Origin of the sequence: Pseudoalteromonas issachenkonii (assembly GCF_002310795.1) — a bacterium.
Taxonomy (GTDB): domain Bacteria; phylum Pseudomonadota; class Gammaproteobacteria; order Enterobacterales; family Alteromonadaceae; genus Pseudoalteromonas; species Pseudoalteromonas tetraodonis.
The window spans coordinates 2,595,211-2,652,881 of the sequence record NZ_CP011030.1; the positions used below are offsets into that span (position 1 = coordinate 2,595,211).

Sequence of the window (57,671 nt, forward strand, 5' to 3'; positions counted from 1 at the left end):
ACAGTATACCTACTTTTAAATTAGACGGTGATGATTTATAAATGGCTGAAGACGTATTGCTCAAGCATGAAGCGCTTGTAAATGAATTAAAACAGTATTTGGGAAATGCTAAGTTTGATCTCATTTTCAAGTCAAAAACCGCCGAGTTAAGCAAACCCGAGCAGTTTTTAATAAAAATGGAAATGTCGCGTTTATCTCAGCCGATAGACCGCTTTATTGATCTGCGTGGCTCAGTAACCGGCCAAGTAAAACCATATGAGCATAACGGTAAACAACACTTTATGGATGACACCGCCATTGAAGTATTCGAAGCATCAATAAAACAACATAAAGGCTACACCCTTGCCGTGTACGAAGCGGTGATGAATACCGAAAATAATTATCGTGTTTTACAGCAAAAATCAACGACCACCCCAGCTAAAATAATTGAACCATTACCCGAACTACCCACCGATGTAATTAAGTTTGCGGCTTATGAAAGTCGTAGCGAAGAGCGAATGAATTACTCAATTAAAATTACTATTGAGTACGATGAGCAAACAAAAATTGAAGCAAGTACTTCTGATATTTCACTCAGTGGCTGTAAAATTAAGTTGGCATCCCGCTATAACTTAAAAAAAGGTCAGCTTATTGTTATGCACTTAGTTGGCCTTGAACAAGATTTTGAGCTTGGGTTAAAAAATGGGATTGAATACGAAGTGGTTGCGATAGAAAACACCTCGGATGAATTTAATCATATTCGCTTAAAACGCACATTTAAAGAAAACAACACCGCGTTTGACCATTTTTTAGAAAGCTTTATCCATGGCAATAAACGCCGCTACAAAGTGAACTTAGATAACACCCTCGATGCAGTTATTTCTAAAGGATACGAGCAATATTACATTCCTAGGGTCAATTCGCTATACGTTTTTATAAGTCAAAAAAACGGTGTTTATTATCCAAGCTTAAGTTTAACTACAGAAAACAGCCTATTTATTCAGCGTTACTTTACCGATGAGCGCAAAGTATCTTGCCTATACAGTGTGTTAAACCATAAGCGTATTCGTAACTTGGCACTAAAACCTGTTGCTGTAAAAGAGGAATATTTATATACCTTTACCCATGTCTCTGCAGGAAAAATTTACTACTATTCAGCCACTCGTTCAGAGCTTGAGCAACATGCACAATTAAAAGCGTTATTTTTTGGTTTTGGTAGCCGAAGAGACAGTTGGCGCTGCTTTAAATTACAATTGATGCCAAGCCATACTGAAGATGCTTATATTCCTTTATCTTTACCTAACTCTTTGGGTAAGGATATTGAGAAACTTAATAAACCGCCTTCACCACGTGTTGAAGGCGCCATAAAAGACGTAAAATATTTAATGCTACTTACTCAAGTAGGTAATAAGCATGAACAACAGCATTATCAACAGTATGAATTTGATAAAGCCTTGGCCAATAAATTGAAATTGTTTGGCCACAGTAAGCATGCATCACCGCCGGAGCTAAATACCGTGCCGTTAGAGTACGTGAACCTTCGTTCTAATAAGCGTTACCTTTATAAAACCAGCGTCGTTATTAACACCCGTGACTCAGTACTGCATGGCCATACTCGGGACTTTTCAGTCTTTGGTTTACAGCTAGAGTGTAATCAAGAAGTAAACTTTAAAAAAGGCGATATCGTGTCGCTGTCATTCCCCGATTTACAAAAAATCACCAAAAGTTATTCATTAAGTCTTATTCAATATGAAGTGATGGCGGTAAGTAAATCGTTAACCACGATTAATTTAAAAGCACATGTAGAGAAAAAATTGCCTCATACTGGGGTCGATTTTTTTACTCTTTTAATTGACAGCAATAAACAAAAATTAAAAATAGCAGAGGAGTCACCTAAAGTACCTGGGCTTTCTACAGCACTTAGAAATATGGTAACCAAAACACTTTGCCAGTTCCCAATATACTTACATAAATCAATGGCTCACTTTGAAATTGGCGCCATGGGATTTGGTTTATATCCAAGCCCTCTGCATGTTATTTTACAAAATTTTGCACTGCTAAATACTAAAACAGACTTATCAAATATTATTACTAAAGCGCACATTGCTGATGTGATCACCCCGAATATTAAAGAGCGATCTCGCCAAGACTCGCCATTAGAATTTAGTTTGGTGATTAACTTCGATCCTAAAAAAGAAAATATAGCCGATGCAATTACCAGTCAGTGTATTTTAGGCACCGACTGCAGCGAGTTTAAACAGCAAATAAGTAAAGGGCTGAAGTCTGAGCTGGTTTTTATAATGCGTTTATATATTTCACGTACTGGTCGACTCGATACTGACTACTTAGCAAATGAGCTAAAATACGTTAGCCAATACGCAATTCACAAGGCTAAAGACTTAGAGGATGCCTTGTGGTCAGTATCGGGAGTTGGCGATATTATTGATGTAAGTGACGAAGCCCTTGTACATTTATCGCTCAACCAACAACAGGTTGAGCAAATGTCTAGGCGAAAACTAATTTGGTTAAACCGTTTACGTTAACCCTATGATGGATTTAGCGGAACCGCCAACATATACAGCAATTGTAATAACGAGCCTTGGCAAATAGCCGCTTGGGCTTGTTCAACTACTTTAGGTTTGCCATGCACAGCAACGCCTAATCCTGCTTGAGCCATCATTTTTAAATCATTTGCGCCATCACCAATGGCAACTGTTTGCGTTTTTTCAAGGCCTAGTTTTTGTTGAAGCGATTCTAAAATAACCGCTTTTTGCTCAGCATCAACAATGCCTCCTAACACCTTACCGGTCAGTTTGTCGTCTTTAAATTCCAGCACATTGGCATGGACTTCATCTAAATTAATTAACTCTTGTACACGCTCTGCAAACGGCACAAATCCGCCTGATGCAATGGCTAAATACCATTGGTGGTGCTTTAAAATTTGGCACAACGCTTTAATACCTGGCATTAAAGGCAGTGCACTTTTAAGATCATCAATTAAGCACTTTTCAATGCCTTCAAGCTTGGCAACGCGTTGGTTTAAACTCTCACTAAAATCAAGCTTGCCTGCCATTGCCTGCGCGGTCACGCTGGCAACCTCGTCATATACATTAGCCAAACGTGCAATTTCATCAATACACTCAATAGTAATGGCTGTTGAATCCATATCCATTACCAATAACCCCGGTTTTTGTAAGTCAGGAGGAGTGGTAACTTGCACTAACTGACACGTCAAGGTATTTGCAAAAGTTTGAAGTTCAAGTGGGTTTATTGCCTGCTCTGTATTTTCTATATAAAAACATAATGCCGGAGATAACCCTAAATCTGGCTGGTATTGGCACATTGCTGTCACATTTTGCTGATGAGTGGCAAAAAATTCAATCATGCTATTGATATGCGCCATACTAAAATCGCCTGCAAATGCGATACTAAAAAGCCCTCGCTCTCTGCTTGGAATTGTATTTAAAGGTGCAAATACGCCCTTTTGATAGCTGAACCATTTATTTAGGGTAAGTTGTGATAATGGTTGCTCAGCGCTGTGCTGTGCCATGTTCGCATCCGACATGGGATCTCCGTTTATATTTCCTGACATTTAGCGCATTGATGATAAGGATATAAGATACAAAATTCGCCATCAGGGTGGATTTAAGGTTATAGTGTAGTTGTAACATCAAATCAAAATGCTGTCAGCAGCATATACGGTGACTATGAAAAATAACCATCTTAAAAATCCACTTACAGCCTCGCAAAAAAAGCGTTTAGTCCGTTTGCTATTGGCCGCTGGCTGCTTTGTATTATTAAGCTGGGTGGGTATAAATAGTAGCTTTCAAAGTCATCAACTGCTTTACGATAATGCCAATAGCGCAGCTAAATCTCTCACTCAGTTTATGGCACTGAATGCTAAAAATCCGCTGATAGAAAAAAACAAGCAGCAACTGACCACCTTATGCAACAATATCAGTAAAGATGAATTTGTACTCTCGGCCACTATTTATGACAAACAAGGTGTGGTACTTGCGAGCAGCGATAATTGGCAATCGCATCATGTATATGGCTTATTACCTGACTCATCACCGGGTATTAGTAAGTTAAAAACGCCTTTTGTTGAGCAAGTTATTTCAGACAACAACCGCCCGATTGGCTTTGTATCTATTACCTATTTAACCCGTGCTGCGGTATCGGCTAGCCATAATCATTTTCATGATTTAGGTCGCCAGGTGCTACTTATGTTAGTGATTGCCTGTATTTTTACTTGGCAATTAGGCCGAGGATTAAAGCGCTGGCAAGTAAATCGTTATATACAAAAAACGTCTGAGCATGAATCATAAAGCTGCTCAGCTAATTGAAATTTATCGCTATTTGGTTTTAAACCATAAAGCGCATCAAATACGTTATGAATATGCAGTGGGGTATTTACCTCCCCTTGATAGCCACTTAGCGGCATTGAAGGTGAGTCTGTCTCAAGCACTAACTGCTGCGGCTCAAGCTTTGCTATAACCGCACGTGTTTTAGCTGCACGCTCGTAAGTTATAACCCCACCGACTCCAAGTTTAAAACCCTGCTTTATATAATAGTGCGCTTGTTGAATTGAGCCTGAAAAAGCATGGATCACACCGCCGTTTTTTGGCCTACAACGCTTAAACGACTGCGCAATTAAATCATGGCTTTGCCTGTGATGAACAATTAGCGGTAAATCAAGCTCATTAGCAAGCGCTATTTGCTGCTCAAACAAAAAGGTTTGTTTTTCAAGATTGGAAATACTGCGATCGAGCCCGCACTCACCAATAGCCACCAGCTGTGTTTTATTTGCTTTAGCAAAATTAAATAATGACTCTAAATGTGATTGTTGGTGTTGCTCTAAAAAATAAGGATGTAGCCCTGCCGCTATGCTGACTTGTGGGTAGGTTGCTTTAAACTCTAGTAGCTTTTGAGATTGCGCCAAGCTAATACCTGGCACAATAAATTGGCTAACGCCCTTTGCTACACAGGCATTAATAAGTGATTCGCGGTTTGCATCAAACTCACTAAAATCAAGATGGCAATGCGAGTCTATAAACTTCAAAAAACTAGCCCACTACGGATTTAAGCGCGTTATTTGCCAGCTATTATCGGCCTGACGCTGATACATAAAGCGATCATGTAGACGATGAGCTCCGCCTTGCCAAAACTCGATTTTTTGCGGCACAACACAGTATCCGCCCCAAAAATCAGGGAGTGGAATTTCACCTTTGGCAAACTTATTTTTCATGTTAGCAAAGGTTTCCATTAACACTTTACGTGATGATACAGGGCGGCTTTGCTTTGAAGCCCATGCTGCTAATTGACTTTCTTTTGGACGTGATAGGAAGTACTTAGCCACGGCAGACGTTGGAAGCGGCTGCGCCTCACCATACACAATCACTTGGCGCTCCATGTGGTGCCATGGAAAGTGCAAGGAAATTTTATTATTGCCTTTAAGCTCTTGTGCTTTTCGTGAACCGGTATTAGTAAAAAACACAAAACCGTTATCATCTAAATGCTTTAGCAGCACAATACGCTGTGAAGGCTGACCAGTGTCATCAACCGTAGCGACCACCATTGCTGTAGGGTCGGGCAAATTACTGGCAACAGCATGCTCAAGCCAGGTTTCAAACTGCTTAAACGGATCATCAAGCAAGTTGTCTTCACTGAGTGCATCTTGCAGGTATTCACGACGAATATCTTCGAGTTTCATATCAAATCCTTCTAAAGAGCTATCAGCTATCAGCTATCAGCTATCAGCTATCAGCTATCAGCTATCAGCTATCAGCTATCAGCTATCAGCTATCAGCTATCAGCTATCAGCTATCAGCTATCAGCTATCAGCTATCAGCTATCAGCTATCAGCTATCAGCTATCAGCTATCAGCTATCAGCTATCAGCTATCAGCTATCAGCTATCAGCTATCAGCTATCAGCTATCAGCTATCAGCTATCAGCTATCAGCTATCAGCTATCAGCTATCAGCTATCAGCTATCAGCTATCAGCTATCAGCTATCAGCTATCAGCTATCAGCTATCAGCTATCAGCTATCAGCTATCAGCTATCAGCTATCAGCTATCAGCTATCAGCTATCAGCTATCAGCTATCAGCTATCAGCTATCAGCTATCAGCTATCAGCTATCAGCTATCAGCTATCAGCTATCAGCTATCAGCTATCAGCTATCAGCTATCAGCTATCAGCTATCAGCTATCAGCTATCAGCTATCAGCTATCAGCTATCAGCTATCAGCTATCAGCTATCAGCTATCAGCTATCAGCTATCAGCTATCAGCTATCAGCTATCAGCTATCAGCTATCAGCTATCAGCTATCAGCTATCAGCTATCAGCTATCAGCTATCAGCTATCAGCTATCAGCTATCAGCTATCAGCTATCAGCTATCAGCTATCAGCTACAAAATTGGTGAACATACCGAACAGTGTCAATATAAATCTAACACCTAAACCTAAAATTATCTGTAAGTCTAGGAGTGCTAGCAAGGCGGTAAAACTATTTATGCATAGGAGCATACGGTTTGTATGTGACTTAGGCTAAATAGTTTTACCAACGCAGCTAAAGCGAACTACACGCAGCAGACGTTCACCTAAGTAGTTTAGTCTAAGATAAGGCGGAGACTCGACTTATCCCTATGAGCATACGTAGTTGTATGTGATTAGGGTCAACTATTTAGTGCCAAGCTTCGCATCTGCAAGTGTAGAAGTGCTGACAAGGCGAAGTGCTTTTTTATGCCAAGGAGCATACGTTTTTGTATGTGACTTAGGCTAAAAAAGCACGACAACGCAGTCAAAGCGAACTACACGCAGCAGATTACATTTGCTCCATGACTTCGATACCTAGTAAATCCAATCCTGTTTTCAGCGTATCTGCCACTAAATTACACAACACTAAACGGCTATCACGAACACTTGGCTCTACGCCCTCTTTAAGTACTGGGCAAGCTTCATAGAATGTCATGTATAAACTAGCTAGTTCGTATAAATAACCACATAATACGTGCGGTGTGGCTTCATTGATCATCAGATCAAGAACTTCTTCTAACTGTAATAATTTAAGCGCGAGGGTTTTCTCTTGCGGCTCAATAATACTTACATTGGCTTTTAAGCTTGCAGCATCAACGCCAGACTTACGGAAAATACTGCGAACACGCGTATAAGCATATTGTAAGTAAGGGGCTGTTGCGCCTTCAAAGCTTAGCATGCTGTCCCAGTTGAAGATGTAATCGCTGGTACGATGCTTAGAAAGGTCAGCATATTTAACTGCGCCAATACCCACTTTACGTGCAATTTCACTACGGTCTTCGTCAGATAAATCTGATTCACGCTCAGCCAATTTAGCTGCTGCGCGAGTAATTGACTCTTCAAGCAAATCAGCTAATTTAACCGTACCGCCTGTACGGGTTTTAAATGGTTTGCCATCAGCGCCCATCATGGTGCCAAATGGGCAAAACTCGTAACTAGTTTCATCGCGTAACAAACCGGCTTTACGCGCAGTTAGCTCCACTTGATTAAAGTGAAGACTCTGGCGCGCATCAACAAAGATTAAAATACGCTCAGCGCCTAGCTTGTTTGAACGGTAATCACACGCCGCTAAATCAGTGGTTGCATATAAGAAGCCGCCACCTGATTTTTGCACGATAAACGCTGAAGGTTCACCGTCTTTATTTGCCAGCTCATCTAAAAATACCACTTGTGCGCCTTGCGACTCTACTGCAATATTTTTATCTTTTAATAAGCTTATAATATCGTTAAGTTCACTGTTGTATGCACTTTCAGCCATAATGTCGGCAGGTGTCAGTGTTACATTTAAACGCTTGTATACTTCTTCAGAATGCTTAACTGAAGTGGCAATAAATAGTTTCCACAGTTTTTCACAGTGTGCGTCGCCACCTTGCAGTTTAACTACGTAGTTACGCGCTTTATCGGCAAAGCCTTCTTCGTCGTCAAAACGCTTTTTCGCATCGCGGTAAAAGGTTTCTAAATCAGCAAGCGCAACAGTATCTAAATCAACACCTTGGTTAATTTGATCTTCTAAATGCGCAATTAACATACCAAACTGTGTGCCCCAATCACCCATGTGATTTTGACGAACAACGGTATCGCCTCTAAATTCAAGCGCACGTACTACGGCATCACCAATAATAGTTGAGCGTAAGTGACCTACGTGCATTTCTTTTGCAAGGTTAGGCGATGAGTAATCAACCACTACTTTTTGTGGTTTGGTGTGCTCATTTACGGCAAGTTTTGCGTGATTATTAGCAGCTTGTACGCTTTGAGCTAAAAACTCCGGCTTTAAGTGAATATTAATAAAACCAGGGCCAGCAATTTCCGTTTTTTCGGCAATGTCGCTTACATCTAACTGATCAATAATTTTTTGCGCCAATTCACGCGGGTTACTTTTCATTTTTTTAGCTGCGCCCATCGCGCCATTAATTTGGTAATCACCAAACTGTGGGCGAGTGCTTTGGGTAACCGCTGGGTTAGTATCTTCTGGTAGGCCTGCGGCGGTCATAGCGGCAATGGCTTTTTCTACTAAAATAGTACGAATATTCATAATATTATTTACCTTTATAAGCCCGCCAAAGCAGGCTTTGTGTTAATTCTAGAGGCTAAGTGCTAGTTTTCACGCGTGTGATTAAATGTCACTTCAGGGTAACGCTCTGTCGACAAGTTAAGATTTACACGACTCGGCGCGATGTAAGTTAAATTATCGCCACCATCAAGTGCTAAGTTGCTTTCGCACTTACGTTTAAATTCTTCAAACTTTTTAACATCATCACAGCTAACCCAACGGGCTGTATTTACATTCACGCTTTCGTAAATTGCATCAACGTTATATTCAGCTTTTAAACGCGCTACCACCACGTCAAACTGCAACACACCTACCGCACCTACAATTAAGTCATTATTAATTAATGGTCTGAATACTTGTACTGCGCCCTCTTCTGAAAGCTGTACCAGTCCTTTTAATAGCTGTTTTTGTTTTAATGGATCGCGCAGACGAATACGGCGGAATAATTCAGGGGCGAAGTTTGGAATACCGCTGAACTTAATTTTTTCGCCTTGGGTAAAGGTATCACCAATTTGAATCGTACCGTGGTTATGTAAACCAATAATATCACCAGCGTAAGCATCAGCTGCACGCTCACGATCGCCCGCCATAAAGGTTACCGCATCAGAAATACTCACTTGTTTACCTATACGCACATGATTCATTTTCATGCCTTGGCTGTATTTACCCGATACAATACGCATAAAGGCAATACGGTCACGGTGTTTTGGATCCATGTTGGCCTGAATTTTAAATACAAACCCAGTGAAGTTTTCTTCTGTGGCTACAACTTGGCGGTCTTCTGTTTCACGAGGTAAAGGCGTTGGCGCCCACTCAGTCAGTCCATCTAGAACATGATCTACACCAAAGTTACCAAGTGCAGTACCAAAGTATACAGGCGATAACTCACCCGCTAAGAACAGATCTAAATCAAACTCGTGTGATGCACCAATAACCAGCTCTAACTCGTCACGTAACTGGGCTGCAAGTTCATCACCAATCGCTTGGTCAAGCTCTGGGTTATCAAGTCCTTTAATGCTACGCACTTCTTGAATAGTATGACCTTGGCCTGTTTTGTATAAAATAGTTTCTTCGTTATGGATATGGTAAACACCTTTAAATTCTTTACCACAGCCAATTGGCCACGTAATAGGCGCACAAGCAATATTTAGCTCTGTTTCTACTTCGTCGAGTAGTTCCATTGGGTCGCGAATATCACGGTCACATTTATTCATAAAGGTAACAATCGGCGTGGTGCGCAGGCGTGTTACTTCCATTAACTTACGGGTACGTTCTTCTACACCTTTGGCGGCATCTATCACCATTAAACACGAATCTACCGCGGTTAATGTACGGTAAGTATCTTCAGAGAAGTCTTCGTGTCCTGGGGTATCAAGTAAATTAACTAACGCATTGTTATATGGAAATTGCATTACTGAGGTAGTCACAGAAATACCACGCTCTTTTTCCATTTCCATCCAATCAGACTTAGCATGCTGATTAGAGCCACGCCCTTTTACTGTTCCGGCTTTTTGAATTGCTTGTCCGAATAACAATACTTTTTCTGTGATAGTGGTTTTACCCGCATCCGGATGCGAGATGATCGCAAAGGTACGGCGTTTATTAATTTCGCTAAGGAGATTTTGGTCTGCCATTAAAAAGGTTCTTTTAGTTGATATACGGATGTATTTGTATTTTAGTATGCTGAGCTTTCAAGGCTAAAAACAAGCTAACCTAGAAAGCTCAACATACCCCAACAAGAACCCAAATTAGCTCTTGTGACGCTATCCGTTAAGTTAATCGTAATTGAAGACTATTTTCGCTGATCTTGGCTTTATAAACAATCAATGGTTGGTTATTAACGGATCTTTTTTAAGTTTGGTGTTTTCAGCGATTATTAACAATAACGCTATAAATTGCCCACTAACTTAACACCAAGCTTGAGTAATGGTTCTGTAAATCATATTATTGTTCGATTACATGGAGGATTTGATGTTGGGTAATGAAAACCAGTAAGCTAAGTATTCGATTATTATGGTATATAACTCCACTGGTTATACTGCCGTTGTTATTTTTAGGTGGGTTTACGCTCACTAATGTAACTAACTCTACGCAAAAACAAGCTGACTTGATAATGAGTCGCTTTGTAGAGCAACAACAGCAAAAAGTATTCAACTATATAGACTCTTTTCATGCAACGGCTAAGTTACTCTCTGCCTCACCGGTACTAAGTGACTTTTTAGCTAAAGATTTATTTGAAGACGCCAGCTATACCTATCGCCTTGGCGCGTTAATGGATGTATTTGCCAGTTACAGTGAAGCCTACCCTGATATTATTAGTATTAATTTAGTCTCAAAAACCGGTGAAAGTGATGCCTATTACTCCAGTAATTTAACCGTAGCGCCCAAGTCATACCCATTTTTTGATCAAGTTATACAAAGCAATTTAAGCCAACAACAATTTATGGTGCAAAAAGAAGATGGCACCACCAACTTATACTTTGTGCAACGCATATACAGTGTCGACTATTATCTAAAACGCCCACAGCAGCTCGGTTTTATTGTGCTTAAGGTCGAACCTTCGATTTTAAACACCAGTATTTTAGAAGCGCCTTATAACAACACCTTAAATTTGTTACTGGCCAGTGATGGTAAAATTTTATTTAGCTCTGATTATAAAATGCGCGGCCACTATGTTAGTGAGTATGAACTAAATAAAATTAACGACTTAGCGGATATAGGTAGCTTATCAACCATTGAGCTTTCAAGTGTTGATAAAATAGAGCGACTGATTTTTGCAGCTCAAATGAGTGGCGGCTACTATTATGTGTCGACTATTCCTAAAGCGGTACTGTATCAATCAGGTAAAGCAATTAGTGTCATCACCGGGCTAATTGTAATTATTTCTGTGATCACCCTACCGATCTTAATTTTTATTGTGGTGCGCAATTTACTGCTTAACCCAATTGAATTACTAGGTGAAGCAAGTCACCGAGTAGGTGATGGCGACCTTTCAGTCACACTGCCTGCTTATACAACCGATGAGGTAGGCATACTGTTTAACGACTTTAATCACATGATTAACCAAATTAAGCATTATCAAGAGCAGCTAGAAGAATATAAGCATCACTTAGAAGACAAAGTAGAGAGCCGTACTAAGGCACTTGAATCAATGAATAGTAAGCTTGAAACAGCCATCGCTCAAGCAGAGCAAGCAAACCAGCTTAAGAGTCGTTTTTTAGCCAATATGAGCCATGAAATTCGCACTCCACTCACTGCCATTATGGGTTTTACCGAGCAACTACTGCATAGCGATAAGAAAACAAACGATAAACATCATTTAGGCACTATTCTTCGTAATTCAAAACATTTATTAGAGCTTATTAATAACATCCTCGATTTATCAAAAATTGAAGCCGAAAAACTCGCTGTTGAGCAAACGCCATTAAATGTTGTGCAGCTTATTCATGATGTTGAATCAATCATTAAACCTTTAGCACAAGAGAAACAGCTTTCATTTACAATTAATTATTCACTACCTTTGCCGCATACGATAAATAGTGACGTTACTCGTTTAAAACAAATACTGATTAATATTGCCAGTAATGCAGTTAAATTTACTGAGCAAGGTCAGGTTACAATAACCGCTAAATACCAAGCACCAAAAATTCTTACATTTATAGTTGAAGACACCGGTATAGGCATGTCGGCAAACCAAATAAGTCGATTATTTACGCCATTTGAACAAGCTGATGCCACAACCACACGCCGATTTGGTGGTACAGGATTAGGGCTATGTATTTCAAAAAATTTGGCTCAGCTGCTCGGTGGCGATGTCAGCGTAACCAGTGAAGTGGGTGTGGGTAGTTGTTTTACTATCGATATAGATTGCCATTTAGGTAATGGGCTTAGTAGTAACCTGTTTTTGACTGAACACTCTCAGCTATCACCCGAAAAAGACCCGCAACTTTCTTTTGCAACCAATAACTTTGATGCGCATATTTTAGTGGCAGAAGATAACCCCGATAATCAGTTGCTGATAAAATTACTCCTTCAAACATGGGGGTTAGAGCCTGATATAGCCAATAATGGCGCACAAGCAGTAGAAATGGCACTAGTGAACGACTACCAGCTTATAATCATGGATATGCAAATGCCGGTTATGGGCGGCTTAGAAGCAACTAAAATGCTCAGAGATGCCGCCTACGATGGCCCAATTATCGCCCTGACCGCAAATGTCATGAACCATGATATAGATACTTACCTTGAAGCAGGCTGTAACAAAGCGCTTGGTAAACCCATTGATAAAGACGCACTAGAAAATGTATTAGTCAGCTATTTACACCTTGAACGCGATAATCAAAATAAGTGGGATAGCTTATTAAAAAGTGAGAAATTTCAGCAAATAAATGCTAATTATTTGGCAAGTTTACCTGATTACTTAAAGCAGATAAAAACCCTTTATAACAACCAAGATTGCGAAACACTACGCGCACTTGCCCACAGTATTAAGGGCAGTGCCGGTTGTTTTAACTTTGATGATATTTACCATAGCGCATCAGCGCTTGAGCAAAGTTTAAAAGGCAATGATATGACTCAAAGAGAAAAACGCGTTGTAGAACTCATTACAGCAATAGAACAAGCCATCGCTAATAAGTAATCATTAAAAATTTAAACCCAGTGCCATGCCCATTAAAATCGCATCTTCAAAGCCATTTTTATTTGGCGCATCGCTGGGGTAATAATTTTTACGTACTGACATTTCAATAAAGCCCGCACGCTCATACAAAGCAATCGCCCGCGTATTAGATTCTCTCACTTCTAAAAATAAGTTTTCGGCACTGTGTTGCTCGCCGTACGCTATAAACTGCGTTAATAACTGCTTAGCAAATCCTTGTCCCTGAAAGCTCGGGGCGACACAAATATCCATTAAGGTAAAATCGGGCCCTGCTTTTTCACCAATGTAAAAGCCTATCATTTGCTCGTCTTTGAACGCAGCTAAATTAAAATAGCGCCCCTGCAAACACGACTGCATTGTTTTTAACGTCCAAGGGTGTGTATGACAGGCATTTTCAATGGCCATCAGCTCATTGATATTCTCATCGGTAACCGACTTAAAGTGTATCAAGGTGTTCACTCATTAAAGCCCATAACGCACGTTTTTGCGCACAGGTTAGGTTAGAATCAGGCAGGCCTAATTGTTGCTCACTAAACTCAATGGTTGACGATTTAACAATTGAGTTTATTGTTACAGGCGCAAAGGCACGCTCAATATCATCTTTTAATGTATCACAGAGTATTAACGATGAAGTCGCTGACAACTCAGCTTGAGCTGGGCGAAAGTGTTGATTAAGTTCAAGCTTTTCTATACCAAAAACAGATGCGTAACGTGAATGCATAACAACTCGATGGATTAGTAAGATGAATAATATAGGAAGTAATCAAAACGATGTAAAGAAGAAATGGCAGGGGCGGAGAGATTCGAACTCCCAACCGTCGGTTTTGGAGACCGCTGTTCTACCAATTGGAACTACGCCCCTGCAATGACGATGAATTATATAGAGCTTTTTATAAAGGTAAAGTAAAAAAACACGGTTTGCAGTTCAATTGCTTTCAAAATAAACAAAACGGCGAATTAGCAAGCTAATAAAGCTCTTTTTTAAACATACCCAAGCTATCTGTAAAAAGTAAAAGGGCCAAACACAGTTATAATAATTTAAAGCGCTTCATTCGCTCGAAAGATAATGTTGCCGAATAACAAGTTGAAGGTACTCAAGGAATGCTTTTACTTTTTTGAACGGATATCTACGTCCAGAATAAAAAGCATACAAAACCAAATCTTCAGGCTCATCAGCTAAGGAATCTATTTTTGTTAACTGCCCTTCTTCTAGCTCTTGTCTGCACGCTTCAAAAGGAAGTATCGCAAAACCTAGCCCTTTTAGTGCAGCGGATTTTGCCATATGCCCACTATTAACTTTGTAACGGGATGCAACATTAACTGTGCCTGCTCGTTTGAATTTCCATGGCATTCCTTGTAAGACTGATAAGCTTGTAATACAGGGAAGCTTACCAAGTTCAGTCGTTGAATTTGGTTTAGGATGTTTATCTAGTAAAAAAGGAGAAGCTACGACACAACTTGGCCAACGAACCAGCTCTTTTGCAACCCATCCAGAATCCTCCACAGGGCCTCGTCCAAAACGTATCACTACATCAAACCCTTCTAATAGCCCTTCTTCGGGATTAAGCTGAGTATCACAACTTAACTGAATGTTAGGGTGTTTATAACAAAACTCAGCCATAGCCTCTGCCAAAAACGGTAAATCAGGTGTAATGACTTTTAAATGCCCTGAAACTAAATCACTATTTTGATAGGTTTCTTGTAAAACATCCCTCATCGCAACAAGCAGCGGAGTTAAGTTTTGGTAAAGAAGTTCTCCCGCTTCTGTCGCGACCATTTTTCGTGTTGTACGTTCCAATAGCCTTACATTCAACGCTTGTTCTAAAAGTGCAACATGACGGCTCACATTTGATTTGGGAATTTGGCACAGCTCAGCAGCCCGCTTAAAACTTAATTGTTCAAATACTTTCTGGAAGCTAAGAAGCCACTGTAATTCAATATTATTTAGCAAAACTATCTCATAAAATGGGATTTACAAACCGAAATTACCATATTTATCCTGTTTATTGGACCAGTGATAATCACTTTTTTCTTAAAAACTGGGAAGATTTAAATGAGTTCAATTAAACATATAGCCATTATAGGTGCAGGTATTGCTGGCCTTGCGTTAGCGATATTTGCAAGAAAACAAGGTATCAAGGTTACCTTATTCGAAAAAAACAACAGTTTTTCTACAATCGGTGCCGGTGTTACGTTATGGCCTAATGCGACCTTTGTGCTTGAGCAGCTAGGTCTAATAGATGATTTCACCCAGTGTGGGGGTCAGCCAGTTGCTATGCAACAGTACGACAAACAAGCCACTCAATTGGGTGAGTTTAATATTCAAACACTAAACTCTCTGTGCGGCTTTCCAACTATTAGCATATTACGTCGTGACTTAATAAAGATACTCGCCGAGCGACTAGAGAAACTGGGTGCCACTATTCACTTCAACCAAGCCGTCAATACTCAGGTCATTGCGCAATTAAAAGATAAGTTTGACCTTGTAGTAGGCTGCGATGGACGAATGCAGTCGAAAGCTCGAGAGTATCTGTATAAAGTACCTATGCCAACTAAATACCAAGGCTTCATTAATGTAATAGGCATCAGTGAAATTGACCTAACTCCTTTTGAGCAGACAATTCATGACTTTAGAGATAATAATGAACGCTTTGGTATAGTACCTGTAGCAAACCAACATTGTTACTGGGCCGCTGCATGGCCTAGTGAACTTGATAAAACGAAATCAATGGAGCAGTGGTTTGAAGAAATGCATAAGCGTTTTCAGGATTGGCCTAAAAAAGTTCAACAGGTACTTAATAGCTATAATCCACGCAGTTTAAAACGCATATTTGTACATGATATCGACCCACTTCCCTGTTGGCACAATGAGAATCTCATTATTATCGGAGATGCTGCACATGCTTCCTTACCCACATCGGGGCAAGGTGCTAGCCAAGCGCTTGAAGATGCTTGGCACCTAGCTCAATTATTTAAGACAAAATGTAGCCTCAATGTTATTTTGAAGAGGTTTTATGAAACTCGTATTCATAAAACCTCCAGCGCCCAAAACATGGGTAGACTAGTAGCCCAGCATATCTTTAAACAATCATCTAACTCGGCCACAGATGCACCAAGTATATCCGCAGAAGAGCTCAGTCAACTCTATATGCAAGGACTAAACTTAACTCATACCAAATGATAACCGTCTAAATAACAAAAACCCGCTTCAAAAAAGCGGGCTTTGGTCCAAGTAGAAAATTCTGTCATATCACGACGAAGTTCTTGTTTCTCTTTAATACTAAGCCTCCGCGGATCAGAAGTGCTTCTATCCACCTTGTGTCGCCAACTTGTCGCTGTACATTTTAGATAGCGCATCAAAACATTGGTTACCAGCAAGAAGCCTCAAAGGGTTCATATATCCACTATTACAATCGATACCGTCCCATCGATATAATGGAGACGATAATTCTGTTTAGGCCGTGAATCGGCTTAACTTACTGTCGGGAATTAGTTGACTGCTACAAAGCTCGAGATAAAACCCCACACTCTCTGATGTGTGGGGAACTTTATGTAATAGGCTATTTACATAGCAGGTTGAATGCCGTTAGGACAAGCACCTGGTGAGCCTGTGCCAGGAATAGTGGCCGGCACTGTTGGCACTGGGTAATCGCTCTCTAGTAATTGTATGGAATTGTGGTTGACTACCGGTACGGTTTCAATATTACACCCGCGAGCGCCACCTGATTCGAAGCCACCACCGACTTTACCTTTACAAATGAAGGAGCAACTAAAGTGCGCATCTTGTAAATCGTGCACGTTATACTGCTGACAGCCAACAGCGGGGTCAGTGCCAACGGAAATGAGTTTACCTAACCATGCAGAGTTTTTTGCCCGACTCTCCAACTCTTTATTCACTGTTTCAGCGGTGGCACATCGACGTGTCACATAACGTGATCCATCAATGAGGTTTTCGACATCATTGATGCAATATTGATATTTGTAAAACTCAGCGGAAGCCAATGATTCAGGATTACCAGCAGCATCAGAGCCACAAACAGCAGTCTTGTGCGAGCGCTCGCAGATAAATTTCGGTCCACGGCACACATCGCATGATACTGGTGATGTCGGTGTTGGGTTAACCGCATCTCCTCCACGGCTGTTTTTTATAGGCAAGGTGGCGCTGACCGTTTGACCTTTAGTATCAGTGACCGTCAGCGTAATATCCCCTCCGATATAGGTGCATTCACTCGCAGGTTTGCTAATGGTTGCCGTTGGGTTGTCGGTTGTTTCACCACTTAGCACCACGCCTTTGGCTGGTGGTGTCCAGCTATAGGTGTAGGGTGGTGTGCCACCAGTAATTACCGGTGCATGCAAACTTACTAACTTATCGATACCATTTAGCGAAGTCAGATCCGCGTTTATGCTTTTAAGTGCGGCTGTCAGTTTGCGACTGTCGACTAACGGTAAAGTTGCCGGAGCTGCTGGTTTGATCAGCACTGTATAACTTTGGTTGCCAGCCTGATAATGATCTGGCGTATCACCAGCTACTATGTCGAGTTTATAGGTACCAGCAGTGCCTGTTTGCGGGTTGATGCTAATGGTAGCTGCATTCAGAGGAGCGAAGGTATCGGCTGGCGCGGTACTCGGCGTAACGGTCCACGAAATAGTCGTTGGTGTTATCGGTGCAGAACCTACGCTGCTTATAAAATCTACAGTAACATCTAACTTTGGATCACCTTCAGTTAAGGTTATGTCTGTTGCACTTTTTGGCATTACAACAATAGTCGGTTCATAAACCACGACATTTATCATGTCTTGCTGCGAAGCACCACCTACTATTGGCATCCCGACCACAGTAAAAGTGAGCGTTGTATCGCTCGTCACATCAGGTGCCGTAAATGAGGCGTTATATTGATTGGCACCACTTAGCGCAACTATTGGTATTCCTGCCGTTTGCGTCCATTGATAACTGGCGAGACTGCTGCCCGTTGCATTTAGAATAACTGTTTGCCCTGCGCGCACGCGCAGATCAGCACCAGCACTAATACTAGGCGCAGCCAATACTTCCACCATCGCCGTTTGTGATACTTTATTACCTGTTCCTTGTGCGGCAAAAGTGAAGATATATTGGTTCTCGTTTCCATAGGCTGGAGCGATAAAGGTACTGGTTAAACTGCGAACATCGCCCTTGACGCTGCTATTGCTGAGCGTAATGGTACTGGCCGCCGTAGGAAGTTGGCTCCACGTTAAACTTTGCACCGTTGCAGGGCTGCTTGAGTCTGCATCGATCACCGTACCGACTAAACTAACGATTTGTCCTTCATTGACATAAAGAACAGGAGTAACATGTGCCGATATATCGGGCTGGCCTTGCACTGTAACTGTTACTTGGTCTTTTTTGACTCGACCATTACTAGTAACCGAGAGTTCAAATACCAGGTCTTCGCTGGTGCCCGCAGCTTTAGCTGGAGAGGTAAATGATGCATTCAAAGTATTTGCATTTTTTAAAGGGGTGACATCTGAGCCTGAAATCTGCGTCCAAGTATAAACTGGTTCATTGGCATGTTGCACACTGCCGTGCAACTGCACATCACTTAAACTTTCAGCAATAGAAAAATCATTACCAGCGCTGACCAGTAAAGGTAAAGCGGGTACGGTCACAACAACGCTATCTTTAGCCGTATTACCCAAACTGTCGATTACCGTCAGGTTGTAGTTAAGCTCTACTTCATGGGTCAGAGACGGCGCGATAAATGATGGGTTCGCATCACTGATACTGCTTAGTGCGGCATTCGTATCATCTGTCCAACTATAGGTGTAGGGCGGTTTCCCTCCTGCAACATTCGCATTTAAGTACCCCGTTTGCGAGGGTGATAAATCAAAGTCGGCGCCCAAGTCGACACTCATGTGGCGATCTTGAATGGTCACTGCAACCGTGGCGGTAGCCGTATTGACCGAATCCGTTGCCGTAACTTGCAGTTTGATCGTAGTATCAGCATCCACATTGGGAAGCTCTAAGCTTGCATTCGATGAGGATCCGTTGATAATGCTTGTTTTCGTCAGTGATGTTGTGCCGGCATCAGCAAGAGTCCATGCATAGCTTACCGCACCATCGGCATCTTTAGCCGATGCCAATAAATTGAGGGTATTACCTTCAGCCAATGTGCGTGTTGCTGCACCAGCTGTTACTTGCAAAACATTGTTCACATGGTAAGTGACACTATCGGTAGCAGAGCCGTTAGCCGTATCATTTACTATCACTTCAAGGGTCACAGTAGCAGGGCCATTCGGTGCGATAAAGCTTGGAGTAGCGGTGTTTGGATCTGTAAGGCTAATGCCTATACTAGTGGTTTCTACCCATAAATAACTGAGTGAACCAAAGGTGTTGCCAAGACTGACTCTCGGCTTCACTGTCTCATTTGCAGTTACGGTCGCATCATTAGAGGCGGTTACCATTAACGGCAACTTCGGTGGTGCGACTACTGGATCAACTGTCACAGTCATTTGTGCTTTTGCTAAGGCTGACCCATCGCTCACTTCGACTTCTATTACAATATCTTGATGGCCGCTCACACTAGGAGCGGTGAAACTTGGCGAATCCGTTTTATCATCTGCAATCGTAATGGTTGGGCCACTTAATTGCGCCCACTGATAGTTTAAGGGACCACTGGCGTTCATCACTGTCGTTTTTGGGTGCACCACATGACCACTGTATACGCTTTCATGCCCAGCCATACTGAGCGCAAGTGTGGGTTTGCTTGGCGCATTAACAGGTACTGCCTGAAACTGAGTATCAGTAGTTTTAGTAATCACCTTACCTTCAGGTGAGGTATAGGTAATGGTTGCCTGAAGCTTAATGTTGGTATTACTGCTTACTGATGGCGCATTAATGATGGGCTGAGCTGTATTGTCACCAGCAATTATCAAGTCATTAGGTTTTGGATTTGGCTCAATCACCGTCCATAGGTAAGAAAGAGATGCCCCGTTATCTAAAGGGGGGACATGGACATCGATGCTTGGTTTAAAAGTTTTGCCGGATTCTACCTGAACAGGAGCTGCTGTACTGACTCCAGGGCCTGTTGCCAAGTGACTACCTATTTGGTTTTGATGAGGTGCCAGCTTAAATACAGGTTTAGCGGTATAAAGTAGCGAATCGGAAACAGTATTGGTGCCATCTGTCACAGTAACATTGACTCTAATACCTGTTTCTGAATTGACATTAGGCACAACAAACACAGGGTGCTCTGTTGTCGCATCTGTAAAGGCAACATCGCTACTCTCCCACAACACTGATACACGATCAAGCGTACTGGTGATAGTTGCTGCAGGATACACAAAATCCCCTTCTTCAACTAAACAGTTGGTGGTGCAGCCCTTTGGTTTAATAATCTGTACCGACAAAGGCGCAGTTGCCTTCACTTGAATATCGTGTGTAATACTCACTTGATGGCCATCGGCATCAGTTACTTGTACTACCCATTGAAAATCGGTATCGGTTGTAACCTCTGGCGGCGTAACCTCGGTAGTTTTTCCATTAACACTACTTATCATAGCGTCTGGACCTTTTGTTTGCGTCCATTTATAGGTAAAAGGCCCCGTGCCACCATTAACCTCGGCAGTCAAACTAACAGAACCATGACCATTGTATACTTGATGCTTAGCACCTTGCTGAGGCTGTAAAGGTCCAGGCTTTATTTCTACTAGCTGTGTCTGTGATGTGCTTTTCCCGCTACTGACTTCCGTAGCTGTTACTTTAAATTCGAGTTTTCCCGGCTGCTTGGGCGCAATGAAAGATGTGGTTTGGCTGGCACTGTCTATTAAGTCTACTGTGGTACCGCTCACTTGCTGCCATTCATAGGTGAAGCTTCCACCGCCACCAGACTTTTCGGCTTTTGCTGTTAAGTGGACTGTTTGCCCTGAAGTGCTTTGCTTAACTGTATGTGACGATTGAGAGTTTGCATCAACTTTGCCCGTTCCAGTATTAATCTGGTTAACAAAGCTGATGCCCCTTGGCTTAACCGTGAGAACCACAATCGTATCAAACAACAAGCCGCTGGCGTCTTCAGTTTGTGCTGAGAAAAATAACTCTGTGTCCTGAAAAACATTAGGTGCTGTAACCTCGACTCGATTATCTATTTGTTGCCAAGATACTGTTTGTTCACTTAATAGTTCCCAACTTATCTCCTTGTCACTATCAACCAACCCATTAACCGTATAAGCCGCATTTAAAATGACCTTGTGTTCAGAAGAAACTTCCGTTGGGCCTGTAACCTCTAATGACTCAACATCTCCAATAACGTCAACCGGTGAGGTAATGTCTATGGTGATATCCTTGCTTAGCGACATACCTGAGAAACTAGCTGTTACACGAATGCTAGCTTGCTCAATATTTGACGGTGCTACAAAGAACCCTTGGTTACTATTACTAACTAAGCCAAGTGGTAATACACTCTCTTCCATCCAAAGGTAACTCGCGCCATCAATATTTTGTCCATTTTGTTGTAACTGAACCTCAATCACTGCAGATTGACCCACTTCTACGGATAAAGGCGCTCGGACCAACTCAATTGTAAATTCTTTACTTGTATCTGAAGACACTGAGGTTCGGTCACAGGCCACTAGAAAGAATAGCATTAAAAGTAAACCAAAACCTTGACTAGGCAATTTCATAAGTAACAGTATCCTTATCATAAAAAAGATACAAAGTTTTAAGATTATTTAAGCCTAAAAAGCATAATCAAACTTAAAACTTCGATAACCTAAATTGATACTAGACTCAAAATTAAAACTCTGCAATTTGTCCCTTTTTCATGAATCAAAAGAACACGATCTTACTGTTAAATTAAGTCCTGTTCTCGCAGTTCAGCTTATTAGGGTTGCCACACTCTTAGATAAACTAGCCTTGGAGTCTTGTGATGTGCCTGCCACTGGTGGTTACAGAAACCAACTGACCGACCATTCCAGCGAGTAATTATCCACCACATTCCCTCCAAAAGTGCCTACCATTACTAAGCTGGTATGACACAAATTCCATAGACCAACGTTGATTTAACACTATTGTCTTAGCGCCTTGCGTTTCTTCACACCCGCCCTCTTCAGTGTCGAGGCGATAGGCTTGCTTTTAGCTCTGAATCCAGCATTTTCCTTTGAGCAAATCCTGTAACATAAGCTACCCACACAGGGGATATTTAATCGCCAGCGACTGAGCCCAACAAACTTATAAGCCACACATTCAGTGTACCAACAGGCACACCGATTAATTGAAGAACGTTCCACCGCTACCACACCTGATATATCAGTGACGGTACATCCAGATGTCAAAAAAGAATCGTATGTAAACGACTGTGATCATCCTTATCTATGGTTTTGTGCGTATTTTTATATTCGAAGTCTCTCGGAGCTGATCGGTAATGTTATAATCATAGCCTAGGCTCGATTTGGTTAAGTCAGTTGCGTTGACGATCAGGACGAGCGAGTCGAGTTACCGACTATTCTAAAAACTCTGTGTTTTACATTTAGTAATGATTAGTTAGCCAAACGAGTATAAGTAAAGTACTAAGAGAACTTTACAGGCTAATTAAAAATTATTTTAGCCTTTATAAAGTGTTAAATAAAACTGACTAGATATAATTAAATTTAAAGTAATTATTTTCGAAAATAGTTCTAAATATGTGTAACCTCGAAGAAAAGTGATGCTTAAAACCATTTCAATTTATTTTTAATCTTGTTTTAACTCAGCACCATAAAATACCCGCTACCTTACTCGCTTTATGTATTAGAGTTTTTACCCTTAGCAGAACAGTTTAATAGGTGAAAGGGCTCGAAGCTCGCAAAGACTAAGAGCTATTAATAGACATTAGCCTAAAAAGCCAAAGACGCATAAGCGTATTTTAATCTATCTGATATATAGTCGTTCAAACCTTATCTGATAATTCCTCGTTTTTAATTGCTGCCTATACAACTAAGTTCTTACTACTCGTCGACGTTTTAGTTCAGCTTTGGCTCAACGTCTGAGCCCACTTTTTCTTCAGCAATTAACGGTCGTGAAACTGAACTTACTCTGCTTAGTTACCATTTTGCTTTTGACCCGATTTTTTTATAGCTCATTGATATTAAGGTATTTTTAATCAGTAGAGCACATTATAAATAATCAAGAATGCTACAGCACAAAAGACAGTATTATATTACTATATCACTTTAAAACTTTTCTGTTAGCTACCACTTTTGCACTCTATCTAACGGTCAAATTTCCCAAGAGATATCAACTCCAGTTCAGCTTCTGATTTAATCTGTATTTATGTGACACTCAAATTATTATTAGTCAATACACCATTCAAAGGTACTTCCATATCTAACAGCTTTAAGCTTACCTATTTTATGAATATCCATCGCGCTTTGAATCATATTTTACGCTCAAAATAACAATTTTCATCATTTCCATGTTAACCATATCACTTACCCCATTCTAAGTTGTTATACAACGCTTCTTAAAAATCGCTCGGTGAGTTAGCAGAAGGTCGAGAAAATATAGGTGATTACCTTCTTCACGACGAGTAAAATTTGCAGGGCATTTTCTTGGTTGATGAACTGTAGAGCGGCTAGTTAGATCGGTACATCATCACTGACTACGTACGGCGACCAAAGGGCCAGCGTCTTATTTTGTCGATTTGATCGACCGAACCATCATAAACTCGCCCTACCATCTTCAACCTATTTTGGAATACCTCCATTTTGTCAGCAATGATTTTCATCTTCAGGCAGTGCCCAGTGTTACGCAGCCACAGCCCTAAAAATAGAAGCCAGCACTACAACGAAAACTAATATCTCCGCAAGGTTTTTTAGGAAAGTAAAAATTCATTAAAAAGGCCAGTCAGAAATACTGACTGGCCTTTTTTTATCTAACAGAAACTAGATTAGGTTTTTACAACCAAGTCTATTCCCACTCGATAGTGGCAGGTGGTTTTCCTGAAATATCGTAAACAACGCGTGAGATACCGTCGATTTCGTTAATGATACGGTTAGAAACCACACCTAAAAACTCATACGGTAAATGTGACCAACGTGCAGTCATAAAGTCGATGGTTTCAACACAACGAAGTGAAACAACCCAATCATACTTACGTGCATCACCCATAACCCCTACCGACTTAACCGGTAAGAATACAGTAAACGCTTGGCTTACTTTATGGTAAAGCTCTGCTTTGTGAAGCTCTTCAATGAAGATAGCATCTGCGCGGCGAAGTAAATCACAGTACTCTTTTTTGATTTCGCCAAGTACACGCACACCTAAACCTGGCCCTGGGAATGGGTGACGGTAAAGCATATCGTACGGTAAACCTAGCTCTAAACCAATTTTACGTACTTCATCTTTAAATAACTCACGTAATGGCTCTACTAAGCCCATTTGCATGTCATCTGGTAAGCCGCCCACATTATGATGCGATTTAATCACGTGTGCTTTACCAGTCGCTGATGCCGCTGATTCGATTACGTCAGGGTAAATTGTACCTTGGCCTAGCCATTTCGCGTTTTTAAGCTTTTTAGCTTGCTCATCAAATACATTAATAAACGTGTGGCCAATAGCTTTACGCTTATCTTCTGGGTCTGATTTACCTGCTAAGTCATTTAAAAATTGATCTTCGGCATCTACTTTAACTATGTTTAAGCCAAACTTATTGCCAAACATATCCATAACTTGCTGGCCTTCGTTTAAACGAAGTAAACCGTTATCAACAAATACACAGGTTAGGCGCTCACCAATAGCACGGTGAATAAGCATAGCTACAACCGATGAATCTACACCGCCTGATAAGCCTAAAATAACTTCGTCGTCACCTACAGTTTCTTTGATACGCTCAATGGCGTCATCAATTATTTTTGCTGGCGTCCATAATTTTTCACAACCACAAATATCAATAGCAAAACGCTCTAGTAAACGTTGACCTTGATGTGTGTGCGTTACTTCTGGGTGAAATTGTACACCGTAAAAGCGCTTTTCTTCGTTAGACATTGCCGCATGCGGGCAGGTAGATGTTTTAGCTGTGGTTTTAAACGTATCTGGAATTTCCATTACTTTATCACCGTGGCTCATCCACACATCTAGTACGCCATTGCCGCCATCAGTAATATGATCTTCAATGGCATCAAATAATGCACAGTTACCCACTTTTTCAACTTGTGCGTAACCAAATTCTTTTTTATCTGAGCTATGTACACGGCCGCCAAGCTGCGTTGCCATAGTTTGCATACCGTAACAAATACCAAGTACTGGAACGCCTGCATTAAATACATACTCAGGAGCACGCGGGCTATTTTCAAGCGTGGTTGATTCTGGGCCACCAGAAAGGATAATACCTTGTGGGTTAAACTCGCGAATTTGCTCTTCGGTTACATCCCAAGCCCAAAGCTCACAATAAACACCAATTTCGCGCACGCGACGGGCGATTAACTGCGTGTATTGTGAACCAAAATCTAAAATGAGGATTCGTGAATCGTGAATGTCTTTGCTCATGAAGTATCTCGTAAAGTCAGGTGCTAAACGCCACCAGCTTAAGCTGTGTGACTATATTAGGGCTAACAAAGGTTAGCCCACTTTTTTCAAGTTGTTAAAGGCTGATTAGCCTAAACGGTAGTTCGGTGCTTCTTTAGTGATTTGCACATCATGAACATGCGACTCACCCATACCAGCAGAAGTTACACGTACAAACTGTGGTTTAGTGTTTAGCTCTTCGATTGTGGCACAACCGGTTAAGCCCATTGCACTGCGAAGACCACCCACTTGTTGGTGAATAATGGTTGCAATTGGCCCTTTATAAGCAACACGACCTTCAATACCTTCTGGTACTAACTTGTCAGCTTGGTTTGATTTTTGGAAGTAGCGATCCGATGACCCTTCTTTTTGATCCATCGCACCTAGGCTACCCATACCACGGTAAGACTTGTAGTAACGACCTTGATAAAGTTCAACTTCACCTGGCGCTTCTTCAGTACCCGCGAGCATAGAGCCAACCATTACACACGATGCACCCGCAACCAATGCTTTTACAATATCACCAGAAAAACGAATACCGCCATCGGCAATCACTGGAATATCGCGACCTTTAAGGCCTTCAACCGCATCTGAAATGGCTGTTATTTGTGGTACACCACAACCAGTAACAATACGTGTAGTACAAATAGAACCTGGGCCGATACCTACTTTAACAGCATCAACACCAGCATCTGCAAGGGCAATAGCACCTTCGGCTGTCGCTACGTTACCCGCAACAATTTGTAAGTCTGGGTAAGCTTGACGAGTAGCTGCAACACGGTCAATAACACCTTGTGAGTGACCATGAGAAGTATCGATTAGTAGTACATCAACACCGGCTTCAACTAATGCAGCAATTCGCTCATCAGTGCCTGCGCCAACGCCTACCGCAGCACCTACACGTAAACGGCCTTGCTCGTCTTTACATGCATCTGGTTTGTCTTGTGCTTTTTGGTAATCTTTTACGGTGATCATGCCTTTAAGTTTAAACGCATCATCAACCACAAGAATCTTCTCAATGCGGTGTTCGTGCATTAAGCTTAAGATATCTTCGCGAGCCGTTCCCTCTTTAACCGTTACTAGGTTTTCTTTTTTCGTCATCACTGTTGAAACCGGCTGTTCAAGCTTAGTTTCAAAGCGCATATCACGACTAGTTACAATACCTACAAGGTTATTTTCGCTATCGGTGACCGGAAAACCTGAGAATCCCTTTTCCTGAGACAATTCAACAGCATCTGCAATAGTCAGATCGGCAGTAACTGTAACAGGGTATGAAACAATACCTGCTTCATAGGTTTTAACTTTACGAACATTTTTCGCTTGTTCTGCAATGGTCATGTTTTTATGAATAAAACCAAGACCACCTTCCTGCGCGAGGGCAATAGCTAAACGAGCTTCTGTAACAGTATCCATAGATGCTGAAATGAGCGGCAAGTTAAGTTTGATACCACGCGTTAAGCGAGTTGAAATATTTGCCGTATGTGGCAAAACAGTAGAATGACCAGGTACTAAAAGTACGTCATCAAAGGTAAGAGCTTCTTTAGCGATTCTAAGCATTTTGGCAACTTCTCACATGTGGATCTAAGATAAGGAATTGCGGCCAAATTTTAACAGCGTTGTAGGCACTAGTAAATAATATTTTGTATTTATTTATGATAAGCTAGATTTATAAATGTTTTTTGGTAGTTTTTATGTTTTCTAAGCCCTCGCAAACGGTTTATACCGTATCTCGCCTTAATCGTGAAATACGTGCCTTACTTGAACAAGGTTTTGCGTCTTTAGTACTCACTGGTGAAATTTCTAACTTTATTGCGCCTGCTTCTGGGCATTGGTATTTTTCGTTAAAAGACGATAAAGCGCAAATTAAAGCCGCCATGTGGCGAGGCAATAATCGCAACCAAAGTTACCGACCAATTAACGGCGCACAAGTAACCGTTAAAGCACGTGTATCTTTGTACGAACCCCGTGGTGACTACCAGCTTATTGTTGAACATATGGAACCTGCCGGCGAAGGGCAACTTAAGCAAGAGTTTGACGCGCTAAAAATGCGTTTGGCTGCAGAGGGCTTATTTAGCTCCGCTTATAAAAAGCCCCTGCCCCAAAACATAAATCGCATAGGGGTGATCACCTCACCTACAGGCGCCGCAATCAAAGATATTTTAACTGTTTTAAAGCGTCGTGCGCCGCAATTAGAAGTGGTTATTTACCCTGCGATGGTGCAAGGCAAAGAAGCGCATGGCCATTTAATCAAGCAAATAGAGCTGGCAAATTTACGTAATGAAGTCGACGTTATCATTCTCGGACGCGGTGGTGGTTCATTAGAAGATTTATGGTGCTTTAACCATGAACAACTTGCTCGTGCTATTTATCAAAGCTCGCTGCCCATTGTGAGCGCTGTTGGCCATGAAATAGATACCACAATTAGCGATTATGTCGCTGATGTTCGCGCCGCAACCCCTTCTGCAGCCGCAGAGCTCGTAAGCCCCAATACACAAGAGCTACATAATAGGGTTAATCAGTTAATTAATCGTTTAGCGAATGCATTTAAACACGACATTGCCGATAAACGCGCACTAGCCATACAATTGCAGCATCGCCTTAATTTATGCCACCCGCGCAATCAGCTAAACCAAAAATCACAACGCTTAGATGAGTTGAGTATTGCACTGCAACAGGCAATGCGTCAGCGTTTATATCAACAAGAACGCGTGTTAGCTAATTTAACACCCAGACTAATGCGCCAATCACCAGATAAAAAGCTAGCAAATGCAAACCATCAGTTAGAACAGCTCCATGCAAGGCTAAATCAAGCGATGCAGCAGCAACTACAACACGCAAATAATACGCTTGCCTTACAAGCAAGTCGGCTTGATTCGGTCAGCCCCCTTAATGTCCTAGCACGTGGTTATAGCATTACTAAAGCAGCGCAAAATAAAGTGGTTAAATCAGTGGAAGATGTAAAAGTGGGTGATGTGTTGATCACTGAGTTAGTAGATGGCCAGGTTATTTCAAAGGTAGAAGCTTAGCCATATTGCTAAGCGCGCTAGCCTTGCGTACTTACGGTAAACTCAATACGGGCATCGTTAGATTGAGATGCACTGAGTTTAAATTGCTGCCACCAAGGTTCAAGGTGAAGCTTATCGTTAAGCTCGCGCCATAATTTAGCTCCATAATTAACGGCATGTTGATTTATGGTAAGCTCAAACTTACAAATTGTTTGCTTACACTTTAGCGCTGTAAGCTCAGCGCTATCTGCAAACTCATTAATAATTAAAAAGTCAGTTAACGCGACTTCAAGCTCGTAACTCCATTCGAGATTATCAGCCTCTTGCTCAAACTGTATTGCGAGCTCATCATCAAGCTCTACACTTTCTAATTGATTTAACTTTAGCTGTTGTTGAGATTGCTTAAGCTGGATTGATTTTTTTTCAAGCCGCTGATTAAGCTCAACCACATGTTGTGCTAGCTGAGTTTGTTGATCAGCCGCTTGGGCTTTATTAACCTGCACTAAGCCTTGCAAAGTAGTTGGCTGATTATTGACTTGAGTGTTAGCCGAAGAGATTACAGCTTGTTTGGGCGCTGAGGAAACACGAGTGGAATCTTTAAAAAACAAAAAGTAACCACTTGCTAACGCCACGCCTGAAGAAAAACAGAGCAGCATAGCCACAAGGTTACTTTTATATATCATTTCTAAGTACTCAAAAATTAAAGCATTGCACTGGTGTGCGATTCGTTTTCTGGCTCGGGATATTCTAAAAAGTTTTGGTTCATACTTTCTGCCGGGCACTCACAATCAGGGCGACCAATAATTTTTGCAGGTACGCCAACAGCAGTTGTGTGAGGCGGCACAGGGCTTAATACCACTGAACCTGCGCCAATACGTGCGCCCTCGCCCACTTCAATGTTACCCAGTACTTTAGCGCCCGCGCCAATAAGTACGCCCGCTCTGATTTTAGGGTGGCGATCGCCTTGCTCGTTACCCGTACCACCTAATGTAACCGATTGTAATATAGATACATTATCTTCAATTACGGCGGTTTCACCTATAACAATACCGGTGGCATGGTCAAACATAATGCCTTGGCCTACTTTACAGGCAGGGTGAATATCAACCCCAAACACCTCTGAGGTACGGCTTTGAATAAAGCGCGCAAGCTCTTTACGATTTTGTTGCCATAAGCAGTTTGCTAAACGGTGTGCTTGTATGGCGTGAAACCCTTTTAAATTTAAAATCACGGTAAGGTAGGTTTCGGCCGCAGGGTCACGATCTTTTACCGCTTTAATATCATGAGCAACATGTGTCAGCATACGGTCACACTTTACAAAAGCTTGGTCAAACAGCTCACGGATTGTAAAAGCAGAAACCACAGCATCAGCTAGCTTGTTAGCAACAATAAAACTCAATGCCGACCCTAAGCACTCATGATTTAAAATACACGAATACACATGGCTCGCTAAAAGGGGTTCACGAGTTACTACTTCATTTGCTTCACTACGAAGCTGTTGCCAAATTTCATGACGCATAATACTGCCTTAAGTTATTACAAAGAGCCTACCGCCAATTCTAACGGATTTAGCCGCCTAGGTGTTAATCCCTTCGTTATTTGTTCTGGTTATTATATATAACCAGTTAAGTTTCAGGTTTATATTACTTTTTTCAAGTCATGTCATATGACAGCTAGGCAGGTTTAACCATTTGTGCAAAAATAAAATAAGTTAATAAAAATCAGTAAATAACAACATATGACAGCACGTGTGTCATGTGCCAAAATAGCCACTGGCGTACTGCTGACGGCGTAAAAAATAATAATAAACGCTAAATTAGCATCATCAACTCAACAAGGATAACGATGATGAAAAACGACATATTAAATACAAAAAAATTAGGCTATAAATTTTACTTTCAAGATGGCGATAACCAAATAGCCTGTTTTGGAAGCTACTTTACAGGTAAAGAAGAAGTCTATATTAACGATGACTTAGTTAGCAGTAGACGCAGTGTTAATATAAAAAGCTCACACACATTTGATTTTGAAAATTCGCAGTACCAAGTGAAATTTGACATGCTCAATATACTCACAGGACGACTTGAGTGCACTCTATACAAAGATCAAGAAGTGCTTGCCAAGCAAGTTCAAAGTAGTCTTCCTAGCGATCCTAAAAAAGCGGCTTTTTTTATTCTAGGCTGTGCATTAGGTGGTGCAGTATTTGGCTATACCACTGCAACAGTCGTAGAGCTAATTGTAGGAAAACTTTAACATGCAATTAAACCCTACAACGGTAAAGTCGCTTAGGCACACATTCGATTGGACACAACAACAGCTTGCCGATGCCTGCGATGTAAGCTTGCGAACCATTCAACGAGTAGAAAAAGAAGGTGCAGCCTCAAAAGAAACCACCATGGCCTTATGTGCGGTATTTGAAGTACGCCAAGGTGAGCTTATTAAGCTTGATGAGAACAACCAAAATGATGCCAATAACAGTCCATCTAAAAGTTTTATTGCAGGTTTGATTATTAGCTCTGTTATTAGTTTTGCTCTTGGTGCAGCCTCAGTACTTTTAGTAAGTAACTAGTATTTACAACCTAAAATATAAAAATGCCCCAATGCTTACTGCACAGGGGCATTTTTTAATACTTAAAAACTTAAATTATTGAAATACTTTATCCACCTTTACTACTTCAATATTTTTTGCAGGAATTGCCAGTTTATAATCAGCAATTACCTTATCTTCAGCCACTAACTCGGCAGGCTTATCGGTGTTATACACCATAGGCGAGGTTTGCATAGTTGCTAAACGTTTTTGCATATCTTCACCATCACCGGTAACAAACACATAGTGAATATTCTCAGTTTGTAGGTTGTCTTTAATCACTCGATTTACATCATCAACGCTTAATGTTTTCAGTTTGCTTGTGACGTAGTTTACAAAACTATCGGTGTTATAAAACTCGCTATCTAGCGCATAACCTAACTGGCGATTTTGACTAGCAACCATTTGTGGCACAAAGTTAATTAAAAAGTTACGCGTGGCTTCAAAATCTGCCTCGGTCATACCATTTTTAATTAGCTTATCTAGCTCAAATAATGCGGTACGGGTTGCAAAATGCGCATCGTTGTTTGAGCGCAGTGGACGCAGCCACACTTGGAATATTTGCTCAGAGCGCCCTAAGTTTGCATCCGGTTTTGTTTGAAACATACCTCTAGGGAAGTATTCAATATAGGCGTAATCACCGTAATTCATACCACGCGTTTGACGAATACGTTCGTACAAGTAACTGTTAGAACTGCGATGCTCACCAAAGTACGAGCGCACTAACCACAATGCGGTCCAGTCTTCGCTGCTACGAATGGTATCAATAGGGAACCCGAACGACACAGCCGTTGATTGCGCTGACTTTTCAACAATCGTTGCATGATGACCTTTAAGTTCTGGCGCATCAGGGATTGTTAAGCGGCTTTGTTCGCCTTTAGGGAGTGTCGCTAAGTCAGCTAACATTTGTGCTTTGAGTTTTTCAGGCACAGCACCAATTAAACCCACAGTAAGTTTAGCTTGTGTAAGCTCAGCATTATAAAACGCTTTAACATCATCAAGAGTAAGCGCTTCTAAATCTGATAAGTCACCGTAGTTATAGCTTTCATAAGGGTGCCCCTTATAAAGCACGCTGTAGAGCACTTCTTTACCCAACTCTTCATCATTAGAGGCTTTTAAACCTGATTTAATGCCATCGATCATTTCTTTTTTCAGACGTTTAAAGTCATCTTCTCTAAAGCCTGGGTTTAGAAGCTGCTCACTCACTAAAGCATACCACTGAGCAGCATTATCTTTATGAATACGCCCTTGAAACGACAGCATCTCTTTATCTATTTGATAACCAAAACTACCCGCCAGCGGGTACATTGCCTTTTTAATTTCTTTGTAACTCATTGACGTTGAGCCACCTTGCGCCAGCATTGCGGCAGTGAGTGCTGCCACGCCTTTTTTACCCTGCGGATCGGCAGCCGCACCGGTATTAAATAATAAGTTAATATCGATTAACGGCGAGCTATTAGTTTTATCAAGTACTTTAAAGATTGGCTTACTCGGTACTTGCTGATATTTTGCTACCAATGCATTTAAATCGCTTTCTTGTTCAAAACCAGGGGCTTTATCAAGTGCCGACATAGTAATTGTGGTGCGCGCATTATCAACAAAATACTTATTTGCAACGGCTCTAATATCTTCGCTAGTGATATTGTCTGCCGATTTATACAGCTGATTAATTACCTCAGGATCGCGCTCAAAATGCATATAGCTGGCAAGTGTAGAGGCAATTGCTTGCGATGAATCTAAACCATTTATAAAGCTGTATTTAAGATTAGACTTTAAATCACTGAGTTTTTGGCTATCAACCAACTCGGTACGCGCTTTGGCATACGTACGGTTTATAGCATCACGCACTGTGGCTAAATCATCGGCATTTTCAACTTTTACAAATACATGCAGTAACCCTGGATCTTTAGTCTCTGGGTTATAGGTAAACATTTGACTCGCTATTTGCTTTTCTACTACCAGCTCTTGGTAAATATCTGAATTGCTAGAAAAATAAAGCTGCGATAGTAAATCTAATGCGGCTCTGTCTTTTTTCTGAGGCTCCCATGCAGCGCCTTTATACGACACAAGTAACCAGTGACCAGGTAGTCCTTCGTTTTGCTCATGCACATATTTTGGCGCTTGTTGAGTTGGCTCTTTTGGAATATCAGCAACATAGTCGCCTTTTTGCCAGTTACCCCAATGCTTTTTAACCATCGCCATGGTCTCTTTTGGATCAACATCACCAACAATCACAAGCGATACATATTCAGGCTTATAAAACTTAGCAAAGAACTCTTTACCGTAGGCCATTTGATCAGGCATGGCTTCAATGTCTTCAAAAAAGCCCATAGTAGTGTGTTTATAGGTATGTTTATCGAACGCTTCTTGGCGTACCGCACTTAATAATTTACGAATTGGACTGGCGTTATTTTTTAAGTACTCGCCTTTAACGGTAAGCGCTTCGGTTCTAAATTGTTCTTCGGTGTAGCTTAAGTTTTGAAAAATATCAGCTTCAATCTCAAGTACTTTATCAAGATGCTGTTTTGAAAAATTTAAGTGGTAGTTAGTGTAATCGTTAGTTGTGTAGGCGCGGTTATCAACCCCTGAATTTTTTAGAATATCTGAATACACATCTTGCGGAAACTTTTCAGAGCCTTTAAACATCATGTGTTCAAAAAAGTGAGCAAAACCAGTTTTACCCGCTTCCACTTCATTTCGCGAGCCAACAGATACAGGTATTTGTAGCGATACTACATCTGGGTAATCGGTTTTAACTACCATCACACGTAGGCCGTTATCTAGCTCTTCTATTAGGTAATCTTGTGAAAAAACACGCTCATCTGCTTTATTAACTTGTTCTTGTTGAGCTGCTGTTTGCGTGTTTTGGTTTTGCTGCATAGCACAACCTGTTAAGGCCAGCGATACCGCTAGGCTACTTGCCAATAATTTAAATTTCATTGTTATCCCTTTTTAAATTGAGCAATTTTTAAAACATTTACCAAACTAAGTATGCCGTAAAGTAATTAAATATAAGAGCCCTAAGCCTATTAATTATGTAAACAACTGTGTCAGTTATTAACTATGAAAATAATTCACGTTAGTTGAGAAACTTTCAACAAATAAATCTATCTAGACGTCTAAATGGCTGCTATATTAAATCCATCATCACAAATTAAGCTGGAATGAGGATTATGGCTTTATCACTTCAAGAAAAAATACAGGACACCAACCAAGGTGTTTACCTAATTGGCACAACACCGCCAAAAATTGGGACTGATAAAGCGCAATTAAAAGTCATTGCCGAAAAGTTATTAGGCCGTTTACACGAAATTGAGTATGACGGCGTAATTATTTATGACATTCAAGATGAAAGCAGTCGTACAGAGCAAGCGCGTCCATTTGCATTTAAGCAAACAGTTGATCCGCGCGAGTACAGTCAACTCTTACGAGGCTTATCTGATCTTGATGTCATTACTTATAAAAGTGTAGCTCAGCGCGGTGTGAGTGAGTTTAAAACGTGGTTAGATGAAACCAAAAATGACTACGATTTAAAAAACGTGGTGTTAGTGGGCAGCCCATCATCAGCGGGTGATATAAAGCTGAGCTTACCGAATGCCTACAAAACACTGGCAGAGCAGTCTGAAGACTTCTTTTTAGGTGGCGTAACCATTGCTGAGCGCCATGCCAATAAGCGCAACGAGCACCAACGCTTAATAGAAAAAACGGCACAAGGATGCCAGTTTTTTATCTCTCAAGCCGTTTACAATGCACAAGCAACCATAGATTTAATAACTAGTTATGCGCGCACATGCAAAGCACAAGGCCTGACACCTAATAGGATTATATTAACCTTTACGCCTTGTGGTGGTGAAAAAACCTTGGAGTTTATGCAATGGCTAGGTATCTCAGTGCCAGAGGCAACTAAATGGCGCATGCTTGATTCGGAAAATACACTAAGCGAATCAGTGCGTATTTGTCGCGAAAACCTCGACTCAATTTTAAAAAGCTGTGCCCACTTAGGTGTACCGCTAGGCTTAAATATTGAAAGCTTAACCAACCGTAAAGAAGAAATAGACGCGTCTATTAACTTATACCGTTTATTAAAAGCAACAATGGAACTCAACCTTGCGGAGAAACTAATAGCTTAATTGCGGGGTTCTGGGTTCGGGGTTCGGGGTTCGGGGTTCGGGGTTCGGGGTTCGGGGTTCGGGCAACAATAATAAGCAACATAGAACAAGCCAGTTCAAGTAGTTAGCTTCGTTTATTTTAATAAGTACTAACTTGATCTGTCAGAAAGCCTGTTGGGTGGCGCCTTCGGCTTAACCAACCTACATTTTGACGTAGGTCGGATAAGTGGCGAAGCCACGCCATCCGACAAAAATGATGAATTTACCAGAAACAGTCCAACTTACCGCGTTAACGTTACCAGTGACTGCTTTGTGCCATTTGCGGACTGTCGTAACCTTAGACTCTTGTTAGCCATTTACTCTGGTAGTGAAAATGTGAACTCTTGATAGTCGTGTTCTTTAGTCAGTGCTGAGGCTGTATTTTCAAAGTGCTGTAAAAAAAATTCAGACTCTACTGAATCAGGTGTCACATGCTCTTTCACAAATGGGTGCAATGCAATTCCTGCATTCAGAGACAAAGGCACAAAGTTGAAAAATATTTGAGATTTACTGAAACCTAAAGATTTTGCCTCTTCTTCAAATTTATCTGCATTTAAATAGTTACGAATTAGATCTCTAGCATTAGCTCTCAATCTTGATTCATTTCGTGGCAAAGTTAACAAATCGTCTAAATCAGACCAAGATAGAGGTATATCAAAGTACCCTCCACCTTCTTCCTCTTCAGGTACAACAGAATTTACGTATAGATACTTCTTTTTGTTTGTAGGCTTTTCACAAACTTGATTATGGTAGTTCCATAAACTTCTAATTCTGTTTGCTTTGTTATGGTGGCGAGCATTGCGAATTGCCAGAATTATGCAAAGTTCAGGGACTGAATACCAATCTACTGGCTTTCCTAATTCTTGCGCCATCAAATCATATAAATTATGGAATGCATTTAATTTTGCGTTAATTGCAGTTTCCACAGTACCCACGGCTTCTGCTCTATCAATATCAATTAATTGTTTTAATCTTTGATTCGATTCAAGCAGAACTCTAAACGTTTGAGTCAGGTCTTCGAAGGAATGGGTAAGCATATAAACTCCGTACGTATGAATTAATGGCTAACAGCTTATTGAACACCGTTTTGGTGGTTTATAACACACCAAAACGGCGTATATTACATACCCCGATAATTTCACCAATAATTTCCTTTGTAAACAAGTAATTAAAATAGCGAGATATTAAGCATGTTATTTTTCCCCAAAGCGGCGTTTAATAATGTTATCGAACAGAATTAGGCTCTTACTCAAAGAAGTAATAATAAATTTAACTTTTCAGTGTCCGCTCCTCGCTCATACCCGAATTCTTTTGTAGCGAGCTAAGCTTAAAACTCCATAAACACCGGAGTACAACTAATGCACCAGTTAACTATATATCAGCCTAAAGAGCCTTGGAATAAAAATAAGCTTGTAGGACAAAAGTTACCTCTAAAATTACAGCAAATATGGGCTATCCGAATACGACTGGAACTTTTTCATAAAATAAGAGATCTAGCACTATTTAACCTAGCCATAGATAGCAAACTAAGAGGGTGTGATTTAGTTTCACTAAAAGTTAATGACATTGCACATGGTAAAGCAATCCAATCACGGGCAATAGTCGTTCAAAAAAAGACTGGTATGCCTGTTCAATTTGAAATTACTGGAAATACAAGGAAATCAATTGTGGCGCTCATAGAGCAATTTACTCTCAATTCTTATGATTACTTGTTTAAGTCACGAATTCATTCCTCTGAACACCTTTCAACCCGTCAATATGGACGTATAGTTGACTCTTGGGTCACCTCAATTGGGTTAGATAAGACTCAATATGGCACTCATTCAATGAGACGTACCAAACCATCACTAATTTACAAAAAAACTAAAAATTTAAGAGCCTGTCAGCTTCTACTTGGCCATAGAAAACTAGAGAGCACTGTCAGGTACTTGGGAATAGAAGTTGATGATGCGTTAGAAGTATCAGAACAGATCGATGCTTAAATTTGAACCTAAGCCAGACTCGAAGTTAGAGTCTGGCACGTGCCATAATCCGACCTTGAGACACATAGAGATTAAGACTGCAAAGATACGAAAGCGGAAGTTAGCTTTGGCCTGTTTAACGACAAATATTCCGACAAAGCAGTCATGACTATTAGTTTATTGTTAAATCTAATCTTTCTTTTCGTTCATCTACTCAATAACCCCACGCTAAACGTGACTTTAGCGTGGGGTTAGAGTTCACAGTAATTTTATCTGGATAGCTCTTTTATTTTTTTCTCTGAAAACCAGCGATATAAAACAGGTAAAACAAATAATGTTAACAGTGTTGCAGTTACCAAGCCGCCAACAATAACACTCGCTAATGGGCGCTGTATTTCTGCACCAACACCATTAGACATTAACATCGGTATCAAACCTAAAGCTGATGTTATAGCAGTCATAAGTACAGGTCTTAATCTTGAAGTAGCGCCTTCAAAAACGGCTTTAGATGCTTCTAGACCGTCTTTAATACGTTGGTTGATACTTTCTACCATAACGACCCCATTCAATACCGCTACACCAAATAAGGTAATAAAGCCAACGGAGCTTGGTACAGACAAGTATTGTCCAGATAAATATAAGGAGAAAACTCCGCCAATTACAGCAAGCGGCACGTTGACCAATATCAGCATAGCTTGACCAACAGAACCAAAGGCAAAGTAAAGTAGTAGTGCGATTAGTGCTAACGATAAAGGTACAACTATAGCTAACCTATTTTGAGCACGTTTTTGACTTTCGAACTGGCCGCCAATCGAAACAGAATAACCTGAAGGTAAGTCAACCTTTTCAGCAATTACCGTTCTGATATCGGCAACCACGCTTCCCATATCTCGATTTTGTACATTTGCTTGGATAACGACTCTTCGTTGTACATCATCGCGTCTAACTTGTGGTGGGCCTGACTCAAATGAGACTGAGGCTACGTCACCCAGCCGCACCCAAGCACCAGTAGGTGATTGAAGCCGAATATCAGCAATAGCTTCTTTGTTACTTCGGTACTCTTCCTCTATGCGAACGTAAATATCATAACGTTCATTACCATTGATTATTTGTCCGGCTTCAACACCACCAATACCATCACGCACAACCTCCATTATGTCACTCACAGACAATCCAAAGCGTGATAGTTCTTGCCTGTTAGGACTTATCACCAATTGCGCTTCACCAGCAATTTGCTCCAATGCAACATCCCTTGCACCTTCAATGTTTTTAATTGCTGTTTCTATTTCTTGACCTTTAGCCGCCAGTACCTCAAGTTCAGGCCCAAACAACTTTATCGCCAACTGAGCCTTAACACCAGATAGTAGCTCATCGACACGAGTCGCAATAGGTTGAGAAAAGTTGAGTAGCAACCCAGGGAATTCTTCTAAAGATCTCTCCATTTTTCCTTGAAGTTCATATCGATTAGATGCACTGGTCCACTCAGAAACAGGCTTCAACCCTATGTAAATTTCGATGTTATTCACAGGCTCTGGGTCTCCACCTATTTCTGCTCGACCAATTCGGCTTAATGCATAGGTTACTTCAGGGAAAGCCATTAGTTTTTCTTCTAGAATTGGTGCCACAGTGAGCGCGGTATCTAAACTGGAAGAAGGTGCAAGCGTTGCTCTTAAGTTTATCGTCCCTTCTTCTAACTCAGGTACAAATTCAGTACCAATTAATGGAACTAATGCAAAGGCAGAGAAAACTAATATAAGTGCGGCTGAAATGACTAATTTGGTGCGTTTTAGTGCGAATGTAAGCCCTTTTCTGTAGAGTTTGTCTAATGGCCTAAGAACAAAGCTTTCCCTCTCTTTTACACCTGACTTAAATAAATAAGTAGCTAAAGCGGGTACAACAAACAACGCAACCACAATAGCAGATATAACAGCTAAAATGATGCTTATTGCCATAGGTTGAAATAACTTTGCCTCAACACCTTCAAAGCTAAATAAAGGCGTAAATACGACTAAAATAATAGAAGCTGCAAAAAATACGGGACGAGCCACTTCTTTACCCGCATTTTGAAGACGTAACTTAATACCATGCTCATCTTGTTCTACATCATGTGGATCAGTATCAGCACTAGGCACTCTTTCTTTTACAGTTTTTAAATGGGTAGAGTCTGGTCTATTTAAATGCTTAAACATGTTTTCAACCATCACGACTGAACCATCAACTAGCATACCAATGGCTACGGCAATGCCACCCAATGACATAAGGTTTGCAGAAATGCCCCACCAAGCCATGATCATTAACGCGATACCAATTGAAATTGGAATAGATATTAGGACAAGGAAGGTTGCACGTATATTCATTAAAAATAGTGCTAATACAATACAGATGAAAATAAATGCTAGTAATAGTGCATCAACTACTGTATCAACGGCTTTTTCAATCAAATCAGCCTGATCATAAAATGGTTCAAAGCGAACACCTTTAGGCAATGCTTGATTAATCAATGGGATTCTTGCATTGATACCATCAATGGTGGCTTTAGTATTAGACCCCATGCGTTTTAAGACAATGCCAGAGACAACTTCACCTAAATTTTCGACTTTACCGTCTTCGGTTTTGCGCGTCATTGTGACAGCACCTTGACGAATTTCACTGCCCATTTCAACTTTAGCAATATCCGAAACCGTCACAACTGTCCCATCAACTGTTTTGACGGGAACTTGTTTGATATTACTAATACCAGCGTCACCACTTTCAAACCAACCTGCACCTCTAATAACAAGCTGCTCTTGCCCACGGTTCATATACCATCCGCCAACATTGGCATTGTTGTTATCTAGGGCACCAACAACGTCTTCTTGCGTTAGGTTATAAGAAAGAAGCTTAGATGGATCTACATTTACTTGGTACTGCCTAACAATACCTCCAAAGGAGAGTACATCAGTAACACCATCGACAGGCATAACGAGTAATTTTACTACCCAATCATTGAGACTCCTGAGTGCCATAGCATCATAGCCTGCATCTTTATCTGAAATAAGAAGGTACTGAAATACTTGGCCTAGCCCTGAGGTGTTTGGCCCCATTTCGGGTGTGCCGACACCTTCTGGTATCAGTTCTTTTGCGGCTTGAAGACGCTCAAATACAAGTTGTCTTGCAAAGTAAATGTCGGTGCCTTCTTTGAAAACAACCGTGACGCCAGACAAGCCTGTTTTAGAAATTGAGCGCACTTGTTCTACATCAGGTAAGGCATACATGACCGCTTCAATGGGGTACGTAATGAGTTGTTCAACTTCTTCAGCAGCTAGTCCTGGCGCTTCAGTATTTACAGCAACTTGAACATTAGTAACATCAGGAAAGGCATCTAAATTTAGTTTTGGTATAACCATAATTGCGCCGACAATTGTGGCAAACAGCGCAATCAAAATCAGGAGTCTATTATTAACAGACCAATCTATTATTTTATTAAACATAGTCTTGCTCCTTAGTGGTTATGCGGATCAAATCCGCCTTTAGCGATTTCAGAAGCAACAAAAAATGCGCCTTTGGTTACAATTCGCGTCCCACTATCAAGGCCAATGATTTCCCTAAAATCACCTAAGGCTCGGCCTAGTTCTACTTCTACAGCTTTAAATTCTCCAGGGTGGTCTTCGACAAATACGGTCCAATCACCATCTGCGCTGCGGATCAATGCTTCTTCTGGCACAGCCATCACTTTCTGCTTTGTGGCAAACTGAAAGTAAACTTTTACAAACATACCTGAATGAAGGTTATCATCAGCATTCTGTACCCCCAATCTAATAATTCTTGTACGAGTTACGGGATCAATTGTATGGGCTTCTTGGATAACTTTGGCATTGTAACTCTGGCCTTCTAATTTAAGTACCGCAGGAGAATCAATTGATAAATTTAGCTTTTTATTTGGAGAAACTTTTGCTTCAACCCATAGTTGTTTTTCATCAGCTAACAACATGACTGAATCCCCAGCATCAACACGTTGCCCTTGGATAAAGTCGTCTTGAAGCACGACACCTTCACGGTGCGCCGTTAATGCATATTGTCCAAATGCTTTAATGTCTTTGTTAGAAATACCATTTATTGCTTTTTCAGTTAACCCTAAAGCAATGAGCTTGCCATAGCTCGCATTGTATGTTGTTTCAGCTTGTAATAATCGACTTTCACTCACCGTCTTATTACCCAGCTTTTTTACACGTTGCCATTCGGTTGAAGCGATTAAATAGTCAGCTTGTGCTTGTGCCATTGCTTCACTAAATAATGTAACTAACTTCTGACCTATTTCTACATACTCGCCAAGCGCTGCATGGCGACTGATAATGACTGACTCTGTACGTGGTGATACCACATAACTTTTATAGCCATTAGCTTTTATTTCGCCAGGTGCATATACGGAGCTAAATTGATATTCAGGCTTAACACTTTCCACTTTAATGTTAGCAAGCGACATCTTCTTTGGATCAATAGTGATACCTTCTTCATGTCCTTCTTCTCCCTCTTTATTACCACCTTCATGGCCGTGCTCGTCATGGTCACCTTTATCTTCTTCATGTCCCTTTTCGTGTTCATGCTCATCTTGATGTTCTTTTTCTTCTTGTTTCGAAACGTTTGTGACAGAACCAGTTCCATCTGACGACTGTGCAAAAGCATCATGATTTGTAGTAAACCCAACTAACAGGCAGCTAATTACTACGGCTAAAAATTTTTTACTAATTACTGTATTCATTTTTGTAACCTATATTTTTAATAAATTTAAGATTTCGTTTTTCGCTACTGAAAAAACAAAGCGCTCAAATCTCAAATTTGGATAACTGACCCATACTTAAAATGAAGGATATTTCTGCAAGCTTGAATTGATTTTCCAAACGTATTCCTGCATGAAGCCCTTCCGCACGTTGATTTAATGCAAGTAAGTAGTCAGAAGTATTAATGTCACCAGCTTCCCAGCGCTTATTTAATAAGTTTTCGCTGCTATCTAATCTGCCTTTTGTCAGTTTTTGCCATTGCTCATAATATTTTTTACTGACAATAAGCGATTCATAATTAGCTTTTGCTTCAAATGACTGCTTTCGATAAACCGACCGAAAGTTAGCCTCTGCTGCAATTGCTTCTGAATAAGCGGCTTTAACAGTATCTGAATAGTTATTTCTGATATTTAAAGGCATTGAGAAAGTCACGCCAATCAAGTCTTCATCTCCACTTTTCCCTGCGTTAACTCCAATGGTTGGATTGGCTTTAGATTCCATAGTGGTTAGTTGAGCTTTAGATTGTTTTATCTTCCATTGCGCTCTAGCGAGTTTAACTTTTGGATGTTCCTCAACCCACTGAGAGTTAAATGAATAGTTTGTTGCTCCAAAAGTAAATGAAAACAAATTGGTAGTATTAGGCGTCCAATCAGGCAATAACTCCTGAACATTTACCTCTGCATTTTTCAAAGCAATTTGCGACTCAGATATTTCACTGAAAACTTGGGACAAGTTTAAATAAACCAGTTCAGCGTCAAGTGGCTCTAAAAGTCCTGCTTTTCGCTTATCTTCAATAATTCCAACGAGCGTTTGTAATTGATTTTCTCTTACTGAAAGTAACTGAGCCACCTTTTTTGCTGCTTGCCAATTAACTATTGCAGTTAAAGCGTTAGCCTTTTTAGAATCGAGTAGAGATAACAATTGTTGCTGGTTTGCATAAACACCAATTTCACCAATGCTTTTATTTGCTGATTGCTTATCCCAAAAATCAATCGTTTGACTGATACCAATAGAATAATTATCAAAATCACCCTCTTTTTCATAGCTTGCTTCAAGCTCTGGGTTATATACGGCTTTAGTTAAGCTCTTGGCTCTATGATTACTTGCATTAAGTAACTCTTTAGCCGCAACAACTTCGGGATCTTTATTTATTTGACTATCTAGCCATGAAATACTTTTCTGTTTGGCATAAGTGGCAACTGAAAAACTCACAGCCATACATAAAGACAGGACTAAACCTGCATTTTTTAAATATATATACATAAAAATTCTTAATTTTAAAATTAATAAACACGAAACCTTTATCCATTATTAAAGGATAAATAGGTCATTAAAAATTAATCTAATTAAGAAATGGGCGGACGAAGTATCGCTTCAAGAAAGGTACTTGTTTGATCAATTTGATAAGGCGTTTTATTGATAATGTTTAGTTTGCCCGTGGTATTTGAATTACTGACTAAAATCCAAGATAAGTGGCTGCCACTGCAATGTCCGCAGTGATGACAATCTTTTTCATTATGCTGCTCATCACCTACATTATCATTTGAGACATTTCGATCATCTGCATGATCATGTTGAATTTGAAGGTGCTCTATATCTATTTGGTGATTCTCAGGTGTTGCGGATACAACAGCAGTTAACGATTGCAAAACAATCGAAACGACTAATAGTATTTTTAACGCAACATTGAATTTCAAAATAAACACCTACTTAAATATGAAAAATTATAATATCAAAAAAAGGTTTTCTAAACTAGCCATGCGCATGTTTTTCATGCTCGTCACGGCAAGTTTCTTGAGGAAACTCAAACTCAATGGTTGTATGAGATAAATTATAAGAAGAAAGTTCCTTAGCCACTTGTTGTTTTAGCCTAATTAATTTATCAACCTCAAAGTTATGGGCTAACTCTAGGTGAGCAGTTAATACGTGACTTTCCCCGTCTAATGACCAAAAGTGCATATGATGAATCCCATTAATTTCAGGTATAGCCTTTATCGCTTTTTCAATATTATTCTGCACTTCTTCATCAGGTGTAGCTTGAAGAAATAGTGCCAATGTTGTTTTCAGGTTTTTCAAAACGTTAAACAATATAAACAGTGTAAAGCCTATAGAAAGCAAAGGATCTAATATTGGTAGATCTACAAAAAGCAGCACGATAGAAACAATTAGGACTGCAACCCAGCCAAGTACGTCTTCAAGCAAATGCCACGTAAGTACTTTTTCGTTCAGCGTTTTACCCGCTTTTAGTTTAAATACTGCATACCCATTAACAGCAACCCCAAGTAATGCAAGACCCAACATTCCTTCAGCCATTGGCATTTCAGGATTAGATAATCTTGGTATTGCTTCAAATAGCACCCAGACAGAACCAATAACTAATACAATACTGTTAATTAATGCGCCAAACAGGGTAAGACGACGATAGCCATAGCTAAATCTATCGGATGCTTCTTTATCCGAGAAACGACTCAGTATCCAAGCGAATCCTATAGATAAACTGTCACCCAGGTCATGTACAGCATCAGCCATAATAGCGGTACTGTTGGTTAGCCAACCACCAATAAATTCGATAATAGTAAATGAAACATTAAGGAAAAATGTCCAACCTATACGGTCGTCTTTTCCATGCGAATGGCTATGGCTATGATTGTGCATTTTCCACCTCAAGAACTTTTAAATTTCTTACATTGACTACGTTAAAATTGATAAAGTGACGGATCACTCGTTGATACATCCAACGTTTGATTCCTGATAAGTTAGTTCCTTTTTCGAGATAAAACTCATCAGGGGAATTATAAACACCAAAATCATCATGAATACCTTCTTTTTGTATATAGGTATCTTGACCACGCCAATCTGTATCTGGCGAAGAGAAACACTTTGTTGCAACACCATAACCACAAAATTCGTTTTTTATTTGACTAAATTTGTGCTGTAGTGAACTTAAATATTGTTCATCTAATATAAAGCCTTCTAAGTTTATCCAACGATCCTTGAAATAAACTTCAATCCAACTATGAATGATATATTTAGGTGCTAACCAAAATACATAAGTTGGAATAGCTCCTTTTTGTAATCGCTGCTCAATAGTAAAGCCGTGAAAACGACATTGAATACCTAATCCTCGTAACAAAGCCATCAGCAAGTTACCCTTGGTATTGCATTGTCCGTAACCATCGGCTAAAACACTGCTTGCTGAAATATCATCACTCTCATTGTAACCAAATAATATTTCATCTTTAACAAATTGGTAGGCTGCACCAATTTTGTTGAAGTCATCGAGTTCTTGCCAATTACGCTCAGAAATTAATGATTGAATTGTAGAGTGTTCAAAATTTACTATCTTGGTTTTTTCTAGATATTTGCTATTCATTGATGTTTCCTTACTTTGAACAACCAAAGGTTGATTGTTTATCTTCATTTGGTGTTTAACGTGTTTTCTCAGCAACAGCTAATTCTTGTTTAGCATCGCTTAGTATTCGGTAAGCGCCTCGAAGAATTAACATTGAAATGATGCTACCAATGACGATATCAGGCCAACGCTGTTTCAGCACCATAACGAGTATGCCTGCGATAACGACACCAAGATTTGCAATTACATCATTCGCTGAAAATATCCAGCTAGCTCTCATATGTACTTCATCGTTGTTGTGCTTTCGAATAAGGATGAGACAAATCACATTTGCAACTAAAGCAACCATGCCTACGCCAATCATAAACCAAGAGTGAGGCTCACTTTCACCATACAGCCTTCTAGCAATATCCATTAGAATTAGCACGCCTAACCCCAGTTGGAAATAGCCACTCACTAAAGCAGCATTAGCCTTATGTTGGATTGACTTTCCCACCGCGTATAGTGCAATTGCATAGACGATTGCATCCGCTAGCATGTCTAACGAATCTGCAATTAAAGCCGTTGATTCTGATAACCAACCAAAGCCAATTTCAAAAACAAACATCGAGGCATTGATAGCCAGAAGCCAATAAAGCACCGTTTTTTGCTGGTTATCTTTTAGCTCAACTTCACACCCACAATCGCTCATTTTCATCTCCGATTAACTTGTATGCTCTAACTATAAATCCTATAGTGACTATAGGGTCAAGTTTATTTGGAAATTTTATGAAAATTGGTGAGTTATCGAAAACATCGGGGTATTCAGTACAAACCATCCGATATTATGAAAAGGAGGGCTTGCTGTCAGATCCTGATCGCACTGAAGGGAATTTCAGGTTGTATTCTAATAAGGCATTTAAAGAGCTAGAGTTCGTAAAGCATTGTCGAAGTTTAGATATTCCGCTTAATGATATTAAGCGACTCATTGAATTAAAAAACAAGCCAGAGGAGAGTTGCTCTAGTGTAAATGCATTAATTGATCGGCAACTAACTTTAGTTAATCAACGAATGAAGGAATTGAATGCACTCAAAAAAGAGTTAAAACTAATGGCAAGCTCTTGCGGGTCTGACGGTACAATTGAAGTCTGTGGCATTATCAAGTCATTAGATAGTTGAACTAAATATAACTTTAGATTAGTAGTATTCACAAAGGCAATAATGAAAACCATTGGCAAATTAGCACAATCATTAAATTTAAATGTAGAAACCATTCGTTTTTATGAACGAGAAGGACTGATTACACAACCTGAAAAACCAATATCTGGTTATAGACAATATGACGAATCAATAGCAGGACAACTTAGGTTTATCACAAAAGCCAAAGCGCTCGGCTTTACGTTAAGAGAAATAAAATCGCTAATGTCTATGGACAGCAACTGCGCTCAAGTTGAGCTATTAAACCGACAAAAGTTAGCAATCATTCGAGACAAAATTAATGACCTTCAACGTTTAGAGAAAGTAATTGTGGGTATGACAAATACCTGTATGCAAAACGAAGATCCAACACATTGCCCCATAATTGACTCATTAAAATGATTGACTCCGTACTTGTATACGGAGTTTAGAATGATGGTAATATCAACCAATAGACTTTCAAATGATAAATAAAATATTAGACAGAGTAGGCTCTAGTGGCGTTTGGCTAGCGGCACGGCCTGCCTCCCTGCATTAAGGTCACTTGCATCGGCATTAGGACTAGGCTTCTTCTCTCACTTCGAAGGAATAGCTGTAAATACGCTTTTACCTATTTTTGCATCTTTGGAACTATTGGTAAACTTATACAACTGGCACAAAAATAAAAACCATACCAGAGCTGTCTTCAGCATTCTAGGGCCTGTAGCAGTGCTATTAACGCTTTATCCTCTTTGGCTATATGATTGGAGCACATACCTATTTTACTTTGGTATTTGCTTAATGGTCGTTATGTCGGTTTTGGATATCGTAAAACCAGTAAGGGAGCAAACATGCAACGTATGGCTAATTGCCGTCGTTGAAACGATTAACGGTCAATGTCTGCTTTTCGCTCTTAGCTGCCTCTTAGGTTAAGCCCTAAGCTTTTATTTACGTCTTCTATTCGGCGCTCTTTGCCCTGTAATACGTTTTTTATCACGATCTTTACGCGCTTTGTTGGTGTTTTTGCGGTTATCTTTAGGTGGCTTATTTAAATCGGGCTCGTAGCCTTCAAGCCATTGTGGTGTTAAACGCGTATCAAGCAGTACTTCAATTTCTTCAAGCAGCCATTGCTCATCTAAGCTCACTAATGACATTGCAAGGCCTTGCTCGCCAGCGCGCCCTGTACGGCCAATACGATGCACATAATCTTCAGCTATGTATGGCAATTCAAAGTTAATTACGTATTTAAGTGCCGGTATGTCTAAACCACGCGCCGCTACATCGGTGGCCACTAAAACACGCGTACTGCCCTCTTTAAAGTTTTGTAATGCGCGATCGCGAGCACCTTGCGATTTATCACCATGAATAGATTCGGTTTTTAAACCATCTTTACACATTTCTTTGGCAAGCTTATCGGCCATTTGTTTAGTGCGGGTGAATATAAGTACTTGGCGCCAGTTTTTCATGCCAATCATGTGCGATACCAGCTCGCGCTTTCTGTCTTCATCTACTGCGTAAATAACTTGTTCAACCTCTACAGCAGCAGAGTTGCGCTTATCAACTTCAATAAGTTCAGGATCTTTGAGTAATTTTTTACTTAGCTCAAATACACTGTCATCAAAGGTGGCGGAAAACAGTAAGGTTTGACGATCGCCTGGGATATGACGCAGTATTCGTCTAATTTCGTCAATAAAACCCATATCAAGCATGCGGTCTGCTTCATCAAATACTAAAGAGTCCACGCTTGAAAGCACCACACTGCCCTTCACTATGTGATCAAGTAAGCGCCCAGGAGTTGCCACTATTACTTGTGCTGTTTTAAGTGCTTTGATTTGTGGGCCAATGCTTGCGCCACCATAGGCAAGTGCACCTTTTATATCTGTACCTTGTGCGTATTTTTCAAAGCTTGCAAATACTTGCTGAGCAAGCTCCCTAGTAGGCGTTAAAATAACCACACGGGCAATGCCTGGTTCGTCTTTTTTAGCGGTATTTAAAAGCTTATGTAATAGCGGCAAAACAAAAGCGGCTGTTTTACCAGTACCAGTTTGAGCGCTGCCCATAACGTCTTTGCCCGCTAAAATTGGCGGTATCGTTTTGTGCTGAATGGCGGTAGGCGTAGTGTAATTATTTTGCTCTATTGCAGTTAGTAGTAACGGGTCTAGGGCTAGTGATGAGAACGATGTGGCAGACATAAGCTTGGCTTTAAAATAACAAAGAACGCTATTATACCTGAGCTTAAGTAATAAAAAAGGCGCTAAATAGCGCCTAAGTAAAATGAAGTATTTAAGCCGGTTTTAATGTGGCTTTACGCTCATTATAAAATGCAATTAAATCATCTACGGTGCTTTGACAGTATTCACGAATACCCGATACCACCATGTGTTTTTCACCAAAACCCACCTTTTCGCCGTTTTCTAATAAATTAAAGCGCAAGGTTATTTTGCCGCGTTTACCAGCGTATTCAAAGCTAGGCTGTGCAAACTCTAGGGTCGGTGATTTAATATCAATGTTATTAAGGTTAATGATCATTGATTCATAAATAATCATAGGACGCGCAGGGTTTATCATTACCTCTTGCTTGCCCATTAAAGGAATAATTACATGCGGGAACGCAGCACCTGAGAACTCAACATAATTTTTTATTAAACTGTTTGTAAGTGTTGGGCATTTACTGGTTTTACCGTCGCGTTTAACCTTTAAAATTACTTTTTCGCCATGGTTTACATCAAACTCTTCTCCAGGTTGTTCTGGAAAATTTAGTTTGGTATTTTCATCAACCATACCGGCAAAGGTAAACTCCATTCGCTCACTAATGCCATAGCGGTCTAACACTAGAGAAAAAAGTAAGTCTCCTGGTGCGCAAAACTTTTTAGCGTCTTTATCATGAAGCGGGTTGTAGTCGTCGGCTACACATTTAGCAAAGCGACAACCTTGCTCACGAGAAATTGAAACATAATCAGCATGTTGCTGATAGTAAGGACTTAACATAGTGTGTTCACTGCTTAAACTGCTTATAACCTAGCTATACTACCAGAAAAAAAATCTTGAGAGGTCGAATCTGTTTAATAAAGGCGAAAAATGATAATTTGCAACTCGCTAATTAACTAAGTAAATTAGGCAAATACGAGTTTAAGGGATTAACTAATGAAGTATTTTTCTTTATTAATATGCGCGGTTTCATTATTAACTGGCTGTAATAACGTTACTTACACAACCAATATCGACGATGAGGTTTTATCAGAACACGTTTCAAGCCACATTAAAAAACGTGGTCTAGAGCAGTTTTACAGTGTTCAGGACGCTCTCGATAGAGGTGCAAGCCCTCTTGGTGGAATAAAAGGCGAAAGCTGCGATGTATCAGATGATACGCGAACATCCTCAATTAGCTATAACCGTTTGAAATCACAAGCTATAGAATCCCTTAAAAACGATGTGCTTTATTTAGGTGGCAATGCATTTACACTGGAGCAATGCCAATCAGTATCCCGCTACAATTGTGATTTAGCCGTTACTTGTACCGGACAAGCCTATAATTATTAATAGCTCAAAATTATCTAATTGAGACTATAACGCTATGTGATTCGTTTTCTCTCATTTCCCCTATCAAACAACAAGCAGTATTTGCCAATGACTTTTTACTTTTTAGCTGCCGCTATTTTATGTGCTTTCCCGCAGTGTAAACTCTCTGTATTTCGCCAACCATTATGGCAATACTTATTGCTGCTAAGTGTTATTAGCGCCTATTATCAAGAATATATAAATTTAAACGCGGTTGCTGTTATAGCTGTTTATGTGGGATTGTTTCACTTTACGCTATTGGCAACCTCAGCGTTAAAACGTAATGTTCTAACGTCTTTATTTATAACAGCCTCACTCGGGTTGGCCTTACATTGGTTTGCGGGTTTTAATAACCTGCCTATTGTTGTTAATGAACAAATCACCAGTAACGCAATTGCATTTACCTTGTATGCTAATTTTGATAAAGCATTAGCGGGTTTAATACTGGCCGCTTATGTTTTTGAAAAAAATAAAACGGCAAAGCCAGTAACTATCGGCTACCCTGCTTTAATTATAGTTATTACTATTTTAGCGGCGCTCATAACTGCTTTAACGTTAAACCTTGTTGAATTTGCGCCAAAAGTACCTGAATTTTGGTTGTTATTTATAGCTATCAACCTACTTTTTACCTGCGTTGCAGAAGAGGCATTATTTAGGGGAGTGATACAAACTAAGCTTTCAAAACTAATAACCCCGAGCAGGTTTGCACTGCTCGCACCGGCTATCAGTACTTGTGTATTTTCACTGGCACACTTTTCAGCGGGTACTCATTATATGCTCGTGGCGGCCGTTGCAGGTTTTGGTTATGGCTATATTTACTATAAAACTAGCCGATTAGAATGGGCCATTTTATGTCATTGGCTCGTTAATGTGTTTCATTTTTTCTTATTTACTTACCCTATGCTGGCAACTCCATCTTAGAATTACAGGCACAAAAAAGCCGCTTAAATTAAGCGGCTTTTGAATCTGTATACGCGATTACGCACTTGGGTAATCGCGGTATGCGCGTTCTATCTTTTTAGCCTGCTTTTTAGAAATACCTAAATGGGCAAGCGCGACACGTAAACGTGCACGCGATAGATCTGATCCTAAAATCTCCATTGCATCTAATACCGAGGTAGATGATGTTTTGCCGGTAATAGCCACAAATATAGGCTCTAAAAAGTCTTTAATTTTAAGCTCGTGGAAGGTAGCGACTTCTTTTGCAATTGCAAAAATAGCTGGTTTTTCAAAGCTACGTAAGCCTTCTAGCTGCCATACAAAAAATTGTAATGCTTGGCGAATAACATCTTCGTCAGCTTTACCGGCTGTTAATAGCGCTGGATCGTAAGTCGGGATACCGCCTACAAAGTGCCCTGCTAAATCAACCATGTCAGAGAGCGTATTTATACGCGTTTTAGCTTCCGGTAATACTTTAGCCAGCATGTCGCCATTAAATTTCCAGTCAACAAAACGCTGCATTAGCTCTGCATCAGTTAGGTTTTCGCGGATCCACATACCGTTTAACCAGCTTAACTTGTCTACGTCGAATACTGGGCCACCAAGTGATACACGCTTCATGTCAAAGTGCTCAATCATCTCATTAAGGGTGAACTTTTCACGCTCATCAGGCATTGACCAACCCATACGGCCTAAGTAGTTAAGTACCGCTTCTGGTAAGTAACCCATTTCTTTATAGTAATTAATAGACGTTGGGTTTTTACGCTTAGACAGTTTTGATTTATCTGGATTACGCAGTAATGGTAAGTGACCTAGTACGGGTGCTTCCCAACCAAAATCTTCATACAGTTTTAATAGCTTAGGTGCTGAGTTTATCCACTCTTCACCACGGAAAATATGGCTAATTTGCATATGGTGATCATCCACCACGTTAGCTAAAAAGTAAGTTGGAAAACCATCCGCTTTTAATAGCACTTGCATGTCTACGTTTTCCCACGGGATCTCGATTTCACCGCGTAGGTAGTCGTTAAATTTAAACGTGCCTTCGCTTGGGATTTTCATACGTATAACGTACGGTTTACCAGCAGCTAGGTTTGCTTTAATTTCGTCTTCTGTATGGTTTAAGCCACGACCATCGTATTTAGGACGCAGACCTTCGGCCATTTGTTCTTCACGCATTTGGTCCAGTTCTTCGCTGGTTGCGAAACAGTAAAACGCTTTGCCGTCTTCAACTAACTGATGGGCGTATTTTTTATATAAATCACTGCGCTCAGATTGACGGTATGGACCAAACTCACCACCTACATCAGGACCATGATCCCACTCAAGGCCTAACCAGCGTAAGCTATCCATGATGGCTTGTTCAGATTCTGGTGTGCTGCGAACTTGGTCAGTATCTTCAATACGAAGTACAAATTCACCGCCTTGCTGTTTAGCAAAACAGTAGTTAAATAAGGCAATGTAAGCGGTGCCAAGATGCGGGTCACCAGTTGGCGACGGAGCAACACGGGTACGAATTGTCATGGTAATGTCTCTTTTAATAAGTGAGATGGTATGAAATACCAATAAATATTTTAAGCGGCTACTTTGTTTAAGTAAGCAATAATATCGTTTGATTCATAAAGCCATTTTACTTGGCCATCTTGCTCAATACGTAAACAAGGTACTTTAACTTTTCCGCCTTGCTCTAATAGCTCTTGGCGGTATTGCTCATCATTTTTTGCATCGCGTGTTTCAATTTTTAAGCCTTCACGCTTAATTGAACGGCGCACTTTTACACAAAAAGGGCATGCTTTGAATTGATAGAGCTTAAATTGTGCGGTTTGCTGATCAAGCTTAGTTTGCTCTTGCGGATCACGTTTTTTGCTACGCGGCGTAAAAACAAAATTAAAAAATAAGATGATACAACCTAAAACCCAGCGAACTAATTTCATCTTCAATACTCTTTACAACAAATTTAAGGTGCAAGATTTTAACACAAAAAAGCGCAACACTATAAGCGGATTATACGTTGCGCTATATCGTTAAAAAAGTGCTTAATTACAACACCACCATATCATCTCTGTGTAGTACTTCGGCACTGCTGTCGTAATCAAGTAATTGGCTGATTTGATTAGAGTGTGCGCCTTTTATTTTATCGATTTCAAGATGGCTAAAGCGCGTTAACCCACGTGCAATAATTTGCTGATTTACATCAATTAAGTTAATTAAATCTCCGCGTTCAAATTCACCTATTGCACGCGTAATGCCTTTAGCAAGTAAACTGGCGCCCTTAGATTGCAATGCATGCACCGCACCGGCATCAATTAAAATTTGGCCGCTACTTTTAGGCCCTGCTAATAACCATTTTTTTCGGCCATCTTTAGGGGCGGTAAGTTTTAAAAAACGGGTGCCTGGCAGTTGCTCGCTCATGCATTTTAAAATCACGTTTTCATCAGCGCCTTTGGCAATAATCACCTCAACCCCAGCTCTTCTGGCAATATCGGCTGCCTGTAGTTTGGTTGCCATACCCCCTGTGCCTAGGTTTGTACCGCTGCCACCCGCAAGTTGGCGTAACTCATCATTAATATGGGTAACTTCATCAATCAAGGTGGCGTTAATGTCAGTGCGCGGATCGCTGGTAAATAACCCTTGTTGATCGGTCAGCAATAGTAATTTATCGGCATTGGCCAAAATAGCCACTAATGCCGATAAGTTATCGTTGTCACCTACTTTTATTTCACTGGTAGCAACCGCGTCGTTTTCATTGATGATCGGCACAACATCATAATTTAATAAGGCATTGAGGGTATCGCGCGCATTTAAATAGCGCTCTCTGTCGTCAACATCGGCGCGCGTTAGTAGCATTTGCCCCACGTTAACGCCATATAACGCAAATAAACTTTGCCAAATATGAATGAGCTGCCCCTGTCCAATGGCGGCCAACATTTGTTTGTCTATTAATGTGCGCCCACAGGGTTTTAATAACTGTTCGCGACCTGCGGCAACCGCACCACTAGAAACTAAAATAACCTGATGACCTTGCTTTTTTAGCTCACAGCATTGGCGAACAAGTTCCACCATATGTGCTTTGTCTAACTTATCGGTACCGCCAGTGAGTACGCTTGTACCTAGCTTTACAACTACGACCTGATCCCTTTGCATGTTTTTTACTTAGCGCAATAAATGATGAATTTATTTATACCAGTTCGGTATTTTTGAACAAGTAAAAAATATTCAAGCCCCCCCTCTGCGTGCTAGGATCGCACTATATTCAACCGATTAAATTACACCTTATGCCTGCCAGTTTATGTTTAATTATTGCCACCTTTTTGTGGGGTAGCTCCTTTATTGCACTTAAATACGCGATTGCGATTTATGACCCTGCCTTGGTGATATTTTTACGTATGCTCACCACTTTACTGATTTCGTTATGTTTATGGCGTTACGTAATTCGCTTTGAATATTTAAAAGGCGATTGGAAGTATTTATTAGGCATGTCGCTGGCAGAGCCTTGCTTGTACTTTTTATTTGAAGGCCACGCAATGGAATATACCTCAGCGTCTCAGGCGGGGGTTATTGTGTCTTGTTTACCCATTATTGTGGCATTTTTAGCGTTTTTCATGCTCAAAGAGCATATTAGTAAAGCTATTGTGGTGGGTTTTACGCTGTGTATTGGCGGCAGTATTTTACTGACCTTGCTCTCACCCAGCTCAAGCCAAGCCCCAAACCCATTACTGGGGAATTTTTTAGAATTAATGGCCATGGTGTGCGCGGCATTTTATACCGTGTGTATAAAACATTTAGCTAACCGCTACTCCCCACTCACATTAATTGCTCTGCAAGGTGTGAGTGGTAGTTTGTTTTTTGCTCCATTTTTATTGTTTATTGACCTACCCAGCGAAAACCAACACGATTTAACCGCACTAATGAGCATTTTGTACTTAGGCTCTTGTGTTACTTTGGGTGGGTACGGCATGTACAACTACGCGATTAGTAAAGTGTCGGTGTTAACCGCAGCGGCTTACTCTAATTTAATTCCAATTTTCACTTTAATTTTGTCAGCCATTATCCTTAACGAAGTACTGACACTTGGCCAGTGGATCAGTATATTTGTGGTGTTTATAGGCGTAATGATAAGCCAACGCCATCAAGAACTAGTGGTCGATATTCCTAACGCCACCTCGGGTGAGGATATTTCAGCCGACACTAGCCACCTTAAATCGGTGGTCCCCGAGGCCAGCGAATCAAAAGGGTAACAGGTCAGTAAATACAGCCCTGCTTGATGCAAAAAATCGGTGTTGTACTGATTAATCACCTCAACATGTGTCACTGAATAATGCTGCACTTGGCCATTTTGTAATTGCAGAGAAAATTGCTCCCCCACTTTAGCGTTTTTTAAAAACGCAAAGTGGGTATCGTTGTGCCCGGCAATAAGTGCTCCTTGCGAATTACCAACATCAGCCCCACCTAATTCCCCCGCAGCTAAAAAATGACTAGGCGCAAACGCTAAATTTCTGCCACTTGCGCCATCGAGCACGGTTAGTCGTTTATTATGCTTTGGCCATATTATTTGTGCCACTGGGTAACTATCAGCATAAAACCACGGCTTAATTTTTTTATTGGGTGATTTAAGGGCTGTTTGCCATGCTTGCTCTATTAACACTTGTGCAAGCCATGCCTTTGCCTGCATATATGCACCATGGCCAAATAGGCTCAGTCCTAAGGCTAGTAAACCTATGCTCAACCACTTTTTCATTTACAGCGCCTTACTAACAACAGGCCACCTAGTAGCATTAAAGCTCCAAACACAATATGCATTTTGCTTTGCCCATCAGTTTGCGGCAAACGCATGGTCATTCCTTGTGGCATTAAATTAGCCACTTGTGTAGTTTGTTTAGCAACTTCTTTAATGGTGCTCTCTTCTATGGCAATAAACGCAGTAAATGGGCTAAGTAATTGATGCTCAAGCGCAAGTTGCTGCACTTGCTGTTTTACAACACTTTGTTGGTTGTATAGCAATAATGACTTTATTTTTTGACGTGCCCAGAGCTTATCAATTCCTGTGGCTTTTGAGCTTGCTTGCGAATTAAGCTTAACCTTAAACTCACCATGCGTTGTTTGCCCAGTAAAAGTAATTGTATCGGTATTATCTAATTTAATAGCCACCATAATAGGCTCAGAAAAATACAGATCCGGTAATGGGGAGGGCCAAAAATCTAAGCTGTCTCCATTTGTATTTGTTAACGCTAAATTAGTCATCGCCGGGTGAGCGAGTTTATCAAACAACTGCTGCATTTTCGGCTGCACATCAAAGGTGCTACCAATAAAGGTATAAGACCCCTTACCTATATCAGCAGCGCGGCGCATAAAAAAGCGATTAGGTGCGCTACCAATGCCGACGGTAAATAAGCGGCTGTCACCTAAAGTGCGCGCAATACTTTTAAATAACTCATCTTCGTTACTCACGCTACCATCGGTTAAAAACACCACTTGGCGTACAAAACCCTCAAACTGCGCACCATTAAGTACGGCATCAAGCGCACCTTGTATTTCAGTACCACCGTCGGCTTGCAAGTTATAAATAAAGCGCCTTGCACGGCGTAAATTAAAGTCACTAGCAACTAAAGGGGTATCACTCATGGCAGTAACCTGATTATTAAAGCCAATAATATTAAAGCTATCATCACTATCAAGTAACGAGAGTGCGTAAAACAATGCTTTTTTAGCTTGCTCCATAGACTGCCCATGCATAGAGCCCGAGGTATCAACTACAAACACCATTTCACGCGGTAAACGCTGAGATTGAGTAAAGCTATCGCTTGGCGGCATTAGCATTGCTAACGCAAACTGCTCACCATTTTTTGCTTGCTGAGTAAAAAGTGCGGCTTGAGCTTGCGCTTTTTGTAGTGGCTTAAACTCCAGTACAAAGTCTTTATTTATTGCTTGCTGTGGTTTTAGCACAATGCTGTATTGTCCAAACGCAGAGTTTTCAATATTTACCTGATGGTACTTAGCGTTTATATCAACCAATTCTAAGCCTATATCCATGTTAATTGTTAAGCTTAAATCGCTGGCATTAGCCGCCTCATTGGTTTGCTTTGTATAAATAGGGCTTAACCATCCTTGTGGAGTAAACGAAGATGTATGATCACTTTTTACCGTACGCTTATCTTGCTCTTCGTTCAGTTTCCCTGTTGTTGCATGATAGCGTGGCGTTATTGTGGTTGGAAAATGAATCGCAAAGGTTCCATGCTGGTAATCAATAATCTCTTGATATTCAAGCGTTATAACAATCTCTTCACCAGGCCCTATATTCGCCACATTTGTAATAAACATATTTGCACGCTGCTGACGAACCAAAGAGGCCTGCTTCCCTGCTTGCTTGGCAGCTTGATACTGTTTTTCTGCTTGGTGTTTTTTTGCTATTTTACCGTGAATCACTCGCTCACCAATACGCATGGTCATTGCTTGCACGGCACTTTCATCGGGTAA

46 protein-coding genes and 1 tRNA gene (1 of these 47 running past the window's edge) are annotated in these 57,671 nt (G+C 40.6%); 16 read left to right on the forward strand and 31 right to left on the reverse strand.

Annotation, left to right across the window (positions count from 1 at the left end):
* The first annotated feature begins 41 nt into the window (after nucleotides 1–41).
* Nucleotides 42–2,522, forward strand: coding sequence for a PilZ domain-containing protein (locus PISS_RS12085; RefSeq protein ID WP_058155162.1), 2,481 nt, complete (start codon nucleotides 42–44; stop codon nucleotides 2,520–2,522).
* A 2-nt stretch (nucleotides 2,523–2,524) separates the two neighbouring features.
* On the opposite strand, the gene serB is transcribed toward PISS_RS12085, so the two are convergent.
* Nucleotides 2,525–3,544 carry a phosphoserine phosphatase SerB gene (gene serB / locus PISS_RS12090; RefSeq protein WP_058155163.1) on the reverse strand — a complete coding sequence of 340 codons (1,020 nt, stop codon included), beginning with the start codon at nucleotides 3,542–3,544 and terminating at the stop codon, nucleotides 2,525–2,527.
* A 142-nt stretch (nucleotides 3,545–3,686) separates the two neighbouring features.
* Between serB and PISS_RS12095 the strand changes: the two genes are divergently transcribed.
* Nucleotides 3,687–4,307, forward strand: a complete 621-nt coding sequence (locus PISS_RS12095; RefSeq protein WP_058155518.1) for an AhpA/YtjB family protein — start codon at nucleotides 3,687–3,689, stop codon at nucleotides 4,305–4,307.
* On the opposite strand, the gene PISS_RS12100 is transcribed toward PISS_RS12095, so the two are convergent.
* Both PISS_RS12100 and pdxH read right to left on the reverse strand, forming a co-directional pair.
* Nucleotides 4,274–5,041, reverse strand: coding sequence for a TatD family hydrolase (locus PISS_RS12100; RefSeq protein ID WP_058155164.1), 768 nt, complete (start codon nucleotides 5,039–5,041; stop codon nucleotides 4,274–4,276). The genes PISS_RS12095 and PISS_RS12100 overlap by 34 nt on opposite strands.
* A gap of 12 nt (nucleotides 5,042–5,053) precedes the next feature.
* Complete coding sequence (gene pdxH, locus PISS_RS12105) at nucleotides 5,054–5,692, reverse strand: pyridoxamine 5'-phosphate oxidase (protein WP_058155165.1); 639 nt, start codon at nucleotides 5,690–5,692, stop codon at nucleotides 5,054–5,056.
* On the opposite strand from pdxH, the gene PISS_RS18835 reads away from it, so the two are divergent.
* Nucleotides 5,650–6,405 carry a hypothetical protein gene (locus PISS_RS18835; RefSeq protein WP_157739824.1) on the forward strand — a complete coding sequence of 252 codons (756 nt, stop codon included), beginning with the start codon at nucleotides 5,650–5,652 and terminating at the stop codon, nucleotides 6,403–6,405. The genes pdxH and PISS_RS18835 overlap by 43 nt on opposite strands.
* Before the next feature lie 401 nt (nucleotides 6,406–6,806).
* On the opposite strand, the gene argS is transcribed toward PISS_RS18835, so the two are convergent.
* Together argS and prfC are read right to left on the reverse strand one after the other, a co-directional pair.
* Entirely contained in the window at nucleotides 6,807–8,549 is a 1,743-nt protein-coding gene (gene argS, locus PISS_RS12120) for an arginine--tRNA ligase (RefSeq protein ID WP_058155166.1), read from the reverse strand.
* 62 nt (nucleotides 8,550–8,611) lie between these two features.
* The gene (gene prfC, locus PISS_RS12125; protein ID WP_028833913.1) at nucleotides 8,612–10,201 is read right to left on the reverse strand and encodes a peptide chain release factor 3; all 1,590 of its coding nucleotides are present in this window, start codon (nucleotides 10,199–10,201) and stop codon (nucleotides 8,612–8,614) included.
* 347 nt (nucleotides 10,202–10,548) lie between these two features.
* On the opposite strand from prfC, the gene PISS_RS12130 reads away from it, so the two are divergent.
* Nucleotides 10,549–13,206, forward strand: coding sequence for an ATP-binding protein (locus tag PISS_RS12130; protein ID WP_058155167.1), 2,658 nt, complete (start codon nucleotides 10,549–10,551; stop codon nucleotides 13,204–13,206).
* Nucleotides 13,207–13,209: 3 nt separating this feature from the next.
* Here the strand turns inward: PISS_RS12130 and rimI are convergent, their stop codons facing one another.
* The 4 genes from rimI to PISS_RS12150 all read right to left on the reverse strand — a co-directional run bounded on the left by rimI (nucleotide 13,210) and on the right by PISS_RS12150 (nucleotide 15,175).
* A complete protein-coding gene (rimI, locus tag PISS_RS12135; RefSeq protein ID WP_010387705.1) occupies nucleotides 13,210–13,674 on the reverse strand; it encodes a ribosomal protein S18-alanine N-acetyltransferase in 465 nt (154 codons plus the stop codon).
* Nucleotides 13,661–13,945 (reverse strand): hypothetical protein, encoded by a 285-nt coding sequence (locus PISS_RS12140; protein WP_010387704.1) that lies wholly within the window; start codon nucleotides 13,943–13,945, stop codon nucleotides 13,661–13,663. The genes rimI and PISS_RS12140 overlap by 14 nt, the downstream gene beginning before the upstream one ends.
* Before the next feature lie 64 nt (nucleotides 13,946–14,009).
* Nucleotides 14,010–14,086 (reverse strand) — tRNA-Trp (locus PISS_RS12145).
* Nucleotides 14,087–14,272: 186 nt separating this feature from the next.
* The gene (locus PISS_RS12150) at nucleotides 14,273–15,175 is read right to left on the reverse strand and encodes a LysR family transcriptional regulator (protein ID WP_058155168.1); all 903 of its coding nucleotides are present in this window, start codon (nucleotides 15,173–15,175) and stop codon (nucleotides 14,273–14,275) included.
* A 102-nt stretch (nucleotides 15,176–15,277) separates the two neighbouring features.
* On the opposite strand from PISS_RS12150, the gene PISS_RS12155 reads away from it, so the two are divergent.
* Entirely contained in the window at nucleotides 15,278–16,405 is a 1,128-nt protein-coding gene (locus PISS_RS12155) for an FAD-dependent oxidoreductase (RefSeq protein ID WP_058155169.1), read from the forward strand.
* On the opposite strand, the gene PISS_RS18920 is transcribed toward PISS_RS12155, so the two are convergent.
* From PISS_RS18920 to guaB, 4 genes are all read right to left on the reverse strand, one after another.
* Nucleotides 16,393–16,539, reverse strand: coding sequence for a hypothetical protein (locus tag PISS_RS18920; RefSeq protein ID WP_167380512.1), 147 nt, complete (start codon nucleotides 16,537–16,539; stop codon nucleotides 16,393–16,395). The genes PISS_RS12155 and PISS_RS18920 overlap by 13 nt on opposite strands.
* A gap of 249 nt (nucleotides 16,540–16,788) precedes the next feature.
* Nucleotides 16,789–21,876, reverse strand: a complete 5,088-nt coding sequence (locus PISS_RS12160; RefSeq protein WP_058155170.1) for a PKD domain-containing protein — start codon at nucleotides 21,874–21,876, stop codon at nucleotides 16,789–16,791.
* Between the two features lie 2,263 nt (nucleotides 21,877–24,139).
* Nucleotides 24,140–25,717: a glutamine-hydrolyzing GMP synthase gene (gene guaA, locus PISS_RS12170; RefSeq protein ID WP_010387703.1), complete on the reverse strand. Its 1,578-nt coding sequence runs from the start codon at nucleotides 25,715–25,717 to the stop codon at nucleotides 24,140–24,142.
* Nucleotides 25,718–25,822: 105 nt separating this feature from the next.
* Nucleotides 25,823–27,292, reverse strand: coding sequence for an IMP dehydrogenase (gene guaB, locus PISS_RS12175; RefSeq protein WP_008110278.1), 1,470 nt, complete (start codon nucleotides 27,290–27,292; stop codon nucleotides 25,823–25,825).
* Between the two features lie 134 nt (nucleotides 27,293–27,426).
* Between guaB and xseA the strand changes: the two genes are divergently transcribed.
* Entirely contained in the window at nucleotides 27,427–28,761 is a 1,335-nt protein-coding gene (gene xseA, locus PISS_RS12180) for an exodeoxyribonuclease VII large subunit (protein ID WP_058155171.1), read from the forward strand.
* 17 nt (nucleotides 28,762–28,778) lie between these two features.
* Here the strand turns inward: xseA and PISS_RS12185 are convergent, their stop codons facing one another.
* Together PISS_RS12185 and cysE are read right to left on the reverse strand one after the other, a co-directional pair.
* Nucleotides 28,779–29,423, reverse strand: a complete 645-nt coding sequence (locus PISS_RS12185; protein ID WP_036953494.1) for a hypothetical protein — start codon at nucleotides 29,421–29,423, stop codon at nucleotides 28,779–28,781.
* Between the two features lie 17 nt (nucleotides 29,424–29,440).
* Nucleotides 29,441–30,259, reverse strand: a complete 819-nt coding sequence (gene cysE, locus PISS_RS12190) for a serine O-acetyltransferase (RefSeq protein ID WP_010387694.1) — start codon at nucleotides 30,257–30,259, stop codon at nucleotides 29,441–29,443.
* 326 nt (nucleotides 30,260–30,585) lie between these two features.
* Between cysE and PISS_RS12195 the strand changes: the two genes are divergently transcribed.
* On the forward strand, nucleotides 30,586–30,993 hold the full coding sequence (locus PISS_RS12195; RefSeq protein WP_013465705.1) for a hypothetical protein: 408 nt from the start codon (nucleotides 30,586–30,588) through the stop codon (nucleotides 30,991–30,993).
* 1 nt (nucleotide 30,994) lies between these two features.
* Nucleotides 30,995–31,309: a helix-turn-helix transcriptional regulator gene (locus PISS_RS12200; RefSeq protein WP_013465706.1), complete on the forward strand. Its 315-nt coding sequence runs from the start codon at nucleotides 30,995–30,997 to the stop codon at nucleotides 31,307–31,309.
* Between the two features lie 75 nt (nucleotides 31,310–31,384).
* Here PISS_RS12200 and PISS_RS12205 read toward each other — a convergent pair whose 3' ends face one another.
* Nucleotides 31,385–34,267 carry a M16 family metallopeptidase gene (locus tag PISS_RS12205; RefSeq protein WP_058155172.1) on the reverse strand — a complete coding sequence of 961 codons (2,883 nt, stop codon included), beginning with the start codon at nucleotides 34,265–34,267 and terminating at the stop codon, nucleotides 31,385–31,387.
* A gap of 233 nt (nucleotides 34,268–34,500) precedes the next feature.
* On the opposite strand from PISS_RS12205, the gene PISS_RS12210 reads away from it, so the two are divergent.
* Nucleotides 34,501–35,457, forward strand: coding sequence for a methylenetetrahydrofolate reductase (locus PISS_RS12210; protein ID WP_036953487.1), 957 nt, complete (start codon nucleotides 34,501–34,503; stop codon nucleotides 35,455–35,457).
* Nucleotides 35,458–35,792: 335 nt separating this feature from the next.
* On the opposite strand, the gene PISS_RS12220 is transcribed toward PISS_RS12210, so the two are convergent.
* Entirely contained in the window at nucleotides 35,793–36,512 is a 720-nt protein-coding gene (locus PISS_RS12220; RefSeq protein WP_058155173.1) for a PI-PLC domain-containing protein, read from the reverse strand.
* 321 nt (nucleotides 36,513–36,833) lie between these two features.
* Between PISS_RS12220 and PISS_RS12225 the strand changes: the two genes are divergently transcribed.
* Nucleotides 36,834–37,457: a tyrosine-type recombinase/integrase gene (locus PISS_RS12225; protein WP_004589486.1), complete on the forward strand. Its 624-nt coding sequence runs from the start codon at nucleotides 36,834–36,836 to the stop codon at nucleotides 37,455–37,457.
* Nucleotides 37,458–37,705: 248 nt separating this feature from the next.
* Here the strand turns inward: PISS_RS12225 and PISS_RS12230 are convergent, their stop codons facing one another.
* The 7 genes from PISS_RS12230 to PISS_RS12260 all read right to left on the reverse strand — a co-directional run bounded on the left by PISS_RS12230 (nucleotide 37,706) and on the right by PISS_RS12260 (nucleotide 46,236).
* On the reverse strand, nucleotides 37,706–40,906 hold the full coding sequence (locus PISS_RS12230) for an efflux RND transporter permease subunit (RefSeq protein ID WP_004588883.1): 3,201 nt from the start codon (nucleotides 40,904–40,906) through the stop codon (nucleotides 37,706–37,708).
* Between the two features lie 11 nt (nucleotides 40,907–40,917).
* On the reverse strand, nucleotides 40,918–42,174 hold the full coding sequence (locus PISS_RS12235) for an efflux RND transporter periplasmic adaptor subunit (RefSeq protein ID WP_002962258.1): 1,257 nt from the start codon (nucleotides 42,172–42,174) through the stop codon (nucleotides 40,918–40,920).
* 64 nt (nucleotides 42,175–42,238) lie between these two features.
* Complete coding sequence (locus tag PISS_RS12240; protein ID WP_008468875.1) at nucleotides 42,239–43,456, reverse strand: TolC family protein; 1,218 nt, start codon at nucleotides 43,454–43,456, stop codon at nucleotides 42,239–42,241.
* 83 nt (nucleotides 43,457–43,539) lie between these two features.
* Entirely contained in the window at nucleotides 43,540–43,890 is a 351-nt protein-coding gene (locus tag PISS_RS12245) for a hypothetical protein (protein WP_004588885.1), read from the reverse strand.
* Nucleotides 43,891–43,945: 55 nt separating this feature from the next.
* Complete coding sequence (locus PISS_RS12250; RefSeq protein ID WP_004588886.1) at nucleotides 43,946–44,848, reverse strand: cation diffusion facilitator family transporter; 903 nt, start codon at nucleotides 44,846–44,848, stop codon at nucleotides 43,946–43,948.
* Nucleotides 44,835–45,566, reverse strand: a complete 732-nt coding sequence (locus PISS_RS12255) for a transglutaminase-like domain-containing protein (RefSeq protein ID WP_004588887.1) — start codon at nucleotides 45,564–45,566, stop codon at nucleotides 44,835–44,837. Before PISS_RS12255 ends, PISS_RS12250 begins: the two co-directional genes overlap by 14 nt.
* A gap of 55 nt (nucleotides 45,567–45,621) precedes the next feature.
* Nucleotides 45,622–46,236: a cation efflux transmembrane domain-containing protein gene (locus PISS_RS12260; RefSeq protein WP_004588888.1), complete on the reverse strand. Its 615-nt coding sequence runs from the start codon at nucleotides 46,234–46,236 to the stop codon at nucleotides 45,622–45,624.
* Nucleotides 46,237–46,313: 77 nt separating this feature from the next.
* Here PISS_RS12260 and PISS_RS12265 point away from each other — a divergent pair, with 77 nt between their 5' ends.
* From PISS_RS12265 to PISS_RS12275, 3 genes are all read left to right on the forward strand, one after another.
* Entirely contained in the window at nucleotides 46,314–46,703 is a 390-nt protein-coding gene (locus tag PISS_RS12265) for a Cd(II)/Pb(II)-responsive transcriptional regulator (RefSeq protein ID WP_004588889.1), read from the forward strand.
* 42 nt (nucleotides 46,704–46,745) lie between these two features.
* On the forward strand, nucleotides 46,746–47,123 hold the full coding sequence (locus tag PISS_RS12270; RefSeq protein WP_004588890.1) for a MerR family transcriptional regulator: 378 nt from the start codon (nucleotides 46,746–46,748) through the stop codon (nucleotides 47,121–47,123).
* Nucleotides 47,124–47,225: 102 nt separating this feature from the next.
* Nucleotides 47,226–47,633 carry a MerC family mercury resistance protein gene (locus PISS_RS12275; RefSeq protein WP_232311323.1) on the forward strand — a complete coding sequence of 136 codons (408 nt, stop codon included), beginning with the start codon at nucleotides 47,226–47,228 and terminating at the stop codon, nucleotides 47,631–47,633.
* An 11-nt stretch (nucleotides 47,634–47,644) separates the two neighbouring features.
* Here PISS_RS12275 and PISS_RS12280 read toward each other — a convergent pair whose 3' ends face one another.
* Together PISS_RS12280 and PISS_RS12285 are read right to left on the reverse strand one after the other, a co-directional pair.
* Nucleotides 47,645–48,892, reverse strand: coding sequence for a DEAD/DEAH box helicase (locus tag PISS_RS12280; RefSeq protein ID WP_036956563.1), 1,248 nt, complete (start codon nucleotides 48,890–48,892; stop codon nucleotides 47,645–47,647).
* A gap of 91 nt (nucleotides 48,893–48,983) precedes the next feature.
* A complete protein-coding gene (locus tag PISS_RS12285; protein WP_013465710.1) occupies nucleotides 48,984–49,688 on the reverse strand; it encodes a DUF3581 domain-containing protein in 705 nt (234 codons plus the stop codon).
* 156 nt (nucleotides 49,689–49,844) lie between these two features.
* Between PISS_RS12285 and PISS_RS12290 the strand changes: the two genes are divergently transcribed.
* Both PISS_RS12290 and PISS_RS12295 read left to right on the forward strand, forming a co-directional pair.
* A complete protein-coding gene (locus tag PISS_RS12290) occupies nucleotides 49,845–50,240 on the forward strand; it encodes a hypothetical protein (protein WP_058155174.1) in 396 nt (131 codons plus the stop codon).
* Between the two features lie 87 nt (nucleotides 50,241–50,327).
* The gene (locus PISS_RS12295; protein WP_036956567.1) at nucleotides 50,328–51,179 is read left to right on the forward strand and encodes a CPBP family intramembrane glutamic endopeptidase; all 852 of its coding nucleotides are present in this window, start codon (nucleotides 50,328–50,330) and stop codon (nucleotides 51,177–51,179) included.
* A 57-nt stretch (nucleotides 51,180–51,236) separates the two neighbouring features.
* On the opposite strand, the gene gltX is transcribed toward PISS_RS12295, so the two are convergent.
* The 3 genes from gltX to proB all read right to left on the reverse strand — a co-directional run bounded on the left by gltX (nucleotide 51,237) and on the right by proB (nucleotide 54,341).
* The gene (gene gltX, locus PISS_RS12300; RefSeq protein WP_036956570.1) at nucleotides 51,237–52,721 is read right to left on the reverse strand and encodes a glutamate--tRNA ligase; all 1,485 of its coding nucleotides are present in this window, start codon (nucleotides 52,719–52,721) and stop codon (nucleotides 51,237–51,239) included.
* A gap of 50 nt (nucleotides 52,722–52,771) precedes the next feature.
* Nucleotides 52,772–53,131, reverse strand: coding sequence for a glutaredoxin family protein (locus PISS_RS12305; protein ID WP_008111110.1), 360 nt, complete (start codon nucleotides 53,129–53,131; stop codon nucleotides 52,772–52,774).
* 106 nt (nucleotides 53,132–53,237) lie between these two features.
* Nucleotides 53,238–54,341: a glutamate 5-kinase gene (proB, locus tag PISS_RS12310; RefSeq protein WP_036956571.1), complete on the reverse strand. Its 1,104-nt coding sequence runs from the start codon at nucleotides 54,339–54,341 to the stop codon at nucleotides 53,238–53,240.
* A 131-nt stretch (nucleotides 54,342–54,472) separates the two neighbouring features.
* Between proB and PISS_RS12315 the strand changes: the two genes are divergently transcribed.
* A complete protein-coding gene (locus PISS_RS12315; RefSeq protein ID WP_058155175.1) occupies nucleotides 54,473–55,435 on the forward strand; it encodes a DMT family transporter in 963 nt (320 codons plus the stop codon).
* On the opposite strand, the gene PISS_RS12320 is transcribed toward PISS_RS12315, so the two are convergent.
* Nucleotides 55,327–55,935 (reverse strand): class GN sortase, encoded by a 609-nt coding sequence (locus tag PISS_RS12320; RefSeq protein WP_083494663.1) that lies wholly within the window; start codon nucleotides 55,933–55,935, stop codon nucleotides 55,327–55,329. The two genes, PISS_RS12315 and PISS_RS12320, sit on opposite strands and share 109 nt — an antisense overlap.
* A protein-coding gene (locus PISS_RS12325) for a marine proteobacterial sortase target protein (protein WP_058155176.1) crosses the window boundary here: on the reverse strand, nucleotides 55,932–57,671 show its 3' portion. It continues 261 nt past the right edge of the window; 1,740 of the gene's 2,001 nt are visible here — the last part of the coding sequence; its start codon lies beyond the right edge, outside the window; the stop codon is at nucleotides 55,932–55,934. Before PISS_RS12325 ends, PISS_RS12320 begins: the two co-directional genes overlap by 4 nt.

Excerpts from the sequence above, each read along its gene's own strand:
- PISS_RS12085 (WP_058155162.1), top strand. The coding sequence starts at position 42 with ATGGCTGAAGACGTATTGCTCAAGCATGAAGCGCTTGTAAATGAATTA.
- serB (WP_058155163.1), bottom strand. The coding sequence starts at position 3,544 with ATGTCGGATGCGAACATGGCACAGCACAGCGCTGAGCAACCATTATCA.
- PISS_RS12095 (WP_058155518.1), top strand. The coding sequence starts at position 3,687 with ATGAAAAATAACCATCTTAAAAATCCACTTACAGCCTCGCAAAAAAAG.
- pdxH (WP_058155165.1), bottom strand. The coding sequence starts at position 5,692 with ATGAAACTCGAAGATATTCGTCGTGAATACCTGCAAGATGCACTCAGT.
- argS (WP_058155166.1), bottom strand. The coding sequence starts at position 8,549 with ATGAATATTCGTACTATTTTAGTAGAAAAAGCCATTGCCGCTATGACC.
- prfC (WP_028833913.1), bottom strand. The coding sequence starts at position 10,201 with ATGGCAGACCAAAATCTCCTTAGCGAAATTAATAAACGCCGTACCTTT.
- PISS_RS12130 (WP_058155167.1), top strand. The coding sequence starts at position 10,549 with ATGAAAACCAGTAAGCTAAGTATTCGATTATTATGGTATATAACTCCA.
- PISS_RS12140 (WP_010387704.1), bottom strand. The coding sequence starts at position 13,945 with ATGCATTCACGTTACGCATCTGTTTTTGGTATAGAAAAGCTTGAACTT.
- PISS_RS12155 (WP_058155169.1), top strand. The coding sequence starts at position 15,278 with ATGAGTTCAATTAAACATATAGCCATTATAGGTGCAGGTATTGCTGGC.
- PISS_RS12160 (WP_058155170.1), bottom strand. The coding sequence starts at position 21,876 with ATGAAATTGCCTAGTCAAGGTTTTGGTTTACTTTTAATGCTATTCTTT.
- guaA (WP_010387703.1), bottom strand. The coding sequence starts at position 25,717 with ATGAGCAAAGACATTCACGATTCACGAATCCTCATTTTAGATTTTGGT.
- guaB (WP_008110278.1), bottom strand. The coding sequence starts at position 27,292 with ATGCTTAGAATCGCTAAAGAAGCTCTTACCTTTGATGACGTACTTTTA.
- xseA (WP_058155171.1), top strand. The coding sequence starts at position 27,427 with ATGTTTTCTAAGCCCTCGCAAACGGTTTATACCGTATCTCGCCTTAAT.
- PISS_RS12185 (WP_036953494.1), bottom strand. The coding sequence starts at position 29,423 with ATGATATATAAAAGTAACCTTGTGGCTATGCTGCTCTGTTTTTCTTCA.
- cysE (WP_010387694.1), bottom strand. The coding sequence starts at position 30,259 with ATGCGTCATGAAATTTGGCAACAGCTTCGTAGTGAAGCAAATGAAGTA.
- PISS_RS12195 (WP_013465705.1), top strand. The coding sequence starts at position 30,586 with ATGATGAAAAACGACATATTAAATACAAAAAAATTAGGCTATAAATTT.
- PISS_RS12200 (WP_013465706.1), top strand. The coding sequence starts at position 30,995 with ATGCAATTAAACCCTACAACGGTAAAGTCGCTTAGGCACACATTCGAT.
- PISS_RS12205 (WP_058155172.1), bottom strand. The coding sequence starts at position 34,267 with ATGAAATTTAAATTATTGGCAAGTAGCCTAGCGGTATCGCTGGCCTTA.
- PISS_RS12210 (WP_036953487.1), top strand. The coding sequence starts at position 34,501 with ATGGCTTTATCACTTCAAGAAAAAATACAGGACACCAACCAAGGTGTT.
- PISS_RS12220 (WP_058155173.1), bottom strand. The coding sequence starts at position 36,512 with ATGCTTACCCATTCCTTCGAAGACCTGACTCAAACGTTTAGAGTTCTG.
- PISS_RS12225 (WP_004589486.1), top strand. The coding sequence starts at position 36,834 with ATGCACCAGTTAACTATATATCAGCCTAAAGAGCCTTGGAATAAAAAT.
- PISS_RS12230 (WP_004588883.1), bottom strand. The coding sequence starts at position 40,906 with ATGTTTAATAAAATAATAGATTGGTCTGTTAATAATAGACTCCTGATT.
- PISS_RS12235 (WP_002962258.1), bottom strand. The coding sequence starts at position 42,174 with ATGAATACAGTAATTAGTAAAAAATTTTTAGCCGTAGTAATTAGCTGC.
- PISS_RS12240 (WP_008468875.1), bottom strand. The coding sequence starts at position 43,456 with ATGTATATATATTTAAAAAATGCAGGTTTAGTCCTGTCTTTATGTATG.
- PISS_RS12250 (WP_004588886.1), bottom strand. The coding sequence starts at position 44,848 with ATGCACAATCATAGCCATAGCCATTCGCATGGAAAAGACGACCGTATA.
- PISS_RS12255 (WP_004588887.1), bottom strand. The coding sequence starts at position 45,566 with ATGAATAGCAAATATCTAGAAAAAACCAAGATAGTAAATTTTGAACAC.
- PISS_RS12260 (WP_004588888.1), bottom strand. The coding sequence starts at position 46,236 with ATGAGCGATTGTGGGTGTGAAGTTGAGCTAAAAGATAACCAGCAAAAA.
- PISS_RS12265 (WP_004588889.1), top strand. The coding sequence starts at position 46,314 with ATGAAAATTGGTGAGTTATCGAAAACATCGGGGTATTCAGTACAAACC.
- PISS_RS12270 (WP_004588890.1), top strand. The coding sequence starts at position 46,746 with ATGAAAACCATTGGCAAATTAGCACAATCATTAAATTTAAATGTAGAA.
- PISS_RS12280 (WP_036956563.1), bottom strand. The coding sequence starts at position 48,892 with ATGTCTGCCACATCGTTCTCATCACTAGCCCTAGACCCGTTACTACTA.
- PISS_RS12285 (WP_013465710.1), bottom strand. The coding sequence starts at position 49,688 with ATGTTAAGTCCTTACTATCAGCAACATGCTGATTATGTTTCAATTTCT.
- PISS_RS12290 (WP_058155174.1), top strand. The coding sequence starts at position 49,845 with ATGAAGTATTTTTCTTTATTAATATGCGCGGTTTCATTATTAACTGGC.
- PISS_RS12295 (WP_036956567.1), top strand. The coding sequence starts at position 50,328 with ATGACTTTTTACTTTTTAGCTGCCGCTATTTTATGTGCTTTCCCGCAG.
- gltX (WP_036956570.1), bottom strand. The coding sequence starts at position 52,721 with ATGACAATTCGTACCCGTGTTGCTCCGTCGCCAACTGGTGACCCGCAT.
- PISS_RS12305 (WP_008111110.1), bottom strand. The coding sequence starts at position 53,131 with ATGAAATTAGTTCGCTGGGTTTTAGGTTGTATCATCTTATTTTTTAAT.
- proB (WP_036956571.1), bottom strand. The coding sequence starts at position 54,341 with ATGCAAAGGGATCAGGTCGTAGTTGTAAAGCTAGGTACAAGCGTACTC.
- PISS_RS12315 (WP_058155175.1), top strand. The coding sequence starts at position 54,473 with ATGCCTGCCAGTTTATGTTTAATTATTGCCACCTTTTTGTGGGGTAGC.
- PISS_RS12320 (WP_083494663.1), bottom strand. The coding sequence starts at position 55,935 with ATGAAAAAGTGGTTGAGCATAGGTTTACTAGCCTTAGGACTGAGCCTA.